Origin of the sequence: Streptomyces sp. NPDC058284 (assembly GCF_042881135.1) — a bacterium.
In the GTDB taxonomy this organism is placed as follows: Bacteria; Actinomycetota; Actinomycetes; order Streptomycetales; family Streptomycetaceae; genus Streptomyces.
In genome coordinates, this window is the sequence record NZ_JBHVYE010000014.1 from 54,531 (window position 1) to 112,201 (window position 57,671).

Annotated in this window: 44 protein-coding genes and 1 pseudogene (1 of these 45 only partly in view); 17 read left to right on the plus strand and 28 right to left on the minus strand. The window is 70.6% G+C overall.

The window, feature by feature from the left end:
* Positions 1 to 400 precede the first annotated feature (400 nt).
* The 12 genes and pseudogenes from ACFVYR_RS20415 (at position 401) to ACFVYR_RS20470 (ending at position 10,402) form a co-directional block, all read left to right on the plus strand.
* Positions 401 to 709, plus strand: coding sequence for a hypothetical protein (locus ACFVYR_RS20415; RefSeq protein ID WP_384250905.1), 309 nt, complete (start codon positions 401 to 403; stop codon positions 707 to 709).
* 2 nt (positions 710 to 711) lie between these two features.
* Positions 712 to 2,061, plus strand: coding sequence for a putative T7SS-secreted protein (locus tag ACFVYR_RS20420; protein WP_384250908.1), 1,350 nt, complete (start codon positions 712 to 714; stop codon positions 2,059 to 2,061).
* 23 nt (positions 2,062 to 2,084) lie between these two features.
* The gene (locus tag ACFVYR_RS20425; protein WP_384250911.1) at positions 2,085 to 2,789 is read left to right on the plus strand and encodes a hypothetical protein; all 705 of its coding nucleotides are present in this window, start codon (positions 2,085 to 2,087) and stop codon (positions 2,787 to 2,789) included.
* A complete protein-coding gene (locus tag ACFVYR_RS20430; protein ID WP_384250913.1) occupies positions 2,786 to 3,724 on the plus strand; it encodes a hypothetical protein in 939 nt (312 codons plus the stop codon). Before ACFVYR_RS20425 ends, ACFVYR_RS20430 begins: the two co-directional genes overlap by 4 nt.
* 488 nt (positions 3,725 to 4,212) lie before the next feature.
* On the plus strand, positions 4,213 to 4,587 hold the full coding sequence (locus ACFVYR_RS20435; protein WP_384250916.1) for a tyrosine-type recombinase/integrase: 375 nt from the start codon (positions 4,213 to 4,215) through the stop codon (positions 4,585 to 4,587).
* Entirely contained in the window at positions 4,587 to 4,913 is a 327-nt protein-coding gene (locus ACFVYR_RS20440; RefSeq protein WP_384250918.1) for a helix-turn-helix domain-containing protein, read from the plus strand. Before ACFVYR_RS20435 ends, ACFVYR_RS20440 begins: the two co-directional genes overlap by 1 nt.
* 568 nt (positions 4,914 to 5,481) lie before the next feature.
* Positions 5,482 to 5,793, plus strand: coding sequence for a hypothetical protein (locus ACFVYR_RS20445; RefSeq protein ID WP_384250920.1), 312 nt, complete (start codon positions 5,482 to 5,484; stop codon positions 5,791 to 5,793).
* 96 nt (positions 5,794 to 5,889) lie between these two features.
* Entirely contained in the window at positions 5,890 to 6,372 is a 483-nt protein-coding gene (locus ACFVYR_RS20450) for a hypothetical protein (RefSeq protein ID WP_384250923.1), read from the plus strand.
* Between the two features lie 401 nt (positions 6,373 to 6,773).
* Positions 6,774 to 7,148, plus strand: a pseudogene (locus ACFVYR_RS20455) (ATP-binding protein); the annotation flags it as partial.
* A gap of 914 nt (positions 7,149 to 8,062) precedes the next feature.
* Positions 8,063 to 8,629, plus strand: coding sequence for a hypothetical protein (locus ACFVYR_RS20460; protein ID WP_384250925.1), 567 nt, complete (start codon positions 8,063 to 8,065; stop codon positions 8,627 to 8,629).
* Between the two features lie 7 nt (positions 8,630 to 8,636).
* Positions 8,637 to 9,929: an MAB_1171c family putative transporter gene (locus ACFVYR_RS20465; protein WP_384250928.1), complete on the plus strand. Its 1,293-nt coding sequence runs from the start codon at positions 8,637 to 8,639 to the stop codon at positions 9,927 to 9,929.
* A 23-nt stretch (positions 9,930 to 9,952) separates the two neighbouring features.
* Complete coding sequence (locus ACFVYR_RS20470; RefSeq protein WP_384250931.1) at positions 9,953 to 10,402, plus strand: NUDIX domain-containing protein; 450 nt, start codon at positions 9,953 to 9,955, stop codon at positions 10,400 to 10,402.
* Between the two features lie 25 nt (positions 10,403 to 10,427).
* On the opposite strand, the gene ACFVYR_RS20475 is transcribed toward ACFVYR_RS20470, so the two are convergent.
* From ACFVYR_RS20475 to ACFVYR_RS20485, 3 genes are all read right to left on the minus strand, one after another.
* On the minus strand, positions 10,428 to 11,300 hold the full coding sequence (locus ACFVYR_RS20475) for a helix-turn-helix domain-containing protein (protein WP_384250934.1): 873 nt from the start codon (positions 11,298 to 11,300) through the stop codon (positions 10,428 to 10,430).
* A gap of 460 nt (positions 11,301 to 11,760) precedes the next feature.
* The gene (locus ACFVYR_RS20480; protein ID WP_384250937.1) at positions 11,761 to 12,429 is read right to left on the minus strand and encodes a response regulator; all 669 of its coding nucleotides are present in this window, start codon (positions 12,427 to 12,429) and stop codon (positions 11,761 to 11,763) included.
* On the minus strand, positions 12,393 to 13,664 hold the full coding sequence (locus ACFVYR_RS20485) for a sensor histidine kinase (protein WP_384251246.1): 1,272 nt from the start codon (positions 13,662 to 13,664) through the stop codon (positions 12,393 to 12,395). Before ACFVYR_RS20485 ends, ACFVYR_RS20480 begins: the two co-directional genes overlap by 37 nt.
* A 322-nt stretch (positions 13,665 to 13,986) precedes the next feature.
* Between ACFVYR_RS20485 and ACFVYR_RS20490 the strand changes: the two genes are divergently transcribed.
* The 4 genes from ACFVYR_RS20490 (at position 13,987) to ACFVYR_RS20505 (ending at position 19,869) form a co-directional block, all read left to right on the plus strand.
* Positions 13,987 to 15,834 (plus strand): BTAD domain-containing putative transcriptional regulator, encoded by a 1,848-nt coding sequence (locus ACFVYR_RS20490; protein ID WP_384250940.1) that lies wholly within the window; start codon positions 13,987 to 13,989, stop codon positions 15,832 to 15,834.
* Between the two features lie 171 nt (positions 15,835 to 16,005).
* A complete protein-coding gene (locus ACFVYR_RS20495; protein ID WP_384250943.1) occupies positions 16,006 to 16,521 on the plus strand; it encodes a DedA family protein in 516 nt (171 codons plus the stop codon).
* Between the two features lie 154 nt (positions 16,522 to 16,675).
* Positions 16,676 to 17,413, plus strand: coding sequence for an ABC transporter ATP-binding protein (locus tag ACFVYR_RS20500; protein ID WP_384250946.1), 738 nt, complete (start codon positions 16,676 to 16,678; stop codon positions 17,411 to 17,413).
* A complete protein-coding gene (locus ACFVYR_RS20505; RefSeq protein WP_384250949.1) occupies positions 17,407 to 19,869 on the plus strand; it encodes an FtsX-like permease family protein in 2,463 nt (820 codons plus the stop codon). The genes ACFVYR_RS20500 and ACFVYR_RS20505 overlap by 7 nt, the downstream gene beginning before the upstream one ends.
* 268 nt (positions 19,870 to 20,137) lie before the next feature.
* On the opposite strand, the gene ACFVYR_RS20510 is transcribed toward ACFVYR_RS20505, so the two are convergent.
* The 10 genes from ACFVYR_RS20510 to sbnB all read right to left on the minus strand — a co-directional run bounded on the left by ACFVYR_RS20510 (position 20,138) and on the right by sbnB (position 43,125).
* Positions 20,138 to 21,073: a TauD/TfdA family dioxygenase gene (locus tag ACFVYR_RS20510; protein ID WP_384250952.1), complete on the minus strand. Its 936-nt coding sequence runs from the start codon at positions 21,071 to 21,073 to the stop codon at positions 20,138 to 20,140.
* The gene (locus tag ACFVYR_RS20515) at positions 21,070 to 21,891 is read right to left on the minus strand and encodes a 4'-phosphopantetheinyl transferase family protein (protein ID WP_384250955.1); all 822 of its coding nucleotides are present in this window, start codon (positions 21,889 to 21,891) and stop codon (positions 21,070 to 21,072) included. The genes ACFVYR_RS20510 and ACFVYR_RS20515 overlap by 4 nt, the downstream gene beginning before the upstream one ends.
* Before the next feature lie 49 nt (positions 21,892 to 21,940).
* On the minus strand, positions 21,941 to 22,879 hold the full coding sequence (locus tag ACFVYR_RS20520) for a TauD/TfdA family dioxygenase (protein WP_384250958.1): 939 nt from the start codon (positions 22,877 to 22,879) through the stop codon (positions 21,941 to 21,943).
* A 4-nt stretch (positions 22,880 to 22,883) separates the two neighbouring features.
* The gene (locus tag ACFVYR_RS20525; protein ID WP_384250961.1) at positions 22,884 to 23,663 is read right to left on the minus strand and encodes a thioesterase II family protein; all 780 of its coding nucleotides are present in this window, start codon (positions 23,661 to 23,663) and stop codon (positions 22,884 to 22,886) included.
* Positions 23,638 to 24,909 carry an MFS transporter gene (locus ACFVYR_RS20530; RefSeq protein ID WP_384250963.1) on the minus strand — a complete coding sequence of 424 codons (1,272 nt, stop codon included), beginning with the start codon at positions 24,907 to 24,909 and terminating at the stop codon, positions 23,638 to 23,640. The genes ACFVYR_RS20525 and ACFVYR_RS20530 overlap by 26 nt, the downstream gene beginning before the upstream one ends.
* Entirely contained in the window at positions 24,906 to 25,829 is a 924-nt protein-coding gene (locus ACFVYR_RS20535; RefSeq protein WP_384250966.1) for an ornithine carbamoyltransferase, read from the minus strand. Before ACFVYR_RS20535 ends, ACFVYR_RS20530 begins: the two co-directional genes overlap by 4 nt.
* A gap of 92 nt (positions 25,830 to 25,921) precedes the next feature.
* Positions 25,922 to 36,766, minus strand: a complete 10,845-nt coding sequence (locus ACFVYR_RS20540) for an amino acid adenylation domain-containing protein (protein ID WP_384250969.1) — start codon at positions 36,764 to 36,766, stop codon at positions 25,922 to 25,924.
* The gene (locus ACFVYR_RS20545; protein WP_384250972.1) at positions 36,763 to 41,778 is read right to left on the minus strand and encodes an amino acid adenylation domain-containing protein; all 5,016 of its coding nucleotides are present in this window, start codon (positions 41,776 to 41,778) and stop codon (positions 36,763 to 36,765) included. Before ACFVYR_RS20545 ends, ACFVYR_RS20540 begins: the two co-directional genes overlap by 4 nt.
* Positions 41,779 to 41,820: 42 nt before the next feature.
* Positions 41,821 to 42,039, minus strand: coding sequence for an MbtH family protein (locus ACFVYR_RS20550; protein WP_384250975.1), 219 nt, complete (start codon positions 42,037 to 42,039; stop codon positions 41,821 to 41,823).
* An 87-nt stretch (positions 42,040 to 42,126) separates the two neighbouring features.
* On the minus strand, positions 42,127 to 43,125 hold the full coding sequence (gene sbnB / locus ACFVYR_RS20555; protein ID WP_384250978.1) for a 2,3-diaminopropionate biosynthesis protein SbnB: 999 nt from the start codon (positions 43,123 to 43,125) through the stop codon (positions 42,127 to 42,129).
* Positions 43,126 to 43,523: 398 nt separating this feature from the next.
* Here sbnB and ACFVYR_RS20560 point away from each other — a divergent pair, with 398 nt between their 5' ends.
* A complete protein-coding gene (locus tag ACFVYR_RS20560; protein WP_384250981.1) occupies positions 43,524 to 43,652 on the plus strand; it encodes a hypothetical protein in 129 nt (42 codons plus the stop codon).
* Here ACFVYR_RS20560 and ACFVYR_RS20565 read toward each other — a convergent pair.
* The 15 genes from ACFVYR_RS20565 to ACFVYR_RS20635 all read right to left on the minus strand — a co-directional run.
* Entirely contained in the window at positions 43,626 to 43,808 is a 183-nt protein-coding gene (locus ACFVYR_RS20565; RefSeq protein ID WP_384250984.1) for an FkbM family methyltransferase, read from the minus strand. The two genes, ACFVYR_RS20560 and ACFVYR_RS20565, sit on opposite strands and share 27 nt — an antisense overlap.
* On the minus strand, positions 43,736 to 44,023 hold the full coding sequence (locus ACFVYR_RS20570; protein WP_384251248.1) for a hypothetical protein: 288 nt from the start codon (positions 44,021 to 44,023) through the stop codon (positions 43,736 to 43,738). The genes ACFVYR_RS20565 and ACFVYR_RS20570 overlap by 73 nt, the downstream gene beginning before the upstream one ends.
* On the minus strand, positions 44,013 to 44,195 hold the full coding sequence (locus ACFVYR_RS20575) for a hypothetical protein (protein WP_384250986.1): 183 nt from the start codon (positions 44,193 to 44,195) through the stop codon (positions 44,013 to 44,015). Before ACFVYR_RS20575 ends, ACFVYR_RS20570 begins: the two co-directional genes overlap by 11 nt.
* 62 nt (positions 44,196 to 44,257) lie before the next feature.
* Positions 44,258 to 45,607 carry a condensation domain-containing protein gene (locus ACFVYR_RS20580; RefSeq protein ID WP_384250988.1) on the minus strand — a complete coding sequence of 450 codons (1,350 nt, stop codon included), beginning with the start codon at positions 45,605 to 45,607 and terminating at the stop codon, positions 44,258 to 44,260.
* A 6-nt stretch (positions 45,608 to 45,613) separates the two neighbouring features.
* Positions 45,614 to 46,597 carry a 2,3-diaminopropionate biosynthesis protein SbnA gene (sbnA, locus tag ACFVYR_RS20585; protein ID WP_384250991.1) on the minus strand — a complete coding sequence of 328 codons (984 nt, stop codon included), beginning with the start codon at positions 46,595 to 46,597 and terminating at the stop codon, positions 45,614 to 45,616.
* Between the two features lie 178 nt (positions 46,598 to 46,775).
* Entirely contained in the window at positions 46,776 to 47,078 is a 303-nt protein-coding gene (locus ACFVYR_RS20590) for an acyl carrier protein (RefSeq protein WP_384250993.1), read from the minus strand.
* On the minus strand, positions 47,075 to 48,895 hold the full coding sequence (locus ACFVYR_RS20595) for an acyl-CoA dehydrogenase (protein WP_384250995.1): 1,821 nt from the start codon (positions 48,893 to 48,895) through the stop codon (positions 47,075 to 47,077). The genes ACFVYR_RS20590 and ACFVYR_RS20595 overlap by 4 nt, the downstream gene beginning before the upstream one ends.
* Positions 48,892 to 52,545: an AMP-binding protein gene (locus ACFVYR_RS20600; RefSeq protein ID WP_384250997.1), complete on the minus strand. Its 3,654-nt coding sequence runs from the start codon at positions 52,543 to 52,545 to the stop codon at positions 48,892 to 48,894. The genes ACFVYR_RS20595 and ACFVYR_RS20600 overlap by 4 nt, the downstream gene beginning before the upstream one ends.
* A 258-nt stretch (positions 52,546 to 52,803) precedes the next feature.
* Positions 52,804 to 53,538 (minus strand): 2-hydroxychromene-2-carboxylate isomerase, encoded by a 735-nt coding sequence (locus ACFVYR_RS20605; RefSeq protein WP_384251000.1) that lies wholly within the window; start codon positions 53,536 to 53,538, stop codon positions 52,804 to 52,806.
* Entirely contained in the window at positions 53,535 to 54,281 is a 747-nt protein-coding gene (fabG, locus tag ACFVYR_RS20610) for a 3-oxoacyl-[acyl-carrier-protein] reductase (protein ID WP_384251002.1), read from the minus strand. The genes ACFVYR_RS20605 and fabG overlap by 4 nt, the downstream gene beginning before the upstream one ends.
* Before the next feature lie 21 nt (positions 54,282 to 54,302).
* The gene (locus ACFVYR_RS20615; protein WP_384251004.1) at positions 54,303 to 54,806 is read right to left on the minus strand and encodes a 3-hydroxyacyl-ACP dehydratase FabZ family protein; all 504 of its coding nucleotides are present in this window, start codon (positions 54,804 to 54,806) and stop codon (positions 54,303 to 54,305) included.
* Complete coding sequence (locus tag ACFVYR_RS20620; RefSeq protein WP_384251006.1) at positions 54,803 to 55,258, minus strand: 3-hydroxyacyl-ACP dehydratase FabZ family protein; 456 nt, start codon at positions 55,256 to 55,258, stop codon at positions 54,803 to 54,805. The genes ACFVYR_RS20615 and ACFVYR_RS20620 overlap by 4 nt, the downstream gene beginning before the upstream one ends.
* Positions 55,255 to 55,641: an acyl carrier protein gene (locus ACFVYR_RS20625; RefSeq protein ID WP_384251008.1), complete on the minus strand. Its 387-nt coding sequence runs from the start codon at positions 55,639 to 55,641 to the stop codon at positions 55,255 to 55,257. Before ACFVYR_RS20625 ends, ACFVYR_RS20620 begins: the two co-directional genes overlap by 4 nt.
* Before the next feature lie 58 nt (positions 55,642 to 55,699).
* Entirely contained in the window at positions 55,700 to 56,818 is a 1,119-nt protein-coding gene (locus ACFVYR_RS20630) for a beta-ketoacyl synthase N-terminal-like domain-containing protein (protein WP_384251011.1), read from the minus strand.
* A 64-nt stretch (positions 56,819 to 56,882) separates the two neighbouring features.
* A protein-coding gene (locus ACFVYR_RS20635; RefSeq protein WP_384251013.1) for an SDR family oxidoreductase crosses the window boundary here: on the minus strand, positions 56,883 to 57,671 show its 3' portion. The gene runs 27 nt beyond the window's last position; the window shows 789 of its 816 coding nt (coding positions 28-816); the start codon falls outside the window, past its right edge; it ends in the stop codon at positions 56,883 to 56,885.

Genomic DNA, 57,671 nt, shown 5'->3' on the forward strand with positions numbered 1-57,671 from the left:
CCGCCAGGCAGACCGAGTCGGGAAACGCATACGCGCGGCTGAGGACGCGGCAGCCCGCGGGGCCACCTACGCAGTGTGGCTGCCCCGGCCGACGAGGCTCCGGCCGGGTGCGCATGGCACGCGTTAACGCCCCTGGACAAGAGATTGAGGGATGATATTTTCGATCTACAGGATGTTGTCGTTGTACATGTGTCGTGAGAGGCGCCCGGATTCGCGCGGGCGAAGCCAGCAGGCCCTTGCCTGACTGGGGCGGCGGTTGCACGCCCGTTAGGCGGAATCGCTGACGTGACGCCTTCACGAGGACCACGTGACGGCATTCGTTAGGTTTTGCAGCCTTTCGGGGGCGCGCAGCCAACGATGGCGGCTTGAACGCATGCAGAGGCAAACGGGGGAGGGCGTTGTGAGTGATCTGTCGGTCGATTACGCCGTGCTGAACCGGGTGAGGGGCAACCTGGACCACATCGCCCACATGATGAAGCAACCGGGCCGGGACATGGAGAAGGTCAGCGGCGATGCAATGGGCGTTCCGGCACTCGCCAAACGCATGGATGACTTCGGTGACGAATGGTCGTACGGGATCAAGCAGTTGACGAAGTTCTCCGGCAAGGCTTCGGAGGCGCTTCTCAAAATCAAAGAATCCTTTGAAAAGCTGGACGACGAGCTCGCTGAGGCAGCTAAAAAGGGTGGCGGCAAGGGGAGTGGCAAGTAGTCATGGCTGAAGCGCTGCTTGAGGAGTTCCCGGCTCTGGGATTTGTGCCGTGCCCAGGCGATCACGCCGTGGCGGATGACGTGGCCGGTAAGGTCGGAAAGACCGCGAAGGCGCTCGCCGAGATTTGCCACGTCCTGCACGGGACCGGAGTCGGTGACTGGAAGGGAAAGGCAGCTGAGGGCTTCAGGCAGAAGTTCGACGACGAGTTCCGTCCGAAGATGGACGAAGCGCGCGACTCGTTCCGCGAGGCAGCCTCCGCCCTGACCGACTGGGCCGACTACATGAAGCAGAAGCAGAAAGACGCCGCAGACCTGGAGGCCGAAGCGGCCGTGGTCAGCAAACGGCTGAGCGATGCTCACGAAGATGCCGACAAGCTCAACCGCTCCGACGATAAAAAGGGCTCAGACAAGGGCGAGGCGGGCGGCGACGGAAAGGCGACTAAGGAGCATGAGAAGAAAGTCCTGGAGGCCAACCGGGCAGTGAACTCCGCGGATCTCGAACTGGAAGAAATCCGCCGCAAGGCCCGCAGGCTGAAGAAGAGTTATCAGGAGCACGGCGAGGCCATAGCCGACCGCCTCAAAGCTGCCATGGACATCGCTCCGAATGAGCCGGGTATGTGGGAAAAGCTCGGGGACGCGTTGGAGAGCCTCGGAGAGGCCCTGGCGGACCTGCCGGGCAAGCTGGGGGACGTACTCGACGACGTCGGTGAATGGATCCAGAGCCACGCGGACTGGATCACCGTGGCAGCCTCGGTCATCGGCGTCATCGCCATCTTCTGTCCCGTGCTTGCACCGCTGGCCATCGGCCTGAGCGCCCTGGCTTTCGTTGCGCACGCGTCGGCGTACGGCGTGGACGGCCTGTGGCCACCGACCGGTGAGCGGATCGGCAACTGGCTCACGCTCGGCGGTGACGCTCTCGGTATGGTGCCTGGCGTCGGCGCGGCAAAGGCGGGAGTCATGGCCGGCCTCAAGGCAGGACGTGGGGCAGGTGGCGTCGCCGCCGGCGCCAAGGTCGGCATCAAGACGGTGGGTACCACGGCGAAGAACGTGATGAAGGCGGCGGACCCGGTAGCCAAGGCAATCGACAAGCCCGTCATGGCCGCTGCCGCGAAGCTCGGTGTCCCCCGGGGCGCGGCGCTGACCGCCACCGAAGGTGTCCAGGCCGCCGCCCAGCTCGCCTGGACGGCACCCACCGCGATCAACGCCTACGAGACGAGCAAGGGCAAGTACGACGCCGCGACCTGGGGCACCGGCGTAGCGAACATCGCCACAGGAACCGGCGGCGGCAAGTTCGGCGGAGCCGTCGCCATCGGCAGTGCGATAGGTCTGGGTGCATGGGAGCTGACGGACTGATGGCGGCCACTGCCCCTGGACACGTGACCACCCTTGCCGCAGCAGGCCCAGGAGCCAGGGATGTTCCCGACCTCTGGTTCGAACTGCCCCCCGGCTTCCGACAGTTCGACCTGGCAGAAGACCCCGGCGAGCGCGCACTGCGGATGGCCGCGGCGGTCGACCCGCTCTTCGCCGGTGCCGCCACGCCCCTGCAGAAGTTCAGCCTCGTCATCTCCGGTGAGTACGCACTGCAGACCGCTATAGCGGCGGGCGCCGAGCACGTGTCGGCCTGCCTCCTGCGCATGCCCGACGGCGAACTGTCCCAGGGCACACTGTCCGTACTCATCGAAAGAGCGGACGTCGGCCCGCAGGAGCAGGACAGGCAGGGCTCGGCCAAGCGCACGGCCTTGCAATGGCGCGAACAGTACCCGGACGCCGAGGTCGCCCTGATCATGCTGCCGTACGGCCCATCCGCTCTCTGCATCCGCGACCAAGAGCTGCAACTGCCCGGAGTACTGTTCGGACTCGACGACCTCACCCCCACGACGATCCGGCATGTCCAGTTCTGCGTGCCGCTGAGTACCGGCCCTGGCTCGGCATTGTTCCTCTTCATGACCGAAGACAGAGAGCACTGGAACGAGTACCTCGATCTGCTCAGCGGCATCATGAAGTCGGTCTCGACGGAGGAACCCACCGACAGTGGATCGGCCGACAAGGAGCCATCGACCGAGAAGGACATCGAGGCGTGAGTGCCGAGAAACAGCGCACGCAGCACACGAAGGGAGAGCCGGCGATGCGTTCCCGAGCCCTCTCAGCGATCGCCGTGGCTTGTTACGTACTCGCCGTGCTCGTCGGGATGTACCTCGTTGCTGGGGACTTCGGCCTCGGAATCCAGGTCCCGCTGTGGATCGCGCACGGCGCGCTTCTCATCTGGTTGATCCGTAGGCTGGGTGCCGGAGGCGAGGCAAGTACGTATGCGGCGCTGTTCATCGTGGGCACCTCCGTGATGTCTGTGGGGGTCGCGGGTATGGCCCGTGAGGACATCACCCTCCAGCAGCGGGGCGTTGAGGTCACGGCGACGATCACGAAGGAGCGGCGCGACCCGGGTCAAGGACGCAAGAACCGCGATTACCACTACACGCTGCAGCGCCAGGACGGCTCCCGGGTACCCGGGCCCGAGATGACGACAGCATCCGACCTCTACAAAGTCGGCCAGACCGTCGCTGTCATCGAGGACCCCGAGGGCGAGCTCGCCCCGCAGGCCCCGGGCCAGGCCGATGCCACCGGCGAACTCCTCGGAGCGTCCGCATTCGCCCTAGCCGCACTCGGCTCCGTCGGGTGGATGACCTGGCGGGGCCCGGCGACGGCCAAGCGCAGGGATTCCGAAGGGCCCTCCACCGGTGTACGGAAGACATACAAGTCCATCACCCGTGACGCCACCCCACAACAGGAACAGGAACAGGAACAGGAACAGGAACAGGAGCAGCGACTCCGTGAGGCACTGAGCACCTATCCCGCCGATCGCCGCGGATACATCAAGGTGCACCCCGAGGACTACCCCGGCCTCTCGCATCACCGGGCCGCTCGTATCGCCTGGGAAGTGGGCCTGCGTGCGGAGGCCTCAGGAAACCGGGGATCGTGGCGCTTCGGGGAGACAGTGGTCGAGGAAGTGCCGCGCGATTAGCTTCCGGCAAGGTAGCCGTGAAGCCGCCACACCGGCACCCTGTCGGCCAGTGCCTCCAACTGGCCGATCAGGTCCTGCTGTGCGGGTGCGGCAGTGGCTGTCGGCCCAGCCACCTCGCCGTCTCCAAGCCCACCTGCACCGACGCCGGGTACCGCCGTACACATGCAGGAGTGCGAGGCCGAGGCTCCGAAGCGGGCCTTCACCCGGGACGAGTTACAGGCGTTCTTCGACCACGCCGACGACGAGGTGAGCCGGGTCCACGGACGCGGCCGAAAGGGCTGGTTGCCTGCTTTCCGCGACGCAATGCTCTTCAAGACTGCGTACGCCTACGGGCTGCGGCGCAACGAGACGCGCATGCTGGACACGGCTGACTTCGGCCGCAACCCCGAGGGGGCGGAGTTCGGCGAGTACGGCGTCTGCTACGTCCGCCACGGCAAGGCGAAGAAGGGCTCACCTCCGAAGCGCCGCAGCGTGCTTACCGTGTGGGAGTGGTCGGCGAGATCCTCGATCAGTGGATCAGTGAGGTGCGGCCTGCAATGCGGCACGCGGACGGACCCGCCCTCTGGCAGTCCGAACGCGGTCGACGGGTTGGACTGCAACGTCTGGACTCCCGCTTCGCCACCTACCGCGACGACCTCGGCCTGGACCCGGTCCTGGATTTCCACTCGCTGCGAAGGTCGTACGTCACCCACCTGATCGAGGATGGCTGGGACGCGCTGTTTGTCCAGCAGCAAGTCGGCCATGACCACGCCTCCACCACCTCCATTTACACCTGTGTGTCCTCCGACTTCCGCACCCGCACCCTGCGTCGAGCTCTGGACGCCACTGTCGAGGCCGCACTCAAGCCCGCGAGGAGGGCCTGATGAAACGCCAGGTCAGCTACCAGTGGCGATTGCGCGAGAAGATGGCCGCCGTCGGGATGTTCACCACCAGCGAGCTCGCACCACCGCTCGCCGAACGCGGCATCAACCTCTCCCTCTCCCAAGTCCACCGCCTGGTCACCGGCACTCCTGAGCGGCTGTCCCTGCCGGTGCTGGCCGCGCTCTGCAACATCTTCGACTGCACCCCAACCGATCTGATCGCCACCAAGGCGGAGAACACCGCCGTCCGCATGGTCGCCACCGGCGACGCAGTCGTCGACCTGTCGGCCGTCCGGCCCAAACGCGCCCGCATCCGGCCCGAAGGATGAGCCGCACCCGCATCCGCGCCGAGGACCTGTTCTGCGCACGATGCCGCCGAGCGGTGCGACTTGGGGCAAACCACTGGCCCGAGGGCTACCTCTGCGGACGCTGCTTCGGCCGTGCCCTGGAGACCTACGGAACCTGCACCGGCTGCGGCGTCGATCGGCTCACCCCGGGCCTCGCACCGGACGGCGGCAAGCTCTGCACCGCAAGCGCCGGCGGCCTGGGCAACTTCACCTGCGAATACTGCGGCCAGGAAGCACGACGCTACCGCCGCGGGGTCTGCGGCCGATGCGTCCTGGCCGAGCGCCTTCGAGAACTCTTCGACGACGGCACCGGCCGCATCCGGCCCGAACTCCTCCCTCTATTCGACACGCTCCGGCAGATGAAACGCCCCTGGGGCGGTCTGACCTGGGCCAAGCAGCCCCACGTCCAGCACAACCTGCAAGCCCTGGCCCTCGGCCAAGTCGCCCTCACCCACGAGGGGCTGAGCCAACTCGCGCCCTGGAGGTCGGTTGCCTACCTACGTGACCTGCTCATCCAGTGCGGCGTCCTGCCGCCGGCCGACCGGCACCTGTGCTGTTCCAGCGATGGCTCGACGAGAAACTGTCGGCCGTCAGCGAGCCCGAGCACCGCAAGCTGTTGGAGCTCTTCGCCACGTGGCACCTTCAGCGCCGTCTTCGCGCCCTGGCCTGCCGCGGCCCGCTCACCAGCAGCCAGACCCGGCAGGCCCGCAATGAATTCGACCTCGCGATCGCCTTCCTCAACTACCTCACCCAGCGCGGACGCGTACTCGCCGACTGCACCCAGGCCGATGTCGACACCTGGTACGCAGGCGGCTACACCGCCCGGAGCCTCACCCATTCCTTCCTCCGCTGGGCCATGTAGTCCAAGCGCACCCGGAACGTCGCCATCCCGCACCGCTCGACTGCGAATCCCGCGCCGATCACCCAGCACCGACGGCTCGCGCTGTTGCGACAACTCGTGGACGGCGACGACATCCCACTTCAGGACCGCGTGGCCGCCGTCCTTGTCCTTCTCTACGCCCAGCCGCTTACGCGGATCGCCAGGCTCAGCAGGGACGACGTCCACCACGAGGACGGCACAGTTCTCGTCCGTCTCGGCGATCCACCTTCGCCTGTTCCCGCTCCGTTCGACGGGATGCTGCTGGACTACCTGGACCAGCGGCCGAACACCAAAACCGCGACCAACCCCGACGCCCGATGGCTCTTCCCCGGCCGCCGGGCCGGACAACCCATGACCCCGGAAGCCATGGCGCCTCGGCTCCGTCAACTGGGCTTCCCGACCCGGCCAGGACGCACAGCGGCGATCCGTCAGCTCGTCCTCCAGGCCCCTGCTCCGGTGATCGCCCGGATGCTTGGCTACAACGACGACCACACCACCCGGATCGCCGAAGAAGCCGGAGGAACGTGGCGTCGCTACGCCCCGGGTGACCACTCAAGGTGACCACGAGCCGCCAGAACCCGAGGAATACGCGACTCCCGGATACGCGAGGGCGCCAGTGCGACGCCCCAGGTACGGAGCTCACGACTCGGTTTCCATCGCCCGCAGTCTGGCCTCGGCATCGGCGACATATCACATCGGGCATCCCACCGTGCTCGACCAGCGTCGCAGACTGCTCGAACAAGAAGGCGTGCTGTTCCAGGCCCCCTCGATGACTGGGTGGCCCGTATCTGGCCAGACACCGAACTGCCGCCGGTCATGGGCTCGATAGAGGCGAGTACCCCCGCAGCCGTCATGAGTCGCTGACCCTGCGGCGGGATGGACCCCCGCGCCGCTGACCCCGCCAGAGTTCCAAGCACTGCTCAACGTCTCTCACAGAGTGGTCGGCCGCTCGGGGCTGCGGCTCGCTGGGCGTACCTACGACTCCCCTGCACTTGCCGGTGCTCTACGTGCGGCTCCCGCCCGCCGCCTCACCGCGCCAGTTCCTCGTCGAACTGGCCCGCTCCCTCAGCGCTCCGTTGCACGGCTCGCCCACGACCGCCGACCTGGTGGCCCGGGTAAGCGATGCAACGGCAGCCGCCCGGACCGGCCTCGTACTCATCGACGAGGTCCACCGCCTCCGCACGGGCCAGTTCGGCACGGCAGTGTCCGACGTCCTGGACTACCCCTGCAACAAGATCCCGGCGACGTTCACCTCCGCCGACATCAGCAGCCCCACCTCCCTCGCCCCGGCCCTGACGCCGCCGGCTGCTTCCGATACACCTGGACGTCCTGTTTGACGGCAATGGTTGGCGGGTGGTCATCGCCGGTACCGAGCGCGCACGAGCCGGGCGACCTGACCGCCCAAGCCGGTTGCCTCCACCAGCGCACCGGCGGCTAGCCGTGCTCCGCGAGTCCGTATTCCGCCAGTTCCCCGCAGCACTCGACGACGGGCACGTTGGTGATGCCGATAACGCGGTCGTCGAACTTGGGCGGCGCAGTCTTCTGCCCGGTGCCTGTCGGCAGGGGTGTCCCTCGCGGACACTTCGGCGCGGAGTGTCACACTCCCGCGCCGTACCTGCCGGGGACCCGGCGCGCCCGCGCACCGCTCAACCTTGAAGACCCGAGAGCGCAGCGACAGAACATTTCGAACGCGCCATCGATAGAGGTGGATTTTCGCCAAACTTGTTGCCAAGGTGCGCGCTGGCGTTCAGACAGTGATTGGGTCGGCTGCGATCACCTAGTTAACCGCCCATGAGATTCGCGACCAGCGGCCGGCCACCAGTGGAGGTGAAGTGCTAGTGCCTCACGAGCACATCTCGCACCATTGCATTTCTCATGATCGGCATGGGGGACTACAGATATGTCATTATCGGACGACGGGAAGCGTCACCCGGAAGAACTCAAAGCGTCACCCTTTCTATCCATCAACCATCGCGAGGGTGTCCATTGGGTTAACTTCTGGAAGACACCGAAACCTTGCTATGGTGCCACCTGGTGCCACATTGGGCTTTGCCGCACATTTCTCGCTATTAGCGTGGCTGCCACCTTCCATGGTTCCCTTTGGGGGCTCTTTGAAGACGTTCGTTTCGCTGCCGCTGACCGCTGTCTGGACGGGCTACTGGCTGCACGCTCTGTTTCCTTTCGGGCATGAGGCCGAGGGGAGACCTGAGTAATGAAGCGAACAAGGGGGAGATATCCCGGCTTAGACCTCATGAACGGCGCGTTCGACCAGTTGCGAGCCCGGCGCAAACGGCGCCTTCTGCGGCATGAGACCGAGCGTCTGGTGGCCTCTATGCCGATCCCGAGGCCCTTCAATCTCGATCGGTTTGTTGCGAATATCGAGCAGGCCCGTGGTCGGCGCATCGTCCTGAAGCCGATGCCGGTCCACCTCGCTAACCTCACCGGCTTCTGCGGCCTCTGGATCAAGCACGACACCCGGCCGCTCGATCTGATCCTTCATCTCCAGGGCGGTTCGCCCTCGCACGAGCGCCAGATCAAAGTGCACGAGCTCGTCCACGTCTGGGCAGAGGATGCTATCGGCGTCGTCGGCACCGACGAGGCCCTGCGAAACCTCACACCGGCGCGAGTCGAGCAACTGGTAGCCGCTGGCCAAGCCGCCGGACGGCGCCGCTACGACACCGCGATCGAGAAGCGCACCGAGGACGCGGCCGCCCTCATCAGTCAGCGAGCCATCAACTCCAACCTCATCGAGGACTCCGTAGCCCGACGCCTCGCCGAAGACTTCGCCTTCCCGTTCAGCAGCGATACCCCCCTGTAAGGAAGCCATGACCGTGACCGATGCTTTCGCCTACGCGATCGCAGGCCTTCTCCTCATCCAGGCCCTCCTGAGAGCCAAGTCCGCCTGGAGCGGGCGCCGTCGCGAGCGCTCACTGTGGGGTGCATTCGCCGCGCTTGTGGTGAGTTGGTTGTGCCGGACATCGACGGCCAACGATCTCCTGGACTCGACAGGCGTCCTCGATCTCGGCTTCCTGGTCAAGCACGCCACGGCGATCGTCGGGATCTGTGTGCTGCTGCGCTATGTCACTGCGGTCTACGCGGACGCCGACCGTGCCGTAGGTGTGCGGCGTAGCGCGCGCATATCCGCCGTCGTCCACCGGATCGCCACGCGCGCCTCGGTCGGCACGATCGCCGTCATGGCGGCCACCTTCATCTTCCTGCTGAACCCGCCGGACACCAGTACCCTGTTCTTCCTGGAGCGCCACGAGGGAGATCTGGGTCTGCCGATCTACATGGGTTTGTTCTATCTCTACATGGGTGCAGCCGCCGCGGTCTGCGCCGTCCAGTGGGGCGGCGCTGCCCGAGTGACCCCTGTTCGGTCGGTCCGTATCGGTATGCTCCTCATGTCCTGTGCGATGGTCCTGGCTGTGCTGTACGTGCTGCTGCGCACCGCCTTCGTCGTGGCGATCACTGTCACGACGGTGTCTGACGGCACCAGCCAGGCCCAGGAGACACTCACTGACTCCCTGCTCTACCTGTTCTCGCTACTCTGGGGAATCGGCGCCATCGCACCCGTCAGCCGAGCGGGCTCCGAGCGGTACCGGGCGGCTCGCAGCCTCCTCTCGCTGCACTGGCTTTGGAGGGAGTTGGCGATGGCCGCACCTGACGTCGTCCGCTACAGGCCAAGCCAGTTGTTCGCGCGTCTGTCGTTCGTCGGCCAGGCCCTCGATACCTTCCGCGACGTGTTCGCGAGCCCTGACGCTTCCTTGCTCGTGCGTGTCAACCGTTACACGGTCGACATCCGTGACGCGATCTTCGAACTGCAGCGACGAGCCCCAACAGACCTTGCCGAGCGCGCCCGCAACCATGCGCAGAGCATGCCGAATGACCTCCAGGACACTGAGATCCAGGCTGAGGCACTGTGGATCCGCGCTGCCCTGCTGTGCGGGGGCCCTGCGACTCCCAGCAAGCCAGCCGCTCCGGCACCGTATCCCTTCGACCCTGGCACCGACCCACGGCACGAAGTGCCACACTTGCGGGCTGTGGCAGCCGCGTACAGCCGCATCCGCAACTCCGAAGCCCGCGCTCTGCTGGCGACGACCACTGCCAACTTTGCTTGATCTCCAGACGCAAGGAGCCACTGGTGAACGCCAGCCCCGCTCAACCGACCATGTCGGCTGCGGCCGTCCTGACCAATGGCGATGGCGAGTACCTCATCGTCAAGCCCGGATATAAGAACGGCTGGAACCTGCCAGGCGGCGGAGTCGACGAGGGAGAGACGCCCAGACAGGCATGTACGCGTGAGCTCAAGGAGGAACTGGGCATCGACCAGACGCCCGGGCGCCTCCTGCTCTCCGCCTACGTGCACACTGCGGACGGTGCGCACATCTACTGGGTGTTTGACGGCGGAACGCTCACCACCGAGCAGCAGGAAGCGATTGTGCTGCAGCAAAGCGAGCTCACAGCATTCCGCTTCAGTGCACCCGGCGAGATCTCTCCGGACGAGATCCCGCCGTCACGCAGGCCCCTGTGGAACGCGGCGCTCGGCGCGCTCACGGACGGCAGTACAGCCCACCTTGAGGTGATGGGCTAGGAGATGCCGACGGTGGGGGCGACTGCTAAGGCACGTCATCCGCATCGGAGCCGAGGATCTCCGCCATGGTGTCGCTGATGAAGTCCCGGAGCTGATCCCGCGCTTCCTGTGAAATCTCCCTCTCTCCGCCGCGCGCGGCCATGACCGTGAACTGGCTGCGCACGGCGCGCGCCGAGACGACCAAGCGGTCGATCTCCGGATCGCTGCTACGGAAGAACACCGGGGGGACATCGAAAGCCAAAGCCAGGGCATCGAGAACGTCATCCGGGGCAGTCGGCAGCGTACCCACACGCAAGTCCCTGACCAGGTCCTCCGTCAGGAGAGACCGGCCACTCTTACGGTTGCCGGACGAAGCGAGATCCGCGTCCGAGGGCACAGCCCCATCGTGGATCTCCGTCTGCAGGTACTTGATTTTCTCGGCAACAGTGTTGACGACCTGTGTCGACGACGTCTTCTTCACCGGCTTCACGGCCGGTACGTCGTGGCCGAACGATCGCCTCTGTGCGGCCAGCAGTTCTGCGCGGGTGACGTTGTAGGCCGCTGCCAGCGCCGTCACCGCCTCATCGGACAGTGCTCGCTTTCCCTGTTCGGCTGCGCGGATCGGCATCGGCGACGCGGTGTTGGTGTAGCGCGTGGTGTCCGACTGTCTCATGCCGGCGTCGCAGCGCAGATCGGCGAGGTTGGGTGGCTCCAGCCGCGGGAAGAGCTCGTCGAGTTCGGCCCCGACCATTGCAGCGATCGCCGGCAAGCGCTCCTGCGGCGGCGTGGCCAGCTGGTTCTCCCAGCGGTAGACGGCGTTCGTCTTGACGTTCAAGCCTGCGGCCAGATCGGCCTGCGACAGGCGCTTGACCACACGGCAATCGCGCAGCTTGCTGCCGTCGAAGACGCGGTCGGGCACAGGTACTCCACAGAGTTGGCGGGCGAGACACTCTAGCCACTTGATCGGATCGTTAGAAGGCGATAGTTTCACCTTTCAGTGATTGGCGGGGAGGCCGATCTACGGCTCAACTCCCCGTTTCATGCACTGTAGAGCGACCCGTTTCCCGCGGGGAAGCGGGTCGGACTCGGCCACTGAGGTTCCCGAGGTCATGTGATGGCCGTCGACATCCGCAGTCCCGATGGTTTTGTCGACGGCACCAGCGTCGCCGCTCCATGCGCATCTACGTGCCCGACGAGACACATGTGGGAGACATCACCAGCACCGTTAGGAAGAGGTCGTCTCAACCATGGCCAGGACCGCATCAGGGACTCCACAAACGTCAGTACAGCTCAATCAACGGGGGGGTCGTATTTGGAGATCGAAAGGAGCTCGGGCCTGTCTCACAGCCCGCACGGACGCCCGGGTAACCCCCCACCGGTCAGGCCCGCAGGTACGTGAGGACGGCCAGCACCCTGCGGTGGGTCTCGTCCGCCGGAGGCAGGTCCAACTTCGTGAGGATGCTGCTGATGTGCTTGCCGATCGCGGCCTCGGAAACCACCAGCTCCTTTGCGATCGCGCCGTTGGACTTGCCCTCCGCGATCAGCGTCAGTACCTCGCGCTCCCGCGGCGTGAGCCGCTTCAGCGGATCGCGGCGGCGGCGCAACAGCTGGCGCACCACCTCGGGATCGACCACCGTCCCGCCGTCCGCGACCTCGCGCAGTGCATCGACGAACTCCTCGACCTGGCCGACGCGGTCCTTCAACAGGTAGCCAACCCCCGAGCCGTCACCGGAGTCCAAGAGCTCGGAGGCGTACGTCCGTTGCACGTACTGACTGAGGACCAGGACCGGCAGCGTGGGCCGCTGCTCGCGCAGACGCACGGCCGCGTGCAGCCCCTCGTCCTGGAAACCAGGCGGCATGCGCACGTCCGTCACCACGATGTCGGGCGCGTGCTCCTCGACCGCAGCCACCAGCGCCTCCGCGTCCCCGACGGCCGCCACGACCTCGTGACCGCAGCGGCTGAGCAGGCCGATGAGCCCTTCCCGCAGCAGCACGCTGTCCTCGGCCAGTACTACGCGGAGCGATCGGCTGCCTTGGTCAACTCGCAAGGAACCTCCACATGCAACAGGGTCGGTCCGCCCAGCGGACTGGACAGGGCAAGTCTGCCATCGAGAACGGAGACCCGGTCCGCGAGACCGGTGAGTCCGCTGCCGGCTGAAGTGTCCGCACCGCCCCGGCCGTCGTCGCGCACCTGGAGGAACAGGCGGCCGTCGCGGTGACCGCCGCTCACCTGCGCGCGATCGGCCCCGCTGTGCTTGGCGACGTTGGCGAGCGCTTCGCAGACCACGAAGTACGCCGCGGACTCGACCGCCTGGGGCAGTCGGCCCGGCAGTTCGAGGTCGACGTCGACGGGGACCACGGAGCGGTCCGCAGCGTCGGCGACCGCGGCCTGCAGGCCGTAGTCCGCGAGGACCTTTGGGTGGATGCCGTGGATGAGCTCGCGCAGCTCCGCGAGTGCCTTGCCCGCCTCCTCGTGGGCCTTGGCGAGCTGGTCGGCGAGCGGGCCGGGTGGTGCGTCCAGCCGGGCCAGGCCGAGGGCCATCGTCAGGGCCACCAGTCGCTGTTGGGCGCCGTCGTGCAGATCGCGCTCGATGCGGCGCCGCTCCGCCTCGAAGGCGTCCACCAACCGGATGCGGGAGCTGGCCAGTTCGACCACCTTGGCGCCGAGTTCGCCCTCGCGGGAGGCGATCAGCAGTCGGGTCAGCTCGGCGCGGGCGCCCGCCGCGACACCGAGCACGTAGCAGCACAGGCCCATGAGGAGCAGGCCCAGCACGGCGACGCCGAACGCGGTCGGCCAAGTGGTGACCGACCACTGCTTGAGCACCTTCGCCTCGTGGCCGTCGCCAACCGTGGCCATCTGCAACGGGGTGGCGACCATGGACAGCGGGAAGAGCAGGGCAACCGTGATCGCCAGGGCGTCGACCGGCCACAGCAGCCCGCCGAACAGCAGCGCGTACCCGAGTTCCCGCCAGGTCGCCTGCTCGCGCAACCGGGTGGTCAGCCAGGTCCACAGTCCCGGCGCGGCCGGCTCGTGGTGCTGGCCGGACGCCGGATCGTGGTCGATCAGGCGCAGCCTGCGCCGCTCCACCCAGGCCACCGGGATCCCGCTGAGGGCGACCACGAGGAGCAGCGGAAGCCCCACCACGACGATGGCGAGCGCCCCGCAGACCGCCGCCACCGTCACGATCACCACCAGGGCGGCGACCCCGGTCACCGCACCGGTGAGCAGGTACGCGACAGAGCGCCAGGGCCAGGCCGACAGCAGGAAGCCCGGCCGGGACATGGCCTGCCACACATTCCGAGGGTGCATGGGGATCACCGTAGGAGGGTGAACCCGTCCGGTGCCATCGGTCCAGGGCGTGGATCGGGGGTAGGGCCAGCCCCACCCCCGTACCGGACCAGGAGGTCACGGGCCCGGACAGCGGCCTCCCGGAGGTCACGAGGCGGAGACTGCAGGGACTTGCCACCGCCGGTTGCTGCCAACGAGAAGGCGCAATTCTGCCAATTTCTGGCGCAAGCAATGGCCGTAAGACCGACGCTCCGGCGTTCCGATCCAGCCGCGGCCGCCTTCGTGTGGCCACGGTTGAACAAAGTGGGGGATTTACATGGAATTCCAACTTCTCGGTCAGGTCGAGGCGAGAGACGGGGCGCGTCGCATCGCGCTGTCGGGCTCCAAGGTGCACACGGTTCTGGCCGTGCTGCTGCTCGCCCATGGTCGAGTGGTGAGTGACGGGAGGCTGAGCGAACTGCTGTGGGGGTGGGATCCGCCGGCCACGTGGAACGCTCAGATCTATACCTACATATCGAGGCTGCGAAAACTCCTTGGCCCCGGGGTTGACCTGGTCCGCAGCCAGCCCGGCTACCAACTGGTCGCCGACGGAGCGCACATTGACGTCGTCGAGTTCGAGCGGCTGGAGCAGCTCGGGCGCCAGGCGCTGGAGGAGCGGCGGTTCATCCAGGCCGCCGAAACGCTTCGGCAGGCACTCGACCTGTGGCAGGGTCCGGCGCTGGCCAATGTCACGCCGCACCTCGCGGAGGTGGAGTTGCCGCAGCTGGACGAGGCCCGGATGAGCGCTCTGGAACACCGGATCGAGGCGGACCTCGCGCTCGGCCGGCACGGGCGACTGATCTCCGAACTCACCCGGCTTGTCAGCGAGTTCCCGGTGCGCGAGCGGCTGCGCGCGCAGCTGATGGCCGCGCTGTACCGGTGCGGGCGGCAGACCGAAGCGCTGCGCGCCTATCACGAGGGGCGCGAGGTGCTCGCGGAGGAGCTGGGCGTGGACCCGGGGCCTGACCTCACCGCCACCTACCAGTCATTACTGAGCGGGGGGTTGGGCACCCTCCCGCAGCCCGCACCGAGCCTGCCGCCCGGTACGCCGACGGTGACCGCTCCGCTTGTCATGATGCCGTCAGCGCCAGCCGACTTCGCAGGCAGGGAGCGGGAGTTCGACGAACTGTGCGGGTGGTTGACGCCGACGACAGCGAACCGGCGTGCCGCGTTCCAGCCCCGTCGACTGTTGATCACCGGAATGCCGGGGGTCGGCAAGACAGTGCTCACCCGACGGGTCGCTCACGCCGTGGCCGGAGAGTTCCCCGACGGCTTGCTGTATGCCCGGCTGCGTACCGACGACGGCAGCGTCGCGGACTGCGGCGAGGTCCTGGTCACGCTGCTGCGGGCGCTCGGCGAGACCTCTGAGGATGTGCTGGCGCCGAATGGCGAGCCCGCCCGGACGGACGATCTAGTTCACAGGTACCGGACCCGGACGGCAGGCCGGAAGCTGCTGATCCTGTTGGACGACGCAGCGAACGAGCTGCAGCTGGACCCGCTGCTGCCGGCCACAGCCGACGCCGCCGTCCTGGTGACGAGCCGCAACCGGCTCTCTGCGGTCCCCGGTTCGTGGACCGTGGCGTTGGACCCCATGAGGGCCGACGAGTCGCTGGACCTGCTCGCTGCGATCGCTGGGGGCGGCCGGATCGCCGCGGAACCCGAGGCAGCCCACGCCGTCGTCGAGGCCTGCGGACGGCTGCCGCTAGCGCTGCGGGCAGCCGCCGCCCGGCTCGCTGCTCGGCCGCACTGGCCGATGACACGGCTCGCGCGCCGCCTGGCCGATCCGGCCTCCCGCCTCGAGGAGTTGCGGGTGGGCCCGCTCGACGTACGGCGGACGCTGTCCGCGGCGTTACGGCAACGGCCGGTGTCGGATCTCGAGTTGATCCGCCTGCTCGCCGTGCGCGCGGGACGGGAGTTCACCGTGGTGGGGGCCGCGCTGCTTCTCAGGCTGCCCGAGGACGCGGCCGAGGAGTTCCTGGAACGGCTGGTCGAGGCGTCACTGCTGGAGGCACACGGCATCGACGCCACGGGGGCGCCCTGCTACCGCTTCCACCCGTTGCTCCGTCTCACCGCGGAGAGCCTGGAGGATTCTCCTGCGGACAGGGAGCTGTTGCGGGCGGGATGAGGCGCGTCGCTCTCCCGAGGCGTTGCCCCAGTGGCCGCAGCTCGGGGTGAGCTGGGCCGACGCCGTGGGGTAGGTCTGGCCCTACCTCAAGTCTCGTCCCTGCCGCACTGCGTCGTGAGGGGCTCTCGCGGTTTCGTGGAGGCATCACGGAGACGAGGGAGGCGGCGCCCGATGGCGGCTTGGCTGGCTGAGCAGGTGCTTGTGCACGGAAGCTTCGGCATCCTCACCGCGGTACTGCTGCTGCCCGCCCTGGAAGCGACGCTCCCAGTGATCGGCATGCTGATGCCCGGGCAGACCGCGGTGGTGCTGGGAGGGATGCTCGCCTGGCACGGCCACGTCACGGTCGAGGCGGCCCTGCTGACTGCGCTCACCGGTGCCGTGCTCGGCAACCTGGCCGGGTACGCCATCGGACGCCGCTGGCAGGGGCGGCTGATAGCCCGGATGACGACCCGCTCTCGCCACCGCCGGTGCACCGAGCGGGCGCTGAGGCTGATCGAACGCCGGGGCGGCAGCGCGGTGTTCGTGGGCCGCTTCACCGCCGTACTGCGCACTCTCGTACCGACCCTGTGCGGGGCGACCCGGATGCCGCTGCGCAGCTATCTGCTCTGGTCCGTGTTCAGCAGCGCCGTTTGGGCGCCAGCCTTCATCCTGATCGGCTACGTCATGGGCCCGGCCGGGCCCGGGTGACACCCGGGCCCATGCGACGGCAGGCACCTGCCCACCTGCCACACCTCCCGGGTACTCCGGCCGCCCCGAGATGGCCAGCACACGGCGCCGCTTCCCGAAGTTTCCGTCCCGCCCAGGCGCGCGGGAGGACCGACACCGACACGAGTGGGAACACATGACCAACGACGCGATCCAACTGCGTTCCGTAACCCGGCGGTACGGCTTGGGCGGCACGTCCGTCACCGCCCTCGACCAGGTATCGCTCGCTTTCCCGAGGGGGACGTTCACCGCCGTGATGGGCCCGTCCGGCTCCGGCAAGTCGACCCTGCTGCAGTGCGCCGCGGGCCTCGACCGGCCCACGTCGGGCTCGGTCACGGTCGGCGGGACGGAGTTGACCAAGCTGAGCGAGACCAAGCTGACCCTACTGCGCCGCGAACGCATCGGCTTCGTGTTCCAGGCATTCAACCTGCTGCCCTCGCTGACCGCCGAGCAGAACGTGGCCCTGCCTCTGCGGCTGGCCGGCCGCCGCCCCCCGAAGGCCCGGGTCCGCGAGGTGCTGGAGCAGGTCGGACTGGGCGAGCGGGCGCGGCACCGGCCGACGGAGATGTCCGGCGGCCAGCAGCAGCGGGTCGCCCTGGCCCGCGCCCTGATCACCCGTCCTGAGGTGCTCTTCGGCGACGAACCGACTGGCGCGCTCGACTCGCAGACCAGTCGCGAAGTGCTCACCCTGCTGCGTGGCATGGTGGATCGCGAGGGCCAGACGATCATCATGGTCACCCATGACCCGGTCGCCGCCTCCTACGCCGACCGCGTCGTCTTCCTCGTCGACGGCCGCGTCAACGGCGAGCTGATCGGCGCCGGTGCCGAGGACATCGCCGCGCGCATGACCAAGCTGGAGGCCGTGCCGTGCTGAGCACCGCCCTGCGCACCCTGCGCACCCGCTGGGTCACCTTCGTCGGCAGCTTCGTCGCTCTCTCGCTGGGCGTGGCGCTGATCGCCGTCATGGGGCTGGCCCTGGCGTCCTCACTGGATGCACCCGACCGCAAGCCCGAGCGGTTCGCCGCGGCACCGGTCGTCGTCAAGGGGATGGACACCCTGCGGGTGCCCACCTCGATCGGCGACCGTACCCAGAAGCTCGCGCAGCCGCGCGCCGTGCCCGCCGACGTGGTCGCGAAGCTGGAGGACCTCGGGACCGTCGTCGAGGACCGGTCGTTCGCCGTTCGGGCCCAGGGCGGCCCCGGCGATCTGGTGGGCCACCCCTGGTCCACCGCCGCCTTCGCGTCGTCGTACCGGCTCGACACGGGACGCGCGCCGAAGGCCGTGGACGAGGTCGTCGTCAGCGGCGACTGGGCCCGGCCGGGCACGCGGGTGCGGACCGACGTCGGCACCGTACGGGTCGTCGGCACCGTGGCCGGACTCGGCTTCGAGAACGCCGTCTTTTACACCGACGCCCGCGCCGCCCAGTTGGCGCCGCGCAGCGTCCAGCTCGTCGTCGACGCGGACGCGGCGGCCGTGCGCGAGGCGGTGCGTGGCAGCGACGGCGTTCAGGTCCTCACCAGCGACGCGCGCCGGTACGCCGACGCCGATCCCGACCGGGACAGCGAGGCCCTCACCGCGATGAACGCCATGTTCGGCACGGCCGGCGGTGTCACCGGGTTCGTGTCGGTGTTCGTGGTGGCGTCGACCTTCGCGTTCGCGGTCGCACAGCGCCGCCGCGAGTTCGGGCTGCTGCGCACGGCCGGGGCGACCCCGGGGCAAATTCGCCGCATGGTCGTCTCCGAGGCCCTCCTGATCGGTGTGCTCGCCTCAGCGGCCGGCTGCGTGCTCGGCTCCTACGGGGCGCCGAAGCTCGCCGAGTGGGCGGTTGACGAGGGCCTCGCGCCCCGCTGGTTCACCATCGGCGACTACACCTGGCCATACCACATGGCCTTCTGGACGGGCCTGCTCGTGGCGCTGTCCGGAGTGCTGGCCGCGTCCTGGCGGGCAGGGCTCACCGGCCCCACCGAGGCGCTGCGCGAGGCGGCCGTGGACACCCGGGCGATGACGTGGGGCCGCTGGCTGTTCGGCGCGGCCCTGCTGTTCACCGCCGCGGTAACGCTGGCCCTGGCTCTGGTAACGAACCCGAGCGAGTTGCTGCAGCGCAAGACCTATGTGAGCCGGCCGATGCTGTTGATCACCGCGGTGGCGCTGCTCGCGCCGGTGCTGGTGCGCCCGCTGACCCAGCTGATCGCCTGGCTGCCGGCCCAACTGCCCGGCGCTACTGGGATGCTGGTGCGGGAGAACGCTGCCGCCGGCGTTCGGCGCACCGCCGCTCTCGCGGCGCCCGTCCTGGTCACGGTCGCGCTGGCGGGATCGCTGCTGGGCGCCACCGCCACCCTCAACGAGGCGAAGGCCACCGAGGTCCGCAAGCAGACGGCCGCCGACTTCGTGGTCACCCCTGCGGGCGACGCGGGCTTCGACGACGCGACGCTGAAGAAGCTGCGTGCCGTGCCCAGCGCTGAGGTCTCCGCGACCTCGTCAACCGCCGTGTACGTCCTGGAGGAGGGCGTGGCGCTCATTAAGTCCGAGGCCCGCGCCGCCGCCGACCCCCGCCTGCTCACCGACACCACCCGACTGCCGCTCGCCGCCGGGAAGGTGAGCGACCTGGACGACGACTCGATCATCGTCAACGAGGAGTGGGAGCGGCACGCCGTGGGGCAGAGCGTGGACGTGTGGCTCGGCGACGGTACGCAGAAGTCCCTGAAGATCGCCGCGGTCATGACGATCGGCACCGGTAACAACGGCGTCTATGTCACGCCGCGCAACGCTCCGAACGCGCGCGTAGACCGGGTCGACGTACGCCTTGCGGACGGCGCCGAGGCGGCTGCTGTGGCCGCCGGACTGCGGGACGCGGTCCAGGCGTCGGGCGGGGAGGTGCTCACCAACAAGCAGTGGGCGCAGACGATGTACCCCGAGACCAACCGGACGACCCGGATGGGCTTCCTGCTGGTCCTCGGCATCGCCCTGCTGTACACCGGCATCTCGCTGGCCAACACCATGGTCATGGCGAACTCCGACCGGGTCCGCGACTTGGCCGTGCTGCGGTTGGCCGGGGCCACCAAGTGGCAGGTGTTGCGGCTGGTGGGTTCCGAGGCGCTGATGGTGGTCATGGTGGGTGGCGTGCTGGGAGCGCTGGCCGCCGGGCTCAACCTGATCGGCATGTGGAGCGCGCTGGGCCTGCTCTCGGTGCGGACGTCGATCGAGATCCCGTGGGCAACGCTCGGTGCGACCGTGGGCGCCTGCGCAGTGCTCGCCGTGGTCTCGGCGGTCGCCGCGGCCAGCCTCTCCCTGCGCCACAGGGCGGTGGAGCTGGCGGGCGTACAGGAGTGACCCACTGACCCGGCGCCGGGCGGTTCCTACCCCCGTCCCGTCCGGCGCCTCCCCTGCGTCGCACGGCAACCCCCGTGGCCCGCTGCGCAGATGCACGACGGCGGGGACGCCCTTGGGAGGCGTCCCCGCCGTCGGCCTTGGCCGTGTGAGGTGGTGCGGGCGCTCCCCCCGACAGGGGACGCCCGGCCGTCACGAGTGGGCCGGATTCTGCGGTGGCCGCGGGATCCGGCGTTGTCGCCCAGGGGCGTGTTCGGGTCCGGCTCCTTCGTCAGGCAGCCGCCGGAGCGGACAGTTCGGCCATCGCCACCGCGATCTTCCGGGGACCGGTGAACGGCTCCCGGCCGTGTGCGACCAGCATGTTGTCGACGATGAGCACGTCGTCGCGCTGCCAGTCGAAGCGGGTCGACGCCGAGCGGTAGGCGGCCCGCAGGTGCGCCACCGTCTCGTCCGGGATGCGTCCGCCGTCGCCGAAGTAGGTGTTGGTGGGCAGGTTCTCGTCGGCAAAGATCTCCCGCAGCCCCTCCTGGACCTCCGGGGCGAGCGAGGTGAGGTGCCAGAACGTGGCGTGGTTGAACCACACCTCCTCGCCGAAGACCGGATGGGTGTGCACCGCTGCCCGGATTGCTGTGGTCCGCAGCCCGCCGCCCGCGCGCCACTCGGCCGTGATGCCCTTGCCCTGGCAGTACTCCACGACCGCGTCCCGGTCGGTGGTGTTGAACGCCTCCTGCCACGGCACTCCGAAGTCCGCGTGGAAGTTGCGCACCACGCGCCAGCCGCCGCGCCGCTCGAACTCCTCCCGCACCGCGGGGTCGATCGCCCGGTACACCTCGCGGATGTCCGCTAGCGGGGTCGCCCCCTGGGTGTGCGCGGGCTCGATGCAGTAGAAGTACAGCGTGTTCGGCCAGGCCGCCTGGTATGAGTTCTCGTTGTGCAGGAAGATCTCCTCATCGGCCGGATAGTCCGTCGACGTGTAGACCTGCCCCTTGATGGTGGAGCGCGGTGAGGAGCGCTCGGCATAGCGCAGCGGCGCACTGCCGGAGAAGGCGTGCACCACGCTGTCGAACCCGTCGACGCCGCCGATTTCGAAGCCGCGCAGCAGGATCGCGCCCCGCTCGCCGAGGACCGTCCGAAGCTTCTCGCGGTGGGCGGCGATGTAATCGTGCACCGGGGTGCCCGGCTCTGCTGTGTATTCGATCGCGGTCATGGGACCAGTACTCCTCTCCTCGGCTTCCTCGACTCGTCGCCGTTCTGGTGGCTCTCCGGGTGTGCCGCGTCCGTGGTGCGCCGCGCCAGGTCCTCGTACCTGTGGAGCTCTACGGGACCGGCGGCGCCCGCCTCCCGGGCCAGCGCCGCGAACATCCCGTCGACCATCGGCAGGTCCTGCATCAGCCATGTGTCGGGGCTGTTCGGCTCCGCATGGGTGACCAGCACCGGGCCGTCCTCGGCGGGCCGTACGTCGACCTCGCTCAGGTCCGTGATGATGCCAACGCCGATCGCCTTGACCACCGCCTCCTTCCGCGTCCAGCAGCGGAAGAAGGCGTCGGTGCGCGCGCTCTCGTCGGGCCGGGAGCGGACGTGCGCCAGCTCTGGGGCGCTCATGAGGAGCTTGGACGCGCCGTCGATGTCCAGGCTGCGGCCGTCTTCCAGGTCGACGCCGACTTGGTGGCCGACGACCACGGCGAGCAGCCACTGGGGCCCGGACCGCGAGAGGTTGAAGCTGAGGTCGGTGGGCGGCCAGTCGATCCTGGGCCGGCCGTGGCTCGGGTGGGCGCAGCGCGGGCACGGACGCCTGCCGAGGACGACCTCGCGCGGCAGCACGCCGAGGTAGTGGGAGAGCACCCGGCGCAGCGCCACGTGTGCGGCCGCGTAGCGCACTGCGGCCGCATCCGGCAGACGGCGGACCATCTGCAGTTCTTCTTCCGACAACAGGCCGGTGTCGCCTGGCGCGAGCGCATCCGGGGCCCGGCCCTGCCAGATGTGGACCGCGTCGCGGACCCTCAGCCGTTCGTATGCGACGGTCATCGCCTCAGTCCGTTCGTCGGTGGGTCATGTGTGGGCGGACGCAAGGCGATCAGTCCGACATCGCGACCAGGACCCGGCGGTCGCCGGTGAAGGGGCGGCGGCCGTGGGCCAGCAGGACGTTGTCGATCACCAGTAGGTCCCCGGTGTGCCAGTCGACGTCCACGGCGTGCTCCAGGCCGCGGTCGCGAATCTGCTCGACGTACGCGGCCGGGATGGGGCTGCCGTCGGCGAAGGTGACGTTCTGCGGTAGGTCGTCCTCAGGCAGGATCTGCGCCAGGGCGGCCGCGGTGTCGTCGCCGAGGCCGGCCGGGTGCCACTGGTCGGACTGGTTGAACCACACCTCGGTGCCGGTGACCGGGTGACGGGTGGTGGCCGGGCGCACCGAGGAGATGCGGATGCTGCCGTCGGCCCGCCACTCCCAGGTGGCGCCGGTCGGGTCGAGGAACGCCTCCACGTCCTCGCGACTGGTCGTCTCGAAGGTGTCCTGCCAGCTCTTGCCCAGGCCGTAGCCGTCGTGCAGGTTCTGCACGTAGCGCACCCCGCCCGCGAAGGCCTCGCGCACCTCGGCGTCCAGAGAGTTCAGCCACAGCGCCGCGTCGACCACCGGGGTGGCGCCGCCGCTGCCCGGCTGGATCTGGCAGTAGAAGGCGAGGCGGGCCGGCCAGGCGTGGGCGTAGCTCATCTCGTTGTGCATCGAGATGGTGAACTCCTGCGGGTACTCAGTCGACGTGTACACGTTGCTGCCGACCTTGGTGCGCGGCGAGTTGCCGTGTACGTAGGTGAGCCGGTTCGGCAGCAGCAGGTCCAGCACCTCGTCCAGACGGTGGGGGGTGACCCCGAAGCCGCGGAAGACCAGGCCCTTCTCCTCCGTCAGCAGCCGGGCGAGCTCCTCCGGTCCCATGTCCTTGAGACGAGCGACGAGTTCGTCGGTGTCGCTGACGAACTCGGCTTCGATGTCCAGTGGGGTCCAGATGTCGGTCTGTGTCATCAGTTCATGCCTCCAGATCCTTGGTGATGTCGGCGACCAGCTCCGCCTCCCGGGGGGCGAGGTAGAAGTGGTCGCCCGGGTAGGCGCGCAGGGCGAAGTCACCGGCCCGGGTCAGCTCGGACCAGGCGAGTACGGAGTCGGGGTCGCATCCCGGGTCCTGGAGCCCGAGACACGCGGTGATAGGGGCCCGCGTCCGCACGGGTGGCGACGCGGAACGGTAGTTCTCGACGAGCTGGTAGTCGGCGCGCAGCGCGGGCAACAGCAGTTCGCGCAGCTCCGGGATGTCGTACGCCTCCGAGCTCAGCGAGCCCAACCGGCGTACTCCGGCGACCAGTTCGTCGTCGCGCTGGTGCAGGCCTGTGCGGCGGAGCCGGTGCGGCGCCGAACGGGCCGATACCACGAGGCGTCGGGGGACGACGCTGTGCCGGGACTCCAGCCGCAGGGTCGTTTCGTAAGCGACGGACGAGCCCATGCTGTGCCCGAACAGGGCGAGGGGGCGGTCGAGGCGGGGCAGCAGCGCGGCGGTGATCGCGTCGGCGAGCGTGGCCATGTCCTCGGCGAACGCCTCGGACAGACGCTCTTGGCGGCCCGGGTAGCGGACCGCGAGCAGCTCCACGTCATCCGGCAGCCGCACCGCCCAGCCGTGGAAGAGCTGGGCGGTGCCACCCGCGTGCGGGAAGCACACCAGGCGGATCCGGGGCGGGCGGCCGGACGCGGCCGGGTAGGTCCTGAACCACGGGTCGTCCCATCGGGGCCGGTCAGCCGTCCGTGTCGTTCCGGTCATCCGTGATCTCTCCCTTCAAGGCCGGTGCCAGTACGGCGCACAGGGCCAGTACGGCCATGGCGGCGGCGATCGCGCGCACGGTGGCCTGCGCGCCCCAGGCCGCGAGGAGCACACCCGCCGCGAAGGAGCCGAGCGCGTTGGTCCCGGAGCCGATGAGTCCCGCTGTGGCGGCGACCCGGCCCTGGAGCGCGTCGGGGGTGGTGCGGATCTGGTAGACGGCCGCAGCGACGTTGAACACCGCGCCGACGAATCCGGTGCCGGCGTACAGCGCGCCGAGTGGCACGGGCCCACTGGTGAAGCCCATCGCGCCGATCAACACCGCCCAGGCCACGGCCCCGCCGATGAGCAGCGTGCGCTGGCGCATCCAGCGCTGGATCCGACCGCCCGCGAGTGCCCCGCACAGGCCGCCGACCCCGCCGATGCCCACGACGACCGCAAGCGTCGCCGCCGGCAGCCCCGCCTCCTTGATTCGAAGGATCAGGGCCAGCGCCAGCATCTGGAACAGCACGTTGGTGCTGGCGACGTAGCCGAGCGCCGCGCGCAGGAACTGCTGCCGCCACAGCCAGCGCATCCCCTCGGCGACCTCTGCCGCCATCCGGTTGCCGCCGGTGCGGACGGGGCGCTCCTGCTGGAAGTCCTTGCGGATCAGCAGCAGGGAGAGGGCCGAGACCAGGTAGCCGAGCGCGCCGAAGCCGAACGGTAGCCAGCGTGCCGCCGACTGCAGCAGCACCCCGCCGGGCTGGCCGAGTAGCCCAGCCGCCCGCCCCCGTGCCTCGTTCTGCGCGAGAGCGGCCGACAGATGCGCTGGATGCACGATGTTGCGGACGGCGCCCCGCTCGGCGAGCCGGTAGAACACGGCGAGGGACGCCTCCACGAACGCCGCGGCCGCCAGATGCGCCACCGTCATCCGGCCCGACGCGAGGACGAGCGCGACGCTGCCCACCACCGCGAGCCGGCCCGCCTCGCACACCAGCATCAGCCGTCGCCGGTCCCAGCGGTCCACCAGCGCGCCAGCCGGCAGCTGCACCAGCAGCAGCGGCAGCAGGGCCGCCGTCGACACCACGGACATGGCCAGTGGGGAGCCGGTGTGCCACAGCACGATCAGCGGGTATGCGACCCCCGTGAGCCGAGCGGCGAGGAAGGACATGCTAGCCCCGGACCACAGCAGCAGGAAGTCCCGGTTGCGGCGCAGCGGACGGCCCGGGGCCGCTGCCGTGGCGGCTCCGGTGTCCTCGACCAGTGTCACGTCCTGCACCACTCAAGGACCGCCATCGCGCTGTGCATCTTGTTCTCGGCCTGGGCGAAGGCGATGCTCGTGGGGCCGTCGAGGACCTCGGCGGTGACCTCGTCGCCGCGGTGTGCGGGCAGGTCGTGCATGAAGACCGCCTTCGGGCTTGTCTCCCACAGCGCCGACGTCACCTGGAACGGCGCGAACACCGTGCGCCAGGCGGGGTCGGGCTTGCTGGTGCCGGTCGTCTGCCAGCGCGTGGTGTACACGACGTCCAGGTCGGCGGGCAGTTCGTCCATGTCATGGCGCTCGCGGAACACCGCCCCGTACCGCGCGGCCTGTTCGGCGGCGCGCTCGCGGTAGTACGGGGCCAGGCCGTAGCCCGGCGGGGTGCGCAGGTCGAACTCGACGCCGGGGAAACGGGTGAGCGCGAGGGATAAGGCGGAGGCGGTGTTGTTGCCCTCGCCGACGTAGAGCACGCGCAGCCCTTCGACGCGGCCGAACTGCCGCCGCAGCGTGGTCAGATCAGTGAGCGCCTGGGTGGGGTGCTCGTCGGAGCTCATCGCGTTGATCACGGCCATCCGATCCTGGGTGGCCCAGGCGCGCATCTCCGCAGGGTCGCCCGCGGTGCGGGCGACCAGGACGTCGAGCATGCGGGACATCACCCGGCCGGTGTCCTCGCTGGTCTCACCGGTGTTGAGCTGCAGGTCGTCGGGGCCGTACGAGACGATCTGCGCGCCCAGACGCAGGGCGCCGCTGGAGAAGGCGGTACGGGTGCGGGTCGAGGTCTTGCTGAAGTAGACGCCCACGACGTCCCTGGCGAGCGGAGCGGGGCGGCCCGCGGTGCCGACCGAGAACTCGGCGCCGCGGACGACCAGGGCGTGCAGGTCCGCGTCGTCGAGGTCGTCGATGGAGATCAGATGCCGTACGGATGCCACGGATTCCTCCTCTTCCTTCAGGGGTGCGGGCTGGCCGATGGGGGACGGGCGGTGCGGTGTGCGGGCCGCACGGTCTGTACGGGGAGCGGAGGTCATACCTGTTCCTCGCCGGTGTCGTTGGTGACGGCCGGGATGAGAACCGCCGGGAGCCCGTCGCGGCCGTCGGCGGTGCGCCAGTCGGAGGCCAGGCGGCCGCTGCCGAAACCGGCATGGGCGCGGCCCAGTTCGGCGGCCAGGTGCTTGACGACGGCCTTGCCGGAGTCAGCATTGGTCAGGACGACGAATCCGGTGCCGCCGTGGAGGTGGCTGATCGCCATGTTCCGGTAGCCCGAGGGCTCGCCGCCGTGGCCGAACTCCAGGTCGTCGCCGCTGTCGTCGACGATCGTGCCGAGCCCGTAGAACGTGCCGGTCTCGCCCGCCAGCAGTTCCCGGGCCAGGGCCTGCGGGACCAGTGCGCCCGGGATGCCGAGAAGGGCATCCCGCACCGCGACCATGAACCGGGCCGCATCCGCCGCCGTCGTCCACAGCCCTGCGGCGGCGAGATGGGCGCGTGCGCGCCAGCCGCGCTTGAGCGGGGTGCCGTGGGCGTCGTGGCCGAGGGCCACGGGCAGGCCGGCGGTGTGCGGGTGGTCCTGGTCGAAGCTGGTGTCGGCGAGGCCGAGCGGGTCCAGCACCAGGCGCCGCATCAGTGGCTCGAACGGCTCACCCGTGGCGTCCTCCAGCACCTGCTGGAGCACCCAGTAGTGCGTGCTGCTCTTGCGGAACACCGTCCCTGGCGGCAGCTCGCGGCGCACCCGCGGGGTGGTTACCGGTGGCCTGCCCTCCAGTAGGTCGAGCAGGGTCGGTACCGGCTCGCCAGGGCGGCACGCGAAGCCGCGGTACTGGGCGAGCCCGGCGCGGTGTCCGAGCAGCATCCGCAGGGTGACGGGCCCCGGAGTGTCCGGTGTCTCGTCGAGGTGCCAGGACGTCAGGTAGTCCTCGATGTCGGCGTCCAGTTCGACGATGCCCCGGTCCACCAGACGCAGCACACCCAGCGCGGTGATGTGCTTGCTGAGGGAGCCGACCTGGAACAGCGTCCGCTCCGTCACAGGCGCGTCGCTGTCGGCCGCCAGTACGCCGTGGTCCTCGACGGCCGCGACGGCGCCGTCCTGGATGACGGCGAGCGCGACACCCGGCACGTGGTTATCGGCCATGACGGCGTCGATGCCCTCGACGAGTCGGTTCGGCGAGGCGGGTGCCCGGTCCTGCGGCGCCGTTCGGAGCAGCGCGGCGGCCTGCACCATCGCCTCGCTCATCGGCGCCAGGTCGTCCCCACCGGCCTGCCGGAGCAGCTGCGCCAGCAGCTCGGCGGGCACCTCGACAGTGTCGGAGGCTACGGCCTCCGGCCGAACGGCGTCCGTGTCCGCTGGGCTTGCGGCCCTGGACGCGGTCGGGGCCGTACTGTGTCCACCGCTCGCGGCGGCCGTGTCCGCGTCCACCGCCGCCGCCAGGTCGATCAGGGTGTCGTGCTGGTACATGCGGTAGATCGAGACCGTCAGGCCGGCGGCGCGGGCCGCGGCCAGGACCTTGATCATGAGCAGGGAGTGGCCGCCGAGGTCGAAGAAGCGGTCGTGGATGCCGATCTGCTCCACGCCCAGGACCTCGGACCAGATGGCGGCCAGCGCCTTCTCCGTCGGCGTGCGCGGCAGCACGTGGTCCGTGCCGGTGCGCAGCGCACCCCGGTCGGGGGCGGGGAGCGCGCGTCGGTCGACCTTGCCGTTGGCGTTCAGTGGCAGGACGTCCAGGGTCACGAAGGCCGCGGGCACCATGTAGTCGGGCAGACGCCCGGCGCAGTGCTCAGCCAGGGTTTCGGGTGAGGGGTCCGCCTCGCCCGCCGTCGCTGTCCAGTAGGCGATCAGACGGCGGTCGCCCGGCACTGGTTCATGGACCGTGACGAATGCCTCGCGGATGTCGGGGTGTTCGGTGAGGACGGTCTGGATCTCGCCGAGTTCGACGCGGTAGCCGCGGATCTTGACCTGGTCGTCGATGCGGCCGAGGAACTCGATGTTTCCGTCGGGGAGTTGGCGGGCCAGGTCGCCGGTGCGGTAGAGGCGGGCGCCGGGTTCGGGGGCGTAGGGGTCGGGGAGGAAGCGTTCGGCGGTCAGGTCGGGGCGGCCGGCGTAGCCGCGGGCGACGCCGGTGCCGCCGACGTACAGCTCGCCGGGCACGCCGAGGGGGACCAGTTGCAGCACCGCGTCCAGGACATACGTCCGCATGTTCGGCAGCGGACGGCCGATCGGCACCACCTCGCGGCCGACTGCCTCGGTTACCGGGAAGATCGTGGAGCCGACGGACGCCTCGGTCGGGCCGTACTCGTTCATCAGGCGCCCCGGGCCGAGGATGTCCAGCGACCGGTTTGAGGTGGTTCCGGGCAGCGCCTCGCCCGCCACCACTAGCACCGCGGCCAGCTCCTCCGCCTGCTCGGTGGTGAACTGCTCGGCGAGCAGCTCCAGGTGCCCGGGGGTGAGCTTGACGAAGCTGTACGGCGCTTCGGCCAGCAGCGCCCGGCCGAGCCGGCCCGGCTTGGTGTCCTGCGCCACCGCGAACACCCGCTGCCCGGTGACCAGCGGCGCCCACAGGTTCGGGACGATCAGGTCGAAGGCGACCGAGGAGAAGATCGGCGCGCCGCCGGTGCCGCGGGAGGCCAGCTCGCGCGCCGCCCACGCCACGTGGTTGACCAGACCGCGGTGCGGCACCTCCACGCCCTTGGGGACACCGGTCGAGCCGGAGGTGAAGATGACGTACGCCAGCCGGTCCAGGTCGTCCACCCGCACCGGTGCGGTCGTCGGCAACGCACTGACGTTTTCCTCGGCGAGCAGCACCTCGGCGGAGCCGAACCGGTCGGCGTACGCCTCGGACGTGATCGCCACCCGGGCGCCCGAGGTCGCCACGATGGAGGCGACGCGTTCCGCCGGGTAGGACGGGTCGACGGGCACGTATGCGCCGCCAGCCTTCCACACCGCAAGCAGCGCGGCGATCAGGGCCGGCCCCCGGTCCAGCTGGACCGCGACGCGCGCCTCCGCGTCGATACCGCGGGCTCGCAGTGCATGCGCCAGCTGGTTGGCGCATGCGTCCAGTTCGGCATACGTCACCGTGTCGGCCCCGAGGGTCACCGCCGGCGCGTGGGGGACGCGGACGGCCTGCGTCTCGAAGAGCTGGAGCACCGAGGCGGTCTCGGCCTCGTGCGCGGTGTCGTTCCACTCGATGAGTTGCCGTTCCAGTTCCTCGGCCGGCAGCGGCACCACCCGGGCGTCGCCCGTTGGGTCGGTGGCCATGGCGGTAAGGATCGCCGCGTACAGTGCGGTCAGCCGGTCGGCGTTCTCACGCGACAGCGCGTGGGTGTGCGTGGTCATCACCAGGTATCCGGAGACCGCCGACACCGCCAGGTCGAACTCCGTCGCGCCCTCACCGGAACTGTCGGACAGGTCGACGTGCTCGGTGTCGACGTGGTCGAAGTCCTGGTAGCTGAAGCGGACGTCGAGCAGGCGCTCCACCCCGGCCGCGTGCTGGATCGTCGGCATCGGGTGGCGGCGGTACTCCCACATGCCCCCCTCGTGGGCGAAGACCTCACCGACCAGTTCTTCCCATGTGCGGTTGCGGTCGCCGTCGAAGGCGAACGGCAGCGTGTTGAGGTACATGCCGTAGACCCGGTCTGCGCCCGGCGCTTCGGGACGGGCACTGAACACCAGGCCCGAGTGGAACCGGCTCTCCTCGGTGAGTAGACTCAACACCTTCAGGTGCGCGGCCAGCAGCACGCTCTTGACCGAGACGCGGGCCCGCGTGGCCAGGGCGCGCAGGCCCGCCTCGAAGGGCCTGAGCTCTACCGCGACCCGGTACCGCTTTCGCGCGGCGGTGCGGTCGCCAGCCCAGGCCGCCGGAAGCGAGAAGCGCGCGTACGCGTCGATGATCCGTTGCCAGTATGCCTGGTCCTCCTCCGACTCCAGGGAACGCAGCTCGGCAGCGACGAAGTCGGCGTAGCGCACGGGCGGGGCAGACACCTGGGACGGCTCCCCGCCGTCGCGCACCCGGCGGTACTCGTCGAGCAGCTCCATCAGCAGCGCGCGGTGGCTCCATCCCTCGGTGATGGCGTGGCAGACGGTCAGACCGAGCCGCCAGCCGTCGTCCTCGACGTGCGCGGTCATCCGCAGCAGCGGTGCCTGCTCCAGGTCGAACAGGTCGGCACGCTCACGGGCGACGAACTCCTCGACGACGCGGCGCCGTTCGTCCTCCTCAAGCCCCCTGAGGTCGTGCACGGCCACCGGAATGGCGGCCTCGGCGTGCACTACCTGGAGCGGCCCGGTGTAGCCGTCGAGGTGGAAGGAGGTCCGCAGCATTTCGTGGCGGGCCGCGACCACGTCGGCGGCGGCGCGCAGCGCCTCGGCCGAGAACTGCCCCGACTCGCTGATCCGGAACGAGGAGACGTTGTGGTAGGCGTGCTTGGTGTCGTCCGCCAGCATCTCCAGGACCATGCCGAGCTGCACCTGCGTCAGCGGATAGGCGTCCACGGCGTCGTCTGGGAGCTTTTCCCTGTCCGCGGCGTCAATCAGCGCGAACCGTTCCACAGGAATGTCAACCTCGGTGTGCGCCGGGCGTCCGGTGAGGAACTCGCCCAGCTCGGCGACCGTACGGTGCTCGAAGACGTCCCGCACTCCAATGTCGAACCCGGCCGAGCGCAGTGCGCCGACGAGCGCGACGGCACGGATGGAGTGGCCGCCGATCTCGAAGAAGCCGTCCTCGACGCCGACCCGCTCCAGGCCCAGCACCTGGGCCCACACCTCGGCGATCCGCTCCTCGGTCACCGTGCGCGGCGCGACGTAGCCGTCGTCCGCCGCCTCGGCGGCGTCCGGGGCGGGCAGGGCGCGCCGGTCGACCTTGCCGTTGGCGTTGAGCGGCAGGGCATCCAGGGCGACCAGGGCCGTGGGCAGCATATACTCGGGCAGCTGTTCGGACAGGTGGGCGCGGACGGAGTCCGCGGCCGCGCCAGCCGGCGCGTAGTACGCGGCCAGGTCACCGTCGTGGACCGTGACGAATGCCTCGCGGATGTCGGGGTGTTCGGTGAGGACGGTCTGGATCTCGCCGAGTTCGACGCGGTAGCCGCGGATCTTGACCTGGTCGTCGATGCGGCCGAGGAACTCGATGTTTCCGTCGGGGAGTTGGCGGGCCAGGTCGCCGGTGCGGTAGAGGCGGGCGCCGGGTTCGGGGGCGTAGGGGTCGGGGAGGAAGCGTTCGGCGGTCAGGTCGGGGCGGCCGGCGTAGCCGCGGGCGACGCCGGTGCCGCCGACGTACAGCTCGCCGGGCACGCCGAGGGGGACCAGTTGCAGCACCGCGTCCAGGACATACGTCCGCATGTTCGGCAGCGGACGGCCGATCGGCACCACCTCGCGGCCGACTGCCTCGGTTACCGGGAAGATCGTGGAGCCGACGGACGCCTCGGTCGGGCCGTACTCGTTCATCAGTTCCGCGTCCGGGGCGAGCGCGCGCCAGCGCTCCAGCGTGGCCTGGGTGAAGGCTTCACCCGCGACCACCAGCACCGGAGCCAGCGCGGCCGCCTGCTCGGCGGTGAGTTGCTGGGCCAGGACGTCCAAGTGGCCCGGTGTGAGCTTGATTAAGCTGTACGGCCCCGACGCGCCCAGGTGTTCGCCCAGGTCGGCCATGTCGATGTCCTGCCCGACCGTGTGCACGGCCTGCCCGGTGACCAGCGGAGCCCACAGGTTGGGGACGATCAGGTCGAAGGCGACCGAGGAGAACAGGGGGGCGCCGCCGGTGCCACGAGAGGCGAGTTCGCGCGCCGCCCAGGCCACATGATTGGCCAGGCCTCGGTGGGTGGCCTCGACGCCCTTGGGGACGCCGGTCGAGCCGGAGGTGAAGATGACGTACGCCAGCATGTCGAGGTCGTCCGCCCTGGCCGGTGCCGTCTCCGGCAGACCGGCGAGGTCCGGGAGATCTGTGAGCGTCACCACGGCTGCGGAGGCTTCGCGCATGGCGGTCACTCGGGCCGCCGGGTAGGACGGGTCGGCTGGCACGTAGGCGCCGCCCGCCTTCCACACCGCGAGCAGCGCGGTCAGCAGGTCGGGGCCGCGGTCCAACTGGACCAGCACCCGGGCCTCGGCGGTGACGCCGAGGCCGTGCAGGTGGTGGGCGAGCCGGTTGGCGCAGGCGTCCAGCTCGGCGTAGGAGACGGTGGTGCCCGCGTGCTTGACGGCGACCGCGTCGGGGGTACGGGCGGCCTGTGCCTCGAAGCGTTGGAGTACGGAGGCGGTCTCGGCCTCGTACGTGGTGTCGTTCCACTCCACCAGCTGCCGCTCTCGCTCGCCCTCGGGAAGGAACGTGACGCGCGCGTCGCCCTCTGGATCCGCGGCCATCGCCTCCAGGACCTGGCGCAGCATCTGCGCGAGCCGGTCCGTAGCGGTACGGCTCAGTGCGCGCGGGGAGGCGGTGAGGACGAGGTGGCCGATGCGGGCCGAGACGCCGAGCGAGAACTCCGTGGGGCTGTCGTCGATGCTCGCCAGGTAGTCGACCTGGTCGTGGTCGACCTGGTCGAAGTCGTGGTAACTGAACCGCATCTCGACCAGCCGCTCGGCGTCGGCAAGTTCGCGCTGGATGACCGGCATCGGGTAGCTGCGGTGCGGCCACAGCTCGACCTCGCGGGCGAACACGCTGGCGACGAGCTCGCGCCAGGTGGCCGTGGAACGGTCGTACGCGAACGGCAGCGTGTTCAGGTGCATGCCGTACACCCGGTCGGCGCCGAGTACCTCGGGCCGTGCGTTGCAGACCAGGCCGGTGAAGAAGCGCTCCTCCTCCGTGAGCATGCTGAGCGTCTTGAGATGGGCCGCATGCAGCACGCTCTTGAGCGAGACGCCGGCCTTGGAGGCCAGCGCGCGCAGCCGGTCTTCCATGTCGTGGAACGGCACGGGTACGCGATGGGGGGTGCCGGCGTCGTCCGGGTCGCCGCGCCACGCGGCGGGCATGGTCAGCGGCGCGTAGCCGTCGACGACGGACTGCCAGTAGGTACGGGACTCCTCGGAGCCCAGGGCGTCCAGCTCCACCGCGATGAAGTCGGCGAACCGGACGGCCGGGGCGTGGGACCCGGCTGGCTCCCGGCCGTCCCGGATGCGGCCGTACTCCTCCAAAATCTCCATCAGCAGCGAGTGGTGGCTCCAGCCGTCCAGAATCGCGTGGCACTCGGTGTTGGTGATCCACCAGCTACCGTCACCGGCCACGTGTGCGTGCAGGCGCAGCAGCGGCGGCACCGTCAGGTTGAACAAGGCCGCGCGTTCCTGCCGGACGAACTCCCGCAACTCCGCCAGGAGCTCGTTCTCGGACAGGTGCGAGACGTCACGCACGCCGACTGGCATCTCCGCCGTCGCGTGCACCAGCTGCATCGGCACGGAGTACCCGGTGAGGTCGAACGAGGTGCGCAGGACGTCGTGGCGGGCGGTGACCACGGCGGCGGCCTCGCGCAGCGCCTCCGCAGAGAACGGCTGTTCGTCGCGAATCCTGAACGACGTGGCGTTGTGGTAAGGGTGCCTGCCTTCGTCGGTCAGCATTTCGACGACCATGCCGAGCTGCACTTGCGACAGCGGGTACGCGTCGACGACGCCCTCCGGGAGCCGAGCCGTGTCCTGAGCCGTTATCAGGGAGAACGGCTCCACCGTGCGGCCCGCGTCGATGGGCGCCGGGCGGCCGGTGACCAGTTCGGCGATGCGGGCGACCGTGCGGTGCTCGAAGACGTCGCGTACCGCGAGGTCGTAGCCGATGGCCCGCAGCCGGCCCACGAGGGCGACGGCACGGATGGAATGCCCGCCCGCATCGAAGAAGCTGTCCTCGATGCCGACCCGCTCCAGGCCCAGGACATCCGCCCACACTGCGGCGATGCGCTCCTCGGTGACCGTGCGGGGGGCGACAAACCCCGCCGAGCTCAGGGCGTCCCGGTCGGGTGCGGGCAGGGCTCGCTTGTCGAGCTTGCCGTTGGTGGTCAACGGCAGCGCGTCGAGGATGACGAACGCCGCCGGGATCATGTACTCGGGCAATCGGCCCGCTAGGTGGGAGCGCAGCGTGACCGGAGCCGGCTCGACCCCTTCGGCCGGGGTCACGTACGCGACCAGCCGCTTGTCCCCGGGGGTGTCCTCGCGCACCAGCACAGCCACATCCCGCACATCCGGGTGGGCGGCCAGAGAAGTCTCGATCTCACCAAGTTCGATGCGGAAGCCCCTGATCTTGACCTGGTCGTCGATGCGGCCCAGGAACTCCAGGCTGCCGTCCGCCAGTCGGCGGGCCAGGTCACCGCTTCGGTACAGGCGGGACCCAGGCGGCCCGTACGGGTCGGGCACGAACCGCTGCGCGGTCAGCCGCGGCCGATTGATGTAGCCGCGCGCCACACCGGCGCCGCCGACACAGATCTCGCCAGGTACGCCCACCGGCACCGGACGGCCGTCCGCGTCCAGCAGATAGATGCGCAGGTCCGCCAGCGGGTGGCCGACCGGACTCGCCCCCTGCGGGTCCAGGTTCCACTCGGTGATGCGGTGGTAAGTAGTGTGGACCGTGGTCTCGGTGATCCCGTACATGTTGACCAGGGCGATCTGGTCGAGGCCGAACCGCTCGGCCCACGGTCGCAGTTCGGAAAACTCCAGCTTCTCGCCTCCGAAGACCACCGCGCGCAGGGCGAGGTCCGCGTCGGTGTCGACCAGCGCGCGGAACGCGGTCGGCGTCTGGTTCAGGAACGTGACCCGTTCGCGTACCAAGAGGTCGAGGAACTCCTCGGGGGAGCGCGTGGCGGAGTCCGGGACGACGACGAGGCGCCCGCCGTGCAGCAGTGCTCCCCACATCTCCCAGACGGAGAAGTCGAAGGCATAGCTGTGGAACAGCGTCCACACGTCCGTCTCGGTGAGTGCGAAGCGCTCGTGGCCGCGGTCCATGAGGCGGACCACGTTGCTGTGGGTGAGCGCGACTCCCTTGGGCCTGCCGGTCGAACCCGAGGTGTAGATCGTGTAGATCAGGTTCTCCGGGCTGCCGGCGACCGCCGGGTCGGCGTCGGGCTGTGCCGCGATCAGATCCTCGTCCGCGTCGAGCAGCAGCAGTTCCCCGTCGAACAGCTGGGCGTGTGCCCGAGTGGTGACGACGACGGGGGCCTGAGCGTCGTGCACGATGTAGGCGATCCGGTCCGCGGGGCTGGCCGGGTCCAGCGGCAGATAGGCGGCACCGGACTTCAGGATGCCGAGCAATGCGGGGATCAGCTCGATGCCGCGCTCCAGGCTGAGGCCGACCAGGGTCTCCAGGCCGACTCCCTTGGCGATCAGGGTATGCGCGATGCGGTTGGCGCGCGCGTTGAGCTCGGCGTAAGTCAGGGCGGTGTCCGCGAAGGAGACGGCGACGCGGTGCGGGGTGCGCGCGGCCTGCTCCTCGAACAGCTCGTGCACCCGACGGGTCACCGGGCGCGGTCGTTCGGCCGGGCCGATCAGCACGGCCCACTCCTCCTCCCCGATGATCTCCAGTCTGGACAGCGGCGCCTCGGGGGCGGCGGCGATGCTCGCGAGCAGTCGCAGCAGATGGCCGCGGAACCGTTCCACCGTCGTACGGTCGAACAGTGCCGTCGCGTACTCCAGATGTCCGCCGAGCGATCCGTCCTCACCCTCGCGGAGCTGCAGGTCCAAGTCGAACTTGGCGAATCGGCCCGATCCCTCGAACGGAGACACCTCGATGCCGGGCAGCGTGAACGCGGCACCACGGTCGCCGTGCAGGGTGAACGCGGCCTGGAACAGCGGGGTGCGGGACAGATCGCGCTCCGGCCCGATCGCCTCGACGACCCGGGCGAAGGCCACGTCCTGGTGGTCGTAGGCGTCCAGGACCGTTGCGCGGGTGCGGGCCAGCACGTCGGTGAACGCCGGGTCGCCGGACAGGTCGCCGCGCATCACCAGGGTGTTGATGCCGTAGCCGATCAGCTGCTGCAGCTCGGGGCGGCCGCGGCCGGAGACCACGGTGCCGACCGCGATGTCGGTGCGGCCCGTGTAGCGGGCCAGCAGGGTCTGGTAGGCGGCGAGGAACAGCATGAACAGCGTGTTGTCGTGGGTGGCGGCCAGCTCGCGCAGCCGGGCCGCGAGCGGTTCGGGCACCTCGAACGGCACCGCGTCGCCCGCGCCGTCCCGCACCGCCGGACGCGGCCCGTTGGTGGGTAGGTTGAGCGGGGCGAGGTCCGCCAACCGGCCAGTCCAGTATTCGAGGTGGCGCTTCATCACCTCGCCGGTGAGCTGCTCGCGCTGCCAGGCCGCGTAGTCGGCGTACTGCACGGCGAGCGGGGCGGGGGCCGCACCCGTGCACAGCTGGCTCAGCTCCTGACCGAAGACCTGGGCGGACCAGGCGTCGCAGGCGATGTGGTGGAAGACCACCGCGAGCACATGCTCGTCGGCGGACAGCCGGATCAGCTGGCCGCGCACCGGCCAGTCGCGGCTCAGGTTGAAGACGCGGGACAGGTCAGCCTCGACCAGGGCGCGCGCCGCGTCGTCGTCCGCGGCCTCGGAGCGCTCCAGCGGCAGCGGGCGGGGGGCGTCGACGACCTGGACCGGTTCGTCGCCGTTGAGGACGTAGCGGGTGCGGAGGATCTCGTGCCGCTCCAGCACCCCCTGCCAGGCCCGCTCCAGCGCGTCGGTGTCGAGCGGGCCGCGCAGCCGCAGCACCAGCGGCACCAAGTACTCGGGGCTGTCGGGCTCCAGCCGGCTGAGGAACCACATCTGCTGCTGCCCGTACGACAGCGGCAACGGGGCGTCGCGGTCGGCGCGCGGGATCCCGGTACGGTGCGGTGTGGCGGCGCGGCTGCCGGCGAGGCGCCGGCGCAGAAGCTCGGCGCGGAGCGCGTCGGCATCGGTGCCCGAGACGACGGGCGTGTCCATGTTCCCGGTGCTCATGCCTGGTGCTCCTTGGTCGGCGATGTCGTGTCGGCCCGGGCAACGGGGCCAACGGCGTTCAGCAGTTCGGTGTCGGACAGCGCGGCCACCTCGGCGGCGACGCGCTCCTCGACGGCGGCCGCGAGCTGGGCGACCGTCGGGCTCTCGAAGACCGTGCGGACGCCGAAGTCGATCCCGTACTCCTGCTGAATCCGGGAGATCAGGCGGATCGCGAGGATCGAATTGCCACCGATGTGGAAGAAGTTGTCGTGCGCCCCGGCTTGGACGCCGAGCAGCTCGGTCCAGATCTCCGCGACGCATTCCTCGACGGGGCCGCGCGGCGGGACGTGGGTGTCGTGGTCGGGTCGGCCTGGCTCGGGCAGTGCCCTGCGGTCGACCTTGCCGTTGGCGTTGACGGGGATGGCCTCGAGTGCGGTGAAGGTCGCCGGGATCATGTACTCGGGCAGCCGCGGCGCGCAGTGCGCGGCGAGGTCGGGCAGTTCGGCGCTGGGCTCGGCGGGCACCGCGTAACAGGCCAGCACGGGTTCGCCGCCCTCCGACCGGTGGACGACGACCACGGCCTCGCGCACCGCTGGGTGCGCCGCCACCACGGCCCGGATCTCGCCGAGTTCGACGCGGTAGCCGCGGATCTTGACCTGGTTGTCGAGGCGGCCGAGGAAGGACACGGCGCCGTCCGGCAGTCGGCGGACCAGGTCCCCGGTGCGGTACAGCCGGGCGCCCGGCTCGGCGGAGAACGGGTCGGGTACGAACCGTTCGGCGGTCAGCTCGGGCCGGCCCGCGTAGCCGCGGGCGACGCCGGTGCCGCCGACGTACAGTTCCCCGGCCACACCGACCGGGACCGGCCTGAGCGCCGCGTCCAGTACGTGCATCGTCATGTTGGGCAGCGGCCGCCCGATCGGCACGACGTCGGGGACCGGTTCGGTCGTGTCCTGTGGCACCGGGTGGACTGAGGTACCAACGGACGCCTCGGTCGGGCCGTACTCATTGATCAGCGTCATGTCCGGGGCCAGCTCCCGCCAGCGCGCGAGCGCGTCGCGCGTGAACGGCTCGCCCGCCACCACCATCACCGGGGTGAGCGCGCCCGCCTGGGCGGGGGAGAGCTGGTGGGTGAGGATGTCCAGATGCCCCGGCGTCAGTTTCAGGAAGCTGAACGGGGCGGCCTCCGCCAACCGTTTGCCCAGCTCGGACATGTCCGTGTCGTGCGGCAGCAGGGACAGCCGCTGACCGGTGACCAGGGGCGCCCACAGGTTCGGCACCACCAGGTCGAAGGCGACCGAGGAGAACAGCGCGGCGCCACCGTAGTCCTGCCCGGCCAGTTCGCGCGCGGCCCACGCCACGTGGTTGGTCAGGCCGCGATGGGTGACCTCGACGCCCTTGGGCGTGCCGGTCGAGCCCGAGGTGAAGATGACGTACGCCAGCCGGTCCAGGTCCCTGGTGCGGGCCGGCGCAGCAACGGGGCGAACGGCGACCTCGGCCGCATCGGCGTCCACACGCAGCACCCGCACCTCAGGCACGGTGAACCGCTGCTCGTACGCCGAGGAGGTCACTGCGGTGCGCACGCCGGCTGCCTCGCACATCGCGGCGATGCGCTCCACCGGGTACGACGGGTCGATCGGCACGTAGGCGCCGCCCGCCTTCCACACCGCCAGCAGTGCGGTCACCAGTTCCGGGCTCCGGTCGAGCAGGACCGCGACCCGCGACTCGGCGCCCACGCACAGGGTGCGCAGGTGGTGCGCGAGCCGATTGGCGGCGGTGTCCAGTTCGCCGTACGAGACGGTCTGGGCGCCGAAGGCCAGGGCGGTGCGCTCGGGAGCGGTGCGGGCGTGCTCCTCGAAGCGCTCGAAGATGGTGCGCTCGTCGTGCTCGTACGCGGTGTCGTTCCAGCCGGAGATCAGCAGTCGGCGCTCCTCGTCGCCGAGCAGTTCCACCGCGCCGAGCGGCGACTCTGGGTGCCGCGCGACCTGGTCCAGCAGCGTCAGGAAGTGGTCGGCCATCCGCTCGGCGGTGGCCCGCTCGAACAGCGAGGTGGCGTATTCCAGCACGCCGTCCAGGGCGCCCTCGGGCGTCTGCCGCATGAACAGCGACAGGTCGGTCTTCGCCACCTGCCAGGCCTGGGTGAACGCCGTCAGGTCCGAGTCGTGCGTGACGACGCTGGTCACGCCCTCGCTGTGCAGGTCGAAGGCGGCCTGGTAGAGCGGCGTGCGGGACAGGTCGCGCTCGGGCTGCAGTTCGTCGACGAGCCGCTCGAAGGGAAGCTCCTGGTGCACGAAGGCTGTGCGGGCGGCGTCCCTGACCCGCAGCAGGGCCTCGGCGAAGCTCAGCTCGGCGGACAGCCCGCAGCGCACCACCAGGGAGTTGAGGAAGAAGCCGACCATGTTCTCGCTCTCGGGCCGGGTGCGGCCCGCCACCGGGGTGCCGACCGGCACGTCCCACTGGCCGCTGTAGCGGGCCAGGAGCGTGGCGTACGCCGTCAGCAGCGTCATGAACGGGGTCGCACCGTGCACGCGGCCCAACTCGACAAGCCCCGTGGCGGTTTCGGCCGGGACCCGGAAAGGGACGACCGCGCCGCGCGGGTCGCGGACCGCGGGCCGGGGACGGTCGGCCGGCAGGTCGAGCGGGGCGATGCCGTCGAGGACGGTGCGCCAGTGGGCCAGCTCGCCCTCGACGATCTCGTCGGTGAGCCGGGCGTGCTGCCAGGCCCCGTAGTCCGCGTACTGCACCGCCAGGGCGGGCAGTACGGGCTCGCGGCCAGTTTGGTACGCGGCGCACAGTTCGCGCAGCTCGCGCTCCAGGACCACCGTCGACCAGCCGTCGCAGGTGATGTGGTGCAGCGTCAGCAGCAGCAGATGGTCCTCGGCGGGCAGCCGGACCAGCAGCCCACGCCACAGTGGCCCATCGGCCAGGTCGAAGCCTCGGGCGAACTGCTCGCCGAAGAGTTCGGGAACCTCCGCGTGCTCGGCGTCCTCGACACGCAGCTCGACGGAGGCGGTGCTCGGGGCGTCGACGAGTTGGCGGGGCGCGCCGCCCTCGGCGACGTACCGGGTGCGCAGCGGCTCATGCCGAGCGGCCAGCGCGTCCAGGGCGCGGCCCACCGTCTCCGGTTCCAGATCTGCGGGCAGCCGCAGGAAGAGGGGGGCGACCCATTCGGGGCTGCCGGGGTGCATCCGGTCCAGGAACCACAGGCGGCGCTGGCCGGAGGAGAGCGGCAGCTCACCGGAGCGCGACACCGGGCGGATGCCCGGCTCCTCGGCTGCCGGGGCGCCGATCAGCTTGGCCTGAGCCTCGACCGTGGCCGCGGCGAACAGACCGCGCAGCGAGACCTTTTCGCCGGACGTGGCGCGCAGCCGCGCGGCCAGCCGGGTCAGCTGCAGCGACGTGCCGCCCAGGGCGAAGAAGTCGTCGAACGCCCCGACGCGCTCTTTGCCGAGCAGTTCGCCCCAGACGCCGGCCACCAGTTCCTCTGCCGCGTCGCGCGGGGCGGTGTACTCCCGCTGCCAGGCGGCGACGACCTTCTCCGGGCTCGGCAGCGCGGAGCGGTCCACCTTGCCGTTGGGCAGCTGCGGGAAGGCGTCGAGGGTATGGAAGAAGGACGGCACGTGGCTGTCGGGCAGCCGCTCGGTCAGGAAGACGCGCAGCTCGGCGGCGTCCACGGCGGCGCTCGCGGTCAGGTGCGCGGCCAGCCGCTTGCCGCCGTCCTCGGCCGGGTACGCGGTGACGACGGCGCCGGTGACAGACGGGTGGGACGCGAGGGCGGCCTCGATCTCGCCCGGCTCGATGCGGACGCCGTTGACCTTGACCTGGTGGTCGAGGCGACCCAGGTACTCCAGGGCGCGGTCGGCGCGCCAGCGGACCTGGTCACCGGTTCGGTAGAGGCGAGCGCCGGGCTCGGTGGCATACGGGTCAGGGACGAAGCGCTCGGCGGTCAGGTCGGGGCGGCCGGCGTAGCCGCGGGCAACGCCCAGGCCGCCGACATACAGTTCGCCGGGGACGCCCACCGGGACCGGTGCGCCGTTCGCGTCGAGGACGAGCACCTTGGTGCCGGGCAAGGGGCGGCCGATGGGTACCGGACCGGTGGTGACGGACGGGTCGGCCCGCTGGGCGGTGACGTCGATGGAGCACTCGGTCGGGCCGTAGGTGTTCCACACCTCGATGTCTGCGCCGGCCTTTTCTCGCAGCCGCGCGACAAGTTCGGCGTGCAGGGTCTCACCGGCCGAGAACAACAGCCGCAGCACGCCGCAGCGCTCCCAGCCGTCCTCCGCCACGAGCAGGCGCAGCACGGACGGTACGACCTGCAGCACGGTCACGCGGAGGTCACCGACCGCACGCAGCAGCGCCGCCGGGTCGCGCTCGACGCCCAGTGGAGCGAGCACCACGGTGCCGCCGCCGACCAGCGGGGCGAAGATCTCCCAGGCGGCCGCGTCGAAGTCGACGGTGGTCTTTTGCAGGACCCGGTCGCCGGGGCCGAGCCCGTGGCGCTCCACGGTCCAGCCGACCCGCTGGGCGATGCCCGAGTGGGTGATGACCACGGCCTTGGGGCGGCCGGTGGAGCCGGAGGTGAAGATGGCGTACGCAGCATTGTCAGGACCTGCGGAGCCGAGGTCCATGTCCCCAATGCCGTCGGTCTCCGAAAGCTCACCGGGATCGACGCGGCGGGCGCCGGCCTCGCGCACCGCGGCCTCCAGCTCCGGGGCGGCCAGGACCAGGCCCGCCCCGGAGTCCCGGATCAGGCCCGACAGACGCGCCGGAGGCTGGGCGGGGTCGAGCGGGACGTAGCCCGCCCCGGCCCGCCACACGCCCAGCAGCGCGACCACCAGGTCGAGCCCGCGGGGCAGGCTCACCCCGACGAGCGTCTCGGGCCCTGCGCCCAGGTCCCGAAGGCAGCGGGCCATGCGTGCGGACGCATGGTCCAGCTCCTCGTACGTCACCGCCCAGTCGCCGTCGACGACGGCGACGGCATGGGGCGTACGGAACGCCTGCTCGGCGAAGCGTTCCGGAAGCAGTTCGGCGTTCACGGCAACTCCTGTCACAGACCTGGGTGTCGGGCGGTGGCGGACTCAGGCCGCGGAGCTCTCGTGCATGCGGCGGCGCAGGCTCGCCGGACGCATGTCGGTCCACACCTCGGCGATCCGGGCGAGGCACTCCTCGTGGGTGCCCTCGGTGCCTTCGGCGTGCCAGCCGGCGGGCAGCTCCCGCCCGACGGGCCACAGCGAGTACTGCTCCTCGTCGTTGAACACCACACGCTGACGGGGGCCTTCGGTCTGCTCGGCGGTCATGGGGACTCCTTGAGGCATACGAGTGGATAGGTGCGGGTTGATATGTGCTGGTGGTGCTGGTATGCGGAACCGTGACCGGCGCGGGGCTCAGGCCGGCAGGAAGTCCTCGACGTGGACCCCCAGCCCGCGCCGTGCGGCCTCATCGCGCACGAACTCGGCCAGGGCGATGTCCAGGACGCCGAGGCCGAACGGGGAATAGACGACGGGCCGTTCCGGGACGCGGGGCAGGAGGGTGGTGCCGCGCAGCAGTGCACCGATCTCGGCGGCGACAAAGTCCCTGTTCCCGGCGGCCTGCTGGGCCAGGTCGAGGGAGGTGTGCTCGCGGCAGACGTGATCGGCGTCGTCGACGACGTTGACCGCGCCGAGGACTGCCTCAGCCGTCAGGTCCCGCAGGGAGACGTGCAGGACGGTGGTGTCCGGCCCGCACGCGCCCAGGTCCATGTGCGGGGACGCGGCGGTGGTGGCCAGCGACACCAGCCGGTGCTCGCCGAGCGCGGCGGTCAGGTCGCCGACCGGGTGGGCCTTCACACGGGGGACGGCCTCGGCACAGCGGGCGGTGAACGCCTCGGGGCGGGCCGGATCGGTGTCGTACAGGGCGGCCTCGCGCAGTTCGGGGAGGGCGGCGGCCAGGAAGCGCAGGATCTCCAGGTTGATCACGCCGCAGCCGATGAGCAGCACGGAGGTCGGGGGCCGCTCGGTGGTGAGCTTCACGGCGGCCAGCGCGGCGCTTGCCGCGGTGCGCTTGGCGGAGATCACCGCGCCCTCGACGAAGGCGATCGGGCGACCGTGGTCGAGGGAGTTGAGGACGATGGCGGCGGAGGCGCGCTCGGTGCCGGCGGCGACGTTGCCCGGGAAGGAGGCGATCCACTTCATCCCGGCCGCCGGACGCTCGCCGCCGCGGTAGGCGGGCAGGCCGATGATCCGATCGCGGCTGTGGTTCTCCTCGGGGAAGCGCAGGAACGTCGAGTGTGGGAGGGACGTCTGCCCTGCGTCGTGCAGCCGGTAGGTGTCGGCGACGAGGTCGATGATCTCCGCCTCCCGGCCGGACAGCACTTCGGTCACATCGGTGCGTCGGAGGATCAGCATGCGGTTCCCTCTCTGCCGGACGGGCGAGGACAAAGCCTGATGTGATGCAGCGATGGTGGGATCGGGCGCTATATGCGCCCTATACGTCCCGCCGGAGCCACGAGGGCCGGGCTGAGTGTGCGGGCCCGGCGCCGGTGCGCGGGGCCGGGCTGGATGTGGTGCCGCCGTGTGGGATACGTGCCGGGGCGGATGTGCAGCCCAGAGGAAGCGTGCGGTGCCGGCGCGGGCATAGGGCCGGGCAAGGTGTGCCATGCCGGGGGGCGTGCGGGCCCGGCCACGTTGCCGGTGGTGTGACGGGGCCTGGTGGGTCGGTCGGGAGGGAGGGCGGCGGCGATCGGCTATTGCTCCCCTACTGCCTCCACCTCGTACAGGCCCGTACCTGCCAGGAGGGGATCCTGGTGGACATCGACCCCGAAACCGTGGCGGTGGAGGAGGTCCTGGACGGCGGTAAGGCGGCCGGACTCGTCGTGGACCTCAGCCACCACCGCGTGGATCAAGGGTCAGTGGAGGTCCTCGACGCCGTGTAGGACGTCCAGTTCTGCGCGTTCGACGTCGGCCTTGAGGAGGTCGACGCGGGAGACGGCGTGGCGGCGCAAGAGGTCGGAGACGGTCAGGGCAGGGATGGTGAACTCGATGCCCTCGTGCAGGCCTTGGACCAGTTCGGCCGCGTCCTCGGGGTCCACCCCGCTGTTGCACAGGAAGGCCAGAGTGATTTCGTCGTCGGCCGCCTGGTCGGCGTGCAGGCCGGAGTTGCCGGGGCCGCGGGGTAGTAAGTGAAGCGCAGGCGGCCGGGGCGGTCCGCGACGGCCGCACACTCCGCTGCCCAGCCCGGCGTCGCGTGCTCGGCGAGGTTGCGGACCAGGCAGGCGTGCAGCGCGGGCGCCGGTTCAGCTGCGATGACGCGGTTCCGGGACCGGGCGCGCGCAGAGCACCGACAGCAGCCCGATGTTGGCGCCGACGTCGACGACCGTGTCGCCGTCCCGCAGCCGCCGCGCCGCCCTGTCGTACGCCCCCGGCGGCAGCATCTCGCGCCACATCGCCACCGCCGCCGGGCCGTTGGTGCACCACACGGCGGGCCCGTCTGGAAACTGTCGGCGGAGCGGTTCCACCGGGCCAGCGCCCGCCGGGGCGCTCATGCTGCACCCGATCCGAGGGCGAGCAGGAAGTCCAGGTCGTCCTGGGCGACGAGCACGACGTCGGCCACACGGGCGCCGGGGGCGCCGAGGGAGTCGTCGACCAAGCGCCGCCAGGTGTCCCCGAAGCGCTCGATCGTGGCCGCGTCGAACAGATCGGTGTTGTAGCGCAGCACCGCCCGGAAACCGTCGGCGCCCTGGAGCACCTCGACGGTCAGATCCAGCTGCCCTTCCTGCTGCGGCACGTCGCACAGCTCGGCCCGCAGTCCGCCAAGGCACACCGACCCCTCGTACAACCCGGGCACCGGCAGCCGGTCCGCGGCCACCAACGTGCAGGAGATCCGGAACAGCGGCCCGCGCGACGACCCGCCGTCCAGCAGCTCGACGGGGTAGCGGGCGTGCGCCATCCCGGTGCGCAACTGCCGCTGCGCGGACTCGACGGTGTCCAGCAGCGTCGTCGCGGGCGTGAACCGCCCGGCGACTGGCAGCGCGTTGACGTAGTAGCCGACCGCTTCCCGGGTGCCGGGCGTGAACCGTGTGGTGGCCGGGCAGCCGATGAGGAAGCCGTCCCCGGCGCCGGAGCGGTGCAGGGCGGACTGGAAGGTGCCGAGTAGCCACGCGAACGGTGTCACGCCCCGCTCCGCAGCGGTCTGCCGCAGCCGCCCTGCCGTCGCCGGGTCCAGCTCCATCTCGTGGGTGGCACCATTGAGGGTGTGCTGCGGCGGCCGCGACCGGTCGGTGGGCAACTCCGCCGTCTCGAGTCCGGCGCACACGCCCTGCCAGTATGCGGCGGCACGTTGCCCGCGCGGAGAGGCGATGAAGTCCCGCTCGGCGCACACCTGTTCGTCCCAAGGGGCGACCGCGGTTGGAGCGACGGGAGCGCCCTGCCCGGTGCGGGCCCCGTACTCGGCGAACAGGTCGCGCACCAGCAGCCACTGCGAGGTGGCGTCGCTGACCAAGTGGTGGGTGGCGGTGACCAGCACCGCATCGGCGACGTCCCGGCGCAGCAGCACCGCGCGGAACGCCCCCGACTCCGCGATCCGGAACGGCTCCTCGCCCGACCGCTGGGCGAGCCGGAACAGCGTTTCCTCGTCGGTGTCCGGCACCTCCCGCACGTCCAGCCGCACGCTCTCGGTCCCGGCGAGCAGGCGCACGGGCCCCTCGTCGGTAGAGGGGAAGCGGGAGCGCAGCAGTTCGTGCCGGCCGACCAGAGCGGTCAGCGCCTGCTGGAGGACCACGGTGTCGACGCGGTCGCGCAGCCGCACAGCGAGGACCACGTTGTACGCGGAGCTCTCCGGGGCGAGCCGGTGGGCGAGCCAGAGTGCTTCCTGGCCGGTGGACATGAGCATCGGCGTTCAGTCCTTCCACAGGTGCGAGACGTCGCCGAAGTTCGCGCGCACCCAGGTGTCCGAGTAGATGGTGTCGAGATAGCGGTCGCCGCCGTCGGGGAAAACGAGGACGCAGTTCGAGCCCTCGGGAATGCGATGCCTGATCTTCCACAGTGCTGCCACGGTCGCCCCGGATGAGCCGCCCGCGAGCACGGCCTCCCGGTCGATGAGCCGACGGCAGGCGGCGACGCACTCCAGGTCGGAAATGTGCACAACCTCGTCGGCGGCCGAGGGGTCCATCAGCGGCGGCACCACGGACGCGCCGTGCCCGGGGATCAGGCGCTGGGTGGACTCCAGGCCGAAGATCGCGCTGCCCAGCGCGTCGACGGCGACGATTGTGGTGTCCAGGCCGCGCGCCCTGATGTGTTCGCGGCAGCCTCGCAGTGTGCCGAAGGTGCTTACCGAGCAGAAGAGGAAGTCGACCTTGCCGTCCAGGGCCTCCTCGATCTCCCGCATGGTCGTCTCGTGGGCCTTGGGGTTGAGCTCGCTGGTGTACTGGTTGGGCCAGTGCGCGTCCGGTATCCGGTCCACCAGCTCGCGCACCCGGCGCAGCCGGACCGGCAGGAACTCACCGGTCAGCTCGTCGCGTTCGGTTACCACCTCCACCTCGGCGCGGAAGGCATTGAGGATGGCGAGGTTCTGTTCAGTGGTCTTGCCGTCCACCACGCAGATGAAGCGCAGTCCGAAGTACCGGCAGATCTGGGCGAGTCCGACGGCGAGGTTGCCGGAGCTGGACTCGACGATCACCGAACGGCCGGGTTCCACCTCGCCGTTGTGGATCGCTGCGAGCAGCATGCCCAGTGCGGAGCGGTCTTTGATGCTGCCGCCCGGATTGAACCTCTCGATCTTCCCGAAAACCCGGGAGTTGAAGTCCGGCAGCAGTCTTTCGAATTCGACGAGCGGGGTGTTTCCAACGGTCGACAGAATGCCAGGGAACGTTTTCTCGGGCATGGCTGTTTGCCCCTTCCCGGAGAAGCGGTACGGAATTGCGCGCGTCCGCCGTGTCGCGGGGCGCGGAGAGCAGGGCGGGCCGGGGCCGTTCCCCCGAGGTGGAGGCCAGCCCCGGCCCGGTGTGGCGCCGTTCCGCCCGGTGGATGGTGGGCAGATCCGGTCCGGTCCGACGGCCGCCCTACCGGGCCAGCTCGGCGGCGAGGTAGGCAGTGATGGCGTCGATGGTCGGGTGGTCCCAGGCCATGGTGGGTTCCACTACGAGGCCGAAGCGGTCCTCGACGTCGCCGCACAGCGTCAGGGCGTACACGGAGTCGAGACCCATCTCGGCGAGTTCAGTGCCCTTGTCGATCTCAGCCGGGGCGCGATCGAGGTAGTAGGCGACCCGGTCGACGAGCCAGCTGCAGATCGCCTGCAGCGAGGTGGCGGCGTCTGGGGCTGCGGCCCCGGCGGAGGTGGGGTCGGTGACGGTGGCTTCGGTCATGGAACAACTCCCTTGGCGGGTACGGCCCGCGGGGCGAGCCGGGTGCGGAACAGGTCGAAGGTGCGGGCGTCGTCGTGGCGCCCGGACAGCTCGTCGAAGAGCGCCCGAACGGTGGCCTGCGGCAGCGGCCCGCCGCGCGGTCCCAGCCGCTCGGCGAGTCGGCGCAGCGCCGCCGTGACCCACAGCGGGTCGGCGAGGAAGCCGTCGGACGGCTCGGCCGCCTGCCAGACGCCCAGGCAGGCGGCGGCCGCGAGTAGCAGGACATACCGCTCGGCCAGGAGGAAGGAGCGGCGACCGGCGACCGGGGTGCGCTCCAGCGGAGGTAGGGCGGCGCTGCGGCGCGCCAGGTCAGCTAGCGCGTCGCTGAACTCGACGGCCAGGCTGGCGAGTTCAGTCAGTTCGGGACGGTCGGCGGCCTGCCGGCCGAGGTCCCGGGCGAACGCCGGGAGCCGGGCGGCCAGGCCGTCGGCCCCGCGCGTGGTCAGCTCCAGCCGGTGGAAGTCCAGCGGGGGCAGTGGATCGTGGAGGCGGAACAGCGTCTCGTCGTCGGGTGGTTGAGTGGCGGTGCCGTCCAGTGCGGGTAGCCAGGCGCGCTCGGCGAGCCGCGGCAGCTGCGGGACGATGTTCGCCAGGCATACCGCGCCATTGGCGTGTGCCAGCGCCACCACGGGCAGATCGCGCGCCGCCTCCTGGAACGCCGCGTACGGTCCTTCCCGTACGTAGCTGCGGGCGCCCAGCACCACGCCGAGCCGGTAGGAGTTTTCCTGGAGCAGCTTGGGCACGAGGTACTTCACCGCCGCCGAGCGCACGCTCGCCTCGGCGGGCCGGAGGTGCAGGGTGCGGGCGGCTACTACGGACAGCGCGTCGCATATCAGCAGGTCCACGAAGGCGTCGGTGAGTACCGAGCGGGGCAGCGGCAGTGCGCCCACCGGAGCCCCGTACAGCCGGCGTTCCCCGGCGAAGCCGAGGACCGTGCGCAGCTGGCTGTCGCCGACGCCGACGACCATGCCGGGCAGCACGCAGCGGGTCACCTGGAAGACCTTGAGGACCGTCTCCATGGCGCCGCCCGCCTCTCCCAGCAGCGCGTCGGCCGGAACGGGGCAGGAGTCGAAGCGGGCACCGCCCAGGAGGCAGCCGCGGACGCCCGAGGTGAGGTGGCGGGCGGAGCGGTCGACGTGGCCCGCAGGCAGGGCGTCGAGGTCGATCAGCAGGTGCGAGTGACCACGGCTGCCGGGCCGTTCGCCGGTGCGGGCGAAGACCACGGCGGCCTCGGCCCGGCCGATGTTGTTGACCAGCTGCTTGCCGCCGTCGAGGAGGTAGCCGCCGGGCGCGGGACGCGCGGTGAGCGAGATCCGGGTGAAGTCGCTGCCGTGGTCGAGTTCGGTGTAGGCAGCGACGATCCGGCCGCCGCCGCACAGCAGTTCGGCCGCCCGACGCTGTTGCTCGGCGCTTCCGTCGGCCCAGATCGGCAGACCCGCGATGAAGCTGGTGACGCCGTGGCCGATGCCCAGGGCGCAGTCACGGCGGAAGATCGCGCGCATCAGCAGCGCGAACCGGTCGGCGCGCTCGAAGCGGCCGCCGAGCTCGGCCGGCACGAACTCGGCCCCGAGCCCGTAGGCGGCCAGCGCGCGTTCCCCTTCGGACAGCAGCTCACCGCGCTCGTCAGCGGCGAGGACGGCGGCCGTGCCGAGCGGGTTGGTGGGGGCGTAGGGATCGCCGAGCAAGGTTTCCAGTCGGTCGATCCGCTCCATGGCGGCGTCGCGTACGGCGCCACCCACGTGGACCGCGGTGGCGCCCGTGGTCAACAGGTCCGTCATGCCGCGTCCTTGTTGGGTTCGGTGGAGGCCGAGGAGTCGAGGGCCGAGGCGGTGGTGGTCGTCGGTCCGGCGGCGTTCGCCGCGCGGTCGGCGCCGCTCTCGGCCAGTGGGCAGTGCAGCAGGGAGAAGAGCAGTCCCTGTTCGTGCTGGGCGTGCAGTGCTGGAAGCAGGGCGTCCAGGGCCGGGCCGTCGATGTCGTCCAGATCGGGCGTGCCGGTCAGGCGGTGCAGCAGGCGGGCCAGTACGGCGTCGAGCCAGGCCGCCTCCTGCCACAGCGGGCCGTCGGCCCTGCCATCGCCCTGGTTCTCCAGCCAGAGCCGGAGGCTCGCGGCGCCCGCATACACCAGGGCGTACCGGCCGGCGGAGATGAACGCCGTCTCCGGGACCGCGCGGGCGCTGTGCCGGTGGGCGGCGAGTTCCTCGTGCACCTCGTCCGCGAGCACGAGCAGCCGTACGGCGCGTTCGGCCACGGAGGGTGGGGCCAGGTCCTTGACCCGGCGCACCGTTTCCGACAGGGACTGCACGACGCTGGAACCCGAGCGGGCGTACAGCGTGAGGCGCCCGGGGTCCAGCTCCGGCGGGGGACCGTCGAGCCGGGCGGCGGCCGTGACCCCGTCCTGGTCGGCGAGGCCCTTGTGGTAGCCGCGGGCCAGGACCGGGAACTGGTTGATCAGCGAGTTGAGGTTGACGGCCGTGCTGCCGTCGAAGATGCCCACGATCCGATGGTCGCGCTCCAGCTTCTGGAAGGCGCCGTCGGCGAAGTCCTCGACCAGCATGGCGCGGGCGCCGAGCAATCCGCGCAGCGCGCCGATGACCTCGTCGCCGAGGGTGGGCACCAGGTACTTCACCATCGCCGAGACCGCGCTCTGCTCCTCGGTCAGGGTGTGCACGGAGCGGGTCGCGACGAGGCTGACGGCCTCCATGGCCAGGAGGTCGGCGTAGGCCTCGGCGAGGGTCCGTGCGGCGTGCGGAAGTTCGGCCAGGGGACGACCGTAGAGTCGGTGGGCGCGGGCGAAGCCGGTGGCGATACGCAGCGCGTGGTCGGTCATGCCCAGCGACATCGCCGAGCAGAGCGTCCGGGTGATCTGGAAGCACTTTAGGACGACCTCCAGGCCCTCGCCCTCGGCTCCGACCAGCGCGTCGGCGGGGAGCTCGGCGCCGTCGAAGGCGATGCCGCTGATGTCCGCGCCGCGCACTCCGTGCGTGGGGACGCGCGGCAGCGGGCGCCAGGTGCCCGCGGCCAGGCGGGACTTGTCGACCAGGAAGAGGCTGAAACCCCGGCTGCCGCCGTCGGGGCTGGTGCGGGCCAGGACGCAGACGAGGTCGGCCCGGGTGGCGTTGTTGATCAGCCACTTCTTGCCGTCGAGCCGCCAGCCGCGCGCGGTGCGCTCGGCGCCCAGCTCTCCGGCGAGCAGGTCGCTGCCGTGGGACCGCTCGGTGAGCGCCAGGGAGACGATGGCGCCCTCGCAGACCCGTCGCGCGAGCGCCTCGGCCTGTTCGGGGCGGCCAGCCACCCACACGGAGACGGCGCCCAGATAGGTCTTGGCATGGCCGAGCGCGGCGGTGAAGTCGCGCCGAGCCAGGATCCGGATCAGTTGCAACAACTCCTCGGCGCTGCGCAGCTCGCCTCCGTACCGGGCGGGTACGAACCACCTGGGCACGCCGAGGGCGTCCAGTTCCCGGCAGACCGCTGCCGGGAACTCCTCCGCCCGGTCGGCCTCAGCGCTGCCCCGGTACGAGAACACCTGCTGCTCGTCCTCCGGATCCCCGAGTCGTACTTCCAACTCCCGGCTGAGCGCGTATGGATCCCATGCCTCGCCCTGTGGAACCGGCGGGACGCTCAGTCCGCGTGCGGACGGGGTTACGGCTCCCTCGCGCCCGCGCCCGCGCCCCGCCGAGCGGAACGCCTCGCGCAGCTCAGGCGACAACTCCTCGCGCAGTGCGGCCAGCTCGTCCCGTTCGAAGAGCGTGCGCATCAGGGTGCGCTGGATCTTGCCGCTCGTGGTGCGGTGGATGCGGCCGGGCTTGACGAGGACCATGCCGCCGACCCGGACGCCGAGGCGTTGGGACAGGCGGGCCCGGGCGGTGCGGGCCAGGGTGGCCAGGACGTCGGCGGAGACGCCGCGGCTGCGGACCTCCTGGACGGCGACGATCTCCTCCGCGGCGGCGGAGCCGCCGGGCCGGGATGCGAAAACCGCAGCGGGCAGGTCGCCGAAGGCCGGGTCGAGGTCACACAGTTTGCGCTCGATGTCGTGCGGATACAGGTTCCGACCGTGCACGATGATCATTTCCTTCAGGCGGCCGGTCACGTACAGGTGGCCTTCGCGCAGCGCCCCCAGGTCGCCGGTGCGCAGGAACGGCCCCGCGCCGTCGGCGGTGACCGCGCGGAAGGTCCGCTCGGTCTCCTCCGGCCGGTTCCAGTAACCGAGCGCGACGCTGTCGCCGCGGATCCAGATCTCGCCGACTCGGCCGTCGGGCAGGGGCGCGCCGGTGGCGGCGTCCACGACGCACACGTCCAGCCTGCGCACCACTCCGCTGCTCACCAGCTCCTGCACCGCGTCGCCGGACCCGTTCTCCGCCTCCTGCACCACGTCGCCGGCCAGCGCCCGCGTGTACGTGCGCAGCACGGTCGGCGGCTCGTCGGCGGGTGTGCCCGAGACGTAGAGCGTGGACTCGGCGAGCCCGTAGCCGGGCAGCAGGGAGCGCGCCGAGAAGCCCGCGCCCGCGAACCGCTCGGCGAAGCGGGAGAGGGTCCCGGCGTCGACGGGCTCGGCGCCGTTGCAGGCGTAGCGCCAGTGGGACAGGTCGAGCTCGGCGGTCTGCTCCTCGGTGAGGCGGCGCGCGCACAGGTCGTATGCGAAGTTGGGCGCGCAGCTGATCTCGGCCCGGTGCCGGGCGATCAGCCGCAGCCAGGAGACCGGGCGCTTGAGGAACTCGGTCGACGACATCAGCACCGCGGTCCCGCCCAGGTACAGCGGGGCGAGCATCATCGCGATCAGGCCCATGTCGTGGTAGGCGGGCAGCCAGCTGCACCAGGTCATACCGCCGTGCCAGCCATGGCTGTCGCGCATCAGCCGCAGGTTGTGCGCCAGCGCGCCGTGCGGGACCATCACGCCCTTCGGATCGCTGGTCGACCCTGAGGTGTATTGCAAGAAGCACAACTCGCCGGCTTGCACGGCATGTTCGGCCCAGCCCGCTGCGTCCCCAGCGCGCTCGACGGACTCCACCGAGGCGGCGGCCGTCCCGGCGGGCGCGGCCCGCTCAGCCTCCAGCCAGCGCTCCACCGAGGGCAGGCTCGCCTCGTCGGTGAGCACCAGCCGGGCCCCGGTGTCGGCGGCGATCGCCGCCGTACGGGCTTCCTGAGGTCCGAAGCCGCCGGGCAGCGGCACCGGGACGGGCACGGCGCCCGCGTAGAGGCAGCCGAGGAAGGCGCGGATGAACCCGGTGCCGGGCCCGCAGGACACCAGTACCCGGTCGCCGGACGTCACCCGCCCGCGCAACCACTGGGCCGCGGCGCGTGCGCCCCGGTCCAGTTCCGCGTAGGTCAGGCTCTCCTCGGCCGGCCCGGTACTGAAGCGGACGGCGCAGTGCGCGGGCGTCCGTGCGGCCCTGCGGCGCAGCACGCTGACGAAGCTCTCGAAGTCGGTCACCCCAACTACCCACCCTCTGCGGCTGCTTGGGCCGCGGTCGCACAGCAGCGGTATGTCCCCCCACCCAACCGGCGCCCGCTATGCGGCACCTATATGGGCCTTCCGGGTGTAGGGAGCGGACGGAACGGTCGGAACTGACGGCGACGGCCGCCGTACACCAACGGGGGGTGCGGCGTACGGCGGCCGTCGATGCCGTACGGCACCAAAGGGGGATCGGTGGCGTACGGCGGCTTGGATGCGGTGGGCCGAAGGGGCAGATCAGCCGCATCCGCCCGCGTGGCCGTCGTCGACGGACCGTTCGGGTTCGGTGAGCGGAACCTCGGGAGCGCCTGGGGGTTCCGCGAGTTCGGGGCAGCTGTCGGTGAGCGCCGCCACGAAGGCGGGCAGCCGGTCGACGCCCCAGTACTTGTCGTAGTGGTCGATGAAGAAGGGCACTCCGAAGACGCCGTCGCGCTGGATCTCCAGCAGCACCCGTACGCCCTCGGCGCGCAGCTCGGGATCGTCGGAGGACGCAGCCAACTCCCCTCCGTCGAGCCCGAGTTCGGGGCCGAGGTCGGCGATCACCGAGCGGTCGCAGATGTCCTGCCCGAACTCCCAGCGGGCCCGGGCGGCGAGAGCCACGTACTCGGGGCCCTTGCCGTGCCGGGCCGCGGCCATGTAGCCGAGATGCGGCACCTCCCATACCGGCTCGCGGTCCACGGGCCAGCCGAAGGACAGCCCCCGCTCGGCGGCCAGGCGCCGCACGTCCTGGAGGATGTAGCGGTGCTTCTCCGGGCTCATCGGGGTGTACGGGAAGGACCCGCCGGCCTCGGCGAGCAGCTTGCGGCTCATCTCGTCCGGCTCGAAGAACGGCACCCATTCCAGGGCGGCGGCCAGCCGCGGGTGCCCGTCAAGCAGGTCCCGGTAGGCGAGCCAGGAGTAGGGGCTGCGCAGCGAGAAGTAGAAGCGCGGGCGCCGCCGGGTGTGGCGGCGCCCGCCCGCCGTGCCGCTCACAGCGCGATGCCGCCGTCGACTTGGAAGACCTGGCCTGTGATGTACGCCGCCTCGGGCGAGACCAGGAAGGAGACCATCGACGCGACGTCCTCCGGGCTGCCAAACCGCTTCAGTGGAATGCGGCCGAGCATCTCCTTGGACACCTTCGGCGGCAGCACCGAGGTCATGTCGCTGTCGATGAAGCCGGGCGCCACCGTGTTGGCCCGAATCCCGTGCCGACCACCCTCCTTCGCCAGGGACCGGGTGAAGCCGATGATCCCCGCCTTCGAAGCCGAGTAGTTGGTCTGTCCCGCGTTGCCCGCGATCCCGGCCACCGAGGACAGCGTGACGACGGCCCCGCCGCCCCGCTTGATCATCGGGAAGGCCACCGCACGGCACAAGTTGTAGGTGCCGTCCAGGTTGGTGCGCAGCACCGCGTCCCAGTCTTCGTCCGGCATCAGCACCAGCGGGCTGTCGCGAGTGATGCCGGCCGAGGTGACGGCGGCCATCGCCGAGCCCAGCTCCTCCTCGGCCGCAGTGACGAAGTCCCGCACCTTAACGCGATCGGTCACGTCCACCTGCCGGGAGAGGACTCGGCGGCCCAGCTCCCGCACCTCCTTCTCCACCAGGGCTGCGGCTTGTTCGTCGGAGCGGTAGCAGAAACCGATGTCGTAGCCGTCACGGGCCAGCCGCAGGGCGACCGCGCGGCCGATGCCACGCGACCCCCCGGTGACCAGCGCGACCTTGTCGTTCTGTGCAGACATGACGTCTTCTCCTCAACGTCCTCAGGCGTTCAGCAGGGCGCGCTCGGGCTTCGGGAGCAACTCGTCGACATCGCGCAGCGCCACCACGAACGCCCCGATCCCGAGCACTTGGCGGCCGCCCACGTAGGTCTCGCCCGCGAGGATCGTCGTCTCGTCCACGGACTTCACCAGGCGCACCCGGTGCTCCAGCACGTCACCGGGGTAGGCGCGGACGCCGATCGTCACCTCGTTGATGGAACCGGCTAGTTCGACCTTCCCGGCGAGCACGTCCGGGTTGGGGTTCTTCCACACCGACAGCACCACCGCGGACTGCGCCCACGACTCGACGACCAGCGAGGTGGGGTAGGCGTAGTCGGTGGCGGTCGCGTCCTGGCCGAGCCGGGCGTAGCAGGGCTCGTTGCCGGAGACCGCCTTGTACGCGGTCAGGCTCTCGCCCGGCACCACGTTGGTCACCCGGTCCACCAGGAGGATCTCCCCCCGGTGCGGAATGGTGTTCTTGATCCGGTCGATGCCGTGCACGGTCACAGAGTTTCCTCTTCCTGCCCACGGCCGGACGCGTCCTGGTCGCCGCTGGACGCGACGCGGTAGCGCAGCCGGATGTCGGCGACCTTGCCCCGGCTAGTGGCGAGGGCCGCCTTGAACAGCAGCCCGGCCGCATTGTCGGTGACCGTGACGTCCGCCAGCACTCGGTCGCCCGGGAAGACCGGCCGGTGGAAGCGGCAGCGGTCCATGGCGATCAGCTCCACCTCCCCGGCGTCGGTGGCCTCGCCGGACGGCTCGGCGACGGAGTTGTCCTTGGCCCACTGGCGGACCGTGCGGTCGGCGGCCTCGATGAGGAACACGCCGGGCAGGACGGGGAATCCGGGGTAGTGCCCGGCCATGACCGGGTCGTCCACCGGCGCGTCGAAGGCGGTCACCGCGCCCGTCGGGCCGGTGCGGATCAGCTCGATGTCGCCCAGCGGCGTCGCGGCGCTCACCGGTTCTCCCGCAGCTTACAGTCGAGCAGCTCGTAGGTGCCTTGCAGGGAGGTGATCGAGGCCAGCTCGGGCTCGGCTAGCTTGACGCCGTACTCCTTCTCCAGGCGCACGGTGATCTCCAGCGCCATCAGGGAGTCGACGTCCAGATCCTCCGTGAAGTGGGCGTCGTCGGTGACCTCGGCGATGTCCAGGTCGAGGACGTCGGCGACCAGGTCACGCAGCTGTTCCTTGTCGAGCACGGGTGTGGTGGTGGTGTCGGGCATGGGGTACACGAGTCCTTCCGGGTGGTGGTTGGCGTACGAGAAGTGGACGAGCATGCGGCGCAGCCGGTGAGAACCGCTGTGGACGGCAGCCGTGCCCCGGCACAGAGGCGGTGCGGACACGGCCGCCGGGCGGGGGGCAGCGTGCCTGTGGGCCCCACGTCGAGGGTGCTCACCGCGTCTACCGCGCACCCGCGCGCAGGACGACCGCTCCGGTCTGGCCGTCGGGGTCGACCGAGGTGACGAGCACGGGCCGGTCCGCTTCCGTGGCGGTGAGCGCCGCGGCCAGTTGGAGCGAGGCGGAGGCGGCACCCACGTCGCCGATCAGGCGGCGCAGCCGCAGCCGGGGCGGCTGGTGCTCGCCGAAGATCGAGGTGAGCGCCGCGTCCTCGCGGCCGCCGAGCGGGCCCCCGCTGTCGGACGGCACCAGTAGGGCAACCTCGTCGGGTCGGACATCGGCGTCCTTGAGGGCCTCGGTGACCGCCCGTACGACCGCGTCGTGGGCACGCTCTGGCGCGTGGAAGGCGACAAAGCGGCTGCCGAGCAGCGAGGCGAGTGGAGCGCGGCCGTGGGCGCGGGCCCGGCCGAGCGGTTCCAGCAGGAAGAGCGCGCAGCCCTCGCCGAGCGGCCCGGTGGGCTGCTGGTGGGGACCTCCGGTGCGGGCCCAGTACTCCAGCCAGGCGCGCTCGGTGGAGAACTCCTCGACGGCACCGCACAGTACGGCCTCGCAGTGGCCCCGGCGCAGCAGCCGGGCCGCGTAGTTGAGGGCGAGCAGGCCGGTCAGGGCGCCGCCCGCGACCGTGGTGTTGGGGCCGCGCAGGCTGTGCCAGATCGCACTCTGGCCGGCGGCCCGGTTCATCACGGTGTTGGGGAACAGGGCCGGGTCGACGTGGTAGGGCTTCTCGCCGGTCAGGGAGTCCCGGGTGAAGTCCATGATGCTCTGCACGCTGCCGTGCCCGGTGCCGAGCACCATGCCGACGGCCTCCGGGTCGTCCTGGGCGAGCCCGCCGCCGGCCTGCTCCAGGAGCATCCCGGCGGTGGCGACGGCGAGCGCGGTGGCGCGGTCCATCCCCCGGGTGCCCTTGCGGCCCAGCACCGCCCTGATGTCGAAGTCCGGGACGTGCCCGGCCCGTTCGTAGGGGCCAAGGTGTGGGGCGTCATCCACGGTACGCACACCGTCCCGGCCTTCCCGCACGCCCTCGGCGAAGGCCTCGGCGCCGAGCCCGTACGGCGAGGCCGCCGACCAGCCGGATACGACCAGGGTGTCCGGGTCCGCCCCGGTGGCAAGACTGACACTCATCGCTGTCTGCTCCTGTCGGTGAAAGTCGTGGAGGAGGGAGGGCCTGTTTTCCGGGGGGGGGGGGTCATCCCCAGGCGCCGGCAGCCGCGTGCAGTTCCGCGCCGTCGACGCCGATGGTGTTGCATGTCAGCCAGGAGGACTCGGTGCGCGAGAGCAGTGCGACAGCGTCCGCGACGTCCTCGGGGCGGGTCAGCCGGGCGTGGGGGTTGTTCTCGGCGGCGCGCTCGATGTAGCCGGCGTGCTCGGGGATGCGCTGCAGGGCGGGAGTGACGGTGGTGCCGGCGCGCAGCGCGTTCACCGCGATGCCCCGGCCGGCCAGTTCGCAGGCCAGCTGACGGACGTGGGACTCCAGGGCACTCTTGGCAGCCGAGACCGCGCCGTAGCTGGGCAGCGCCTGGGAGGTGCCGGCGCTCGTCAGCGCGTACACCTTCGAGCCGTCGCGCAGCAGGCCGGCGGCGAGCAGGTCCTGCGTCCAGTACACGAGGCTGTGCGCCATGACGTCGAGGGTCATCTCCAGCTGGCGGGTGGTGATGTGCTTGTCCCAGCCCGCGCGCGGCAGGAACGGCAGCAGGGTGCCGAAGGCGAGCGAGTGGACCAGGATGCGGACACCGCCGGTGGCCCCCGTCAGCTCGGCCAGGCGGGGGACGACCTCCTGACGGGTGGTCCGGGAGGCAGCGTTGGCATTGAAGAAGTGCGTCTCGACGCCCTTGGCACGGATGTCACCGACGAGTTCCTCGACCTCCTCGGCACGCGCCGCCGTGTCGAAGTGCACGCCGGCGACGTGGACCCCTTCCTCGGCGAGCCCCAGGGCGATGGCCCGCCCGATCCCGCTGGAGGCCCCGAGAACCAGGCA

Excerpts from the sequence above, each read along its gene's own strand:
- ACFVYR_RS20420 (WP_384250908.1), top strand. The coding sequence starts at position 712 with ATGGCTGAAGCGCTGCTTGAGGAGTTCCCGGCTCTGGGATTTGTGCCG.
- ACFVYR_RS20440 (WP_384250918.1), top strand. The coding sequence starts at position 4,587 with ATGAAACGCCAGGTCAGCTACCAGTGGCGATTGCGCGAGAAGATGGCC.
- ACFVYR_RS20460 (WP_384250925.1), top strand. The coding sequence starts at position 8,063 with ATGAACGGCGCGTTCGACCAGTTGCGAGCCCGGCGCAAACGGCGCCTT.
- ACFVYR_RS20465 (WP_384250928.1), top strand. The coding sequence starts at position 8,637 with ATGACCGTGACCGATGCTTTCGCCTACGCGATCGCAGGCCTTCTCCTC.
- ACFVYR_RS20485 (WP_384251246.1), bottom strand. The coding sequence starts at position 13,664 with ATGTCCCGGCCGGGCTTCCTGCTGTCGGCCTGGCCCTGGCGCTCTGTC.
- ACFVYR_RS20490 (WP_384250940.1), top strand. The coding sequence starts at position 13,987 with ATGGAATTCCAACTTCTCGGTCAGGTCGAGGCGAGAGACGGGGCGCGT.
- ACFVYR_RS20495 (WP_384250943.1), top strand. The coding sequence starts at position 16,006 with ATGGCGGCTTGGCTGGCTGAGCAGGTGCTTGTGCACGGAAGCTTCGGC.
- ACFVYR_RS20500 (WP_384250946.1), top strand. The coding sequence starts at position 16,676 with ATGACCAACGACGCGATCCAACTGCGTTCCGTAACCCGGCGGTACGGC.
- ACFVYR_RS20510 (WP_384250952.1), bottom strand. The coding sequence starts at position 21,073 with ATGACCGCGATCGAATACACAGCAGAGCCGGGCACCCCGGTGCACGAT.
- ACFVYR_RS20515 (WP_384250955.1), bottom strand. The coding sequence starts at position 21,891 with ATGACCGTCGCATACGAACGGCTGAGGGTCCGCGACGCGGTCCACATC.
- ACFVYR_RS20520 (WP_384250958.1), bottom strand. The coding sequence starts at position 22,879 with ATGACACAGACCGACATCTGGACCCCACTGGACATCGAAGCCGAGTTC.
- ACFVYR_RS20525 (WP_384250961.1), bottom strand. The coding sequence starts at position 23,663 with ATGACCGGAACGACACGGACGGCTGACCGGCCCCGATGGGACGACCCG.
- ACFVYR_RS20540 (WP_384250969.1), bottom strand. The coding sequence starts at position 36,766 with ATGAGCACCGGGAACATGGACACGCCCGTCGTCTCGGGCACCGATGCC.
- ACFVYR_RS20550 (WP_384250975.1), bottom strand. The coding sequence starts at position 42,039 with ATGACCGCCGAGCAGACCGAAGGCCCCCGTCAGCGTGTGGTGTTCAAC.
- sbnB (WP_384250978.1), bottom strand. The coding sequence starts at position 43,125 with ATGCTGATCCTCCGACGCACCGATGTGACCGAAGTGCTGTCCGGCCGG.
- ACFVYR_RS20580 (WP_384250988.1), bottom strand. The coding sequence starts at position 45,607 with ATGCTCATGTCCACCGGCCAGGAAGCACTCTGGCTCGCCCACCGGCTC.
- sbnA (WP_384250991.1), bottom strand. The coding sequence starts at position 46,597 with ATGCCCGAGAAAACGTTCCCTGGCATTCTGTCGACCGTTGGAAACACC.
- ACFVYR_RS20590 (WP_384250993.1), bottom strand. The coding sequence starts at position 47,078 with ATGACCGAAGCCACCGTCACCGACCCCACCTCCGCCGGGGCCGCAGCC.
- ACFVYR_RS20595 (WP_384250995.1), bottom strand. The coding sequence starts at position 48,895 with ATGACGGACCTGTTGACCACGGGCGCCACCGCGGTCCACGTGGGTGGC.
- fabG (WP_384251002.1), bottom strand. The coding sequence starts at position 54,281 with ATGTCTGCACAGAACGACAAGGTCGCGCTGGTCACCGGGGGGTCGCGT.
- ACFVYR_RS20630 (WP_384251011.1), bottom strand. The coding sequence starts at position 56,818 with ATGAGTGTCAGTCTTGCCACCGGGGCGGACCCGGACACCCTGGTCGTA.